At 49.7% G+C, this 45,962-nt stretch carries 41 protein-coding genes and 1 pseudogene (1 of these 42 cut by a window edge); 12 read left to right on the top strand and 30 right to left on the bottom strand.

Annotated elements, in window-relative coordinates:
• Window positions 1-57: 57 nt before the first annotated feature.
• Together ONV78_RS17435 and ONV78_RS17430 are read right to left on the bottom strand one after the other, a co-directional pair.
• The gene (locus ONV78_RS17435) at window positions 58-822 is read right to left on the bottom strand and encodes a transporter substrate-binding domain-containing protein (RefSeq protein ID WP_279505020.1); all 765 of its coding nucleotides are present in this window, start codon (window positions 820-822) and stop codon (window positions 58-60) included.
• 178 nt (window positions 823-1,000) lie between these two features.
• Window positions 1,001-2,392: a PLP-dependent aminotransferase family protein gene (locus ONV78_RS17430; protein WP_279505019.1), complete on the bottom strand. Its 1,392-nt coding sequence runs from the start codon at window positions 2,390-2,392 to the stop codon at window positions 1,001-1,003.
• Between the two features lie 170 nt (window positions 2,393-2,562).
• Between ONV78_RS17430 and ONV78_RS17425 the strand changes: the two genes are divergently transcribed.
• The 4 genes from ONV78_RS17425 to ONV78_RS17410 all read left to right on the top strand — a co-directional run bounded on the left by ONV78_RS17425 (window position 2,563) and on the right by ONV78_RS17410 (window position 7,039).
• A complete protein-coding gene (locus ONV78_RS17425; RefSeq protein ID WP_279505017.1) occupies window positions 2,563-3,171 on the top strand; it encodes an NAD(P)H-dependent oxidoreductase in 609 nt (202 codons plus the stop codon).
• Between the two features lie 79 nt (window positions 3,172-3,250).
• Window positions 3,251-4,315: a redoxin domain-containing protein gene (locus ONV78_RS17420; RefSeq protein ID WP_279505015.1), complete on the top strand. Its 1,065-nt coding sequence runs from the start codon at window positions 3,251-3,253 to the stop codon at window positions 4,313-4,315.
• Between the two features lie 74 nt (window positions 4,316-4,389).
• Entirely contained in the window at window positions 4,390-6,459 is a 2,070-nt protein-coding gene (locus ONV78_RS17415; protein ID WP_347815419.1) for a protein-disulfide reductase DsbD domain-containing protein, read from the top strand.
• A 274-nt stretch (window positions 6,460-6,733) separates the two neighbouring features.
• Entirely contained in the window at window positions 6,734-7,039 is a 306-nt protein-coding gene (locus ONV78_RS17410) for a GNAT family N-acetyltransferase (protein ID WP_347815420.1), read from the top strand.
• 257 nt (window positions 7,040-7,296) lie between these two features.
• Here ONV78_RS17410 and ONV78_RS17405 read toward each other — a convergent pair whose 3' ends face one another.
• From ONV78_RS17405 to ONV78_RS17395, 3 genes and pseudogenes are all read right to left on the bottom strand, one after another.
• Complete coding sequence (locus tag ONV78_RS17405) at window positions 7,297-7,665, bottom strand: VOC family protein (RefSeq protein WP_279505013.1); 369 nt, start codon at window positions 7,663-7,665, stop codon at window positions 7,297-7,299.
• A 287-nt stretch (window positions 7,666-7,952) separates the two neighbouring features.
• A pseudogene (locus ONV78_RS17400) lies at window positions 7,953-8,024 on the bottom strand (hypothetical protein); the annotation flags it as partial.
• A 54-nt stretch (window positions 8,025-8,078) separates the two neighbouring features.
• Window positions 8,079-9,068, bottom strand: a complete 990-nt coding sequence (locus ONV78_RS17395; RefSeq protein ID WP_279505011.1) for a helix-turn-helix domain-containing protein — start codon at window positions 9,066-9,068, stop codon at window positions 8,079-8,081.
• Between the two features lie 70 nt (window positions 9,069-9,138).
• Here ONV78_RS17395 and ONV78_RS17390 point away from each other — a divergent pair, with 70 nt between their 5' ends.
• Window positions 9,139-9,570, top strand: coding sequence for a DUF6010 family protein (locus ONV78_RS17390; protein WP_279505009.1), 432 nt, complete (start codon window positions 9,139-9,141; stop codon window positions 9,568-9,570).
• A 294-nt stretch (window positions 9,571-9,864) separates the two neighbouring features.
• Here ONV78_RS17390 and ONV78_RS17385 read toward each other — a convergent pair whose 3' ends face one another.
• The 6 genes from ONV78_RS17385 to ONV78_RS17360 form a co-directional block, all read right to left on the bottom strand.
• Window positions 9,865-10,986 carry an FAD-dependent oxidoreductase gene (locus ONV78_RS17385; RefSeq protein ID WP_279505007.1) on the bottom strand — a complete coding sequence of 374 codons (1,122 nt, stop codon included), beginning with the start codon at window positions 10,984-10,986 and terminating at the stop codon, window positions 9,865-9,867.
• A 99-nt stretch (window positions 10,987-11,085) separates the two neighbouring features.
• Window positions 11,086-13,437, bottom strand: a complete 2,352-nt coding sequence (locus tag ONV78_RS17380; RefSeq protein ID WP_279505006.1) for a LodA/GoxA family CTQ-dependent oxidase — start codon at window positions 13,435-13,437, stop codon at window positions 11,086-11,088.
• A gap of 18 nt (window positions 13,438-13,455) precedes the next feature.
• The gene (locus ONV78_RS17375; RefSeq protein ID WP_279505004.1) at window positions 13,456-15,627 is read right to left on the bottom strand and encodes a tyrosinase family protein; all 2,172 of its coding nucleotides are present in this window, start codon (window positions 15,625-15,627) and stop codon (window positions 13,456-13,458) included.
• 23 nt (window positions 15,628-15,650) lie between these two features.
• A complete protein-coding gene (locus ONV78_RS17370; RefSeq protein WP_279505001.1) occupies window positions 15,651-17,744 on the bottom strand; it encodes a multicopper oxidase family protein in 2,094 nt (697 codons plus the stop codon).
• A 357-nt stretch (window positions 17,745-18,101) separates the two neighbouring features.
• Window positions 18,102-18,635, bottom strand: coding sequence for a DUF6882 domain-containing protein (locus ONV78_RS17365; protein WP_279504999.1), 534 nt, complete (start codon window positions 18,633-18,635; stop codon window positions 18,102-18,104).
• 113 nt (window positions 18,636-18,748) lie between these two features.
• Window positions 18,749-19,444 (bottom strand): LON peptidase substrate-binding domain-containing protein, encoded by a 696-nt coding sequence (locus ONV78_RS17360; protein WP_279504997.1) that lies wholly within the window; start codon window positions 19,442-19,444, stop codon window positions 18,749-18,751.
• Window positions 19,445-19,763: 319 nt separating this feature from the next.
• Here ONV78_RS17360 and ONV78_RS17355 point away from each other — a divergent pair, with 319 nt between their 5' ends.
• From ONV78_RS17355 to ONV78_RS17345, 3 genes are all read left to right on the top strand, one after another.
• Window positions 19,764-20,651 carry a PEP-CTERM sorting domain-containing protein gene (locus tag ONV78_RS17355; protein ID WP_279504996.1) on the top strand — a complete coding sequence of 296 codons (888 nt, stop codon included), beginning with the start codon at window positions 19,764-19,766 and terminating at the stop codon, window positions 20,649-20,651.
• 77 nt (window positions 20,652-20,728) lie between these two features.
• On the top strand, window positions 20,729-21,889 hold the full coding sequence (locus ONV78_RS17350) for a glycosyltransferase family 4 protein (protein ID WP_279504995.1): 1,161 nt from the start codon (window positions 20,729-20,731) through the stop codon (window positions 21,887-21,889).
• A 335-nt stretch (window positions 21,890-22,224) separates the two neighbouring features.
• On the top strand, window positions 22,225-23,013 hold the full coding sequence (locus ONV78_RS17345; RefSeq protein ID WP_279504993.1) for an AraC family transcriptional regulator: 789 nt from the start codon (window positions 22,225-22,227) through the stop codon (window positions 23,011-23,013).
• Between the two features lie 58 nt (window positions 23,014-23,071).
• On the opposite strand, the gene ONV78_RS17340 is transcribed toward ONV78_RS17345, so the two are convergent.
• From ONV78_RS17340 to ONV78_RS17320, 5 genes are all read right to left on the bottom strand, one after another.
• Window positions 23,072-24,298: a hypothetical protein gene (locus tag ONV78_RS17340; RefSeq protein WP_279504991.1), complete on the bottom strand. Its 1,227-nt coding sequence runs from the start codon at window positions 24,296-24,298 to the stop codon at window positions 23,072-23,074.
• 103 nt (window positions 24,299-24,401) lie between these two features.
• Complete coding sequence (locus tag ONV78_RS17335) at window positions 24,402-27,686, bottom strand: ATP-binding protein (protein ID WP_279504989.1); 3,285 nt, start codon at window positions 27,684-27,686, stop codon at window positions 24,402-24,404.
• Window positions 27,687-28,132: 446 nt separating this feature from the next.
• Window positions 28,133-29,044 (bottom strand): NYN domain-containing protein, encoded by a 912-nt coding sequence (locus ONV78_RS17330; protein WP_279504987.1) that lies wholly within the window; start codon window positions 29,042-29,044, stop codon window positions 28,133-28,135.
• Between the two features lie 135 nt (window positions 29,045-29,179).
• Entirely contained in the window at window positions 29,180-30,232 is a 1,053-nt protein-coding gene (locus tag ONV78_RS17325) for an NAD-dependent epimerase/dehydratase family protein (RefSeq protein ID WP_279504985.1), read from the bottom strand.
• 98 nt (window positions 30,233-30,330) lie between these two features.
• Window positions 30,331-31,008 carry a type 1 glutamine amidotransferase domain-containing protein gene (locus tag ONV78_RS17320; protein ID WP_279504983.1) on the bottom strand — a complete coding sequence of 226 codons (678 nt, stop codon included), beginning with the start codon at window positions 31,006-31,008 and terminating at the stop codon, window positions 30,331-30,333.
• A gap of 128 nt (window positions 31,009-31,136) precedes the next feature.
• Between ONV78_RS17320 and ONV78_RS17315 the strand changes: the two genes are divergently transcribed.
• Window positions 31,137-32,048, top strand: a complete 912-nt coding sequence (locus tag ONV78_RS17315; RefSeq protein ID WP_279504981.1) for a LysR family transcriptional regulator — start codon at window positions 31,137-31,139, stop codon at window positions 32,046-32,048.
• A gap of 32 nt (window positions 32,049-32,080) precedes the next feature.
• On the opposite strand, the gene ONV78_RS17310 is transcribed toward ONV78_RS17315, so the two are convergent.
• Entirely contained in the window at window positions 32,081-32,464 is a 384-nt protein-coding gene (locus ONV78_RS17310; RefSeq protein WP_279504977.1) for a helix-turn-helix domain-containing protein, read from the bottom strand.
• Window positions 32,465-32,581: 117 nt separating this feature from the next.
• Here ONV78_RS17310 and ONV78_RS17305 point away from each other — a divergent pair, with 117 nt between their 5' ends.
• Window positions 32,582-33,508 (top strand): alpha/beta hydrolase, encoded by a 927-nt coding sequence (locus tag ONV78_RS17305; protein ID WP_279504976.1) that lies wholly within the window; start codon window positions 32,582-32,584, stop codon window positions 33,506-33,508.
• 117 nt (window positions 33,509-33,625) lie between these two features.
• Here ONV78_RS17305 and ONV78_RS17300 read toward each other — a convergent pair whose 3' ends face one another.
• From ONV78_RS17300 to ONV78_RS17285, 4 genes are all read right to left on the bottom strand, one after another.
• Window positions 33,626-34,111, bottom strand: coding sequence for a VOC family protein (locus ONV78_RS17300; protein WP_279504975.1), 486 nt, complete (start codon window positions 34,109-34,111; stop codon window positions 33,626-33,628).
• Between the two features lie 217 nt (window positions 34,112-34,328).
• A complete protein-coding gene (locus ONV78_RS17295) occupies window positions 34,329-34,811 on the bottom strand; it encodes an NIF family HAD-type phosphatase (protein WP_279504974.1) in 483 nt (160 codons plus the stop codon).
• Window positions 34,812-34,945: 134 nt separating this feature from the next.
• Entirely contained in the window at window positions 34,946-35,806 is an 861-nt protein-coding gene (locus tag ONV78_RS17290; protein ID WP_279504973.1) for an ergot alkaloid biosynthesis protein, read from the bottom strand.
• Window positions 35,803-36,258, bottom strand: a complete 456-nt coding sequence (locus tag ONV78_RS17285) for a nuclear transport factor 2 family protein (protein ID WP_279504972.1) — start codon at window positions 36,256-36,258, stop codon at window positions 35,803-35,805. The genes ONV78_RS17290 and ONV78_RS17285 overlap by 4 nt, the downstream gene beginning before the upstream one ends.
• Window positions 36,259-36,327: 69 nt before the next feature.
• Between ONV78_RS17285 and ONV78_RS17280 the strand changes: the two genes are divergently transcribed.
• Window positions 36,328-36,945 (top strand): TetR/AcrR family transcriptional regulator, encoded by a 618-nt coding sequence (locus tag ONV78_RS17280; protein WP_279504971.1) that lies wholly within the window; start codon window positions 36,328-36,330, stop codon window positions 36,943-36,945.
• Between the two features lie 57 nt (window positions 36,946-37,002).
• Here ONV78_RS17280 and ONV78_RS17275 read toward each other — a convergent pair whose 3' ends face one another.
• The 6 genes from ONV78_RS17275 to ONV78_RS17250 form a co-directional block, all read right to left on the bottom strand.
• The gene (locus tag ONV78_RS17275; protein ID WP_279504969.1) at window positions 37,003-37,488 is read right to left on the bottom strand and encodes a DUF2004 domain-containing protein; all 486 of its coding nucleotides are present in this window, start codon (window positions 37,486-37,488) and stop codon (window positions 37,003-37,005) included.
• Window positions 37,489-37,549: 61 nt separating this feature from the next.
• On the bottom strand, window positions 37,550-38,164 hold the full coding sequence (locus tag ONV78_RS17270) for a hypothetical protein (RefSeq protein WP_279504967.1): 615 nt from the start codon (window positions 38,162-38,164) through the stop codon (window positions 37,550-37,552).
• 231 nt (window positions 38,165-38,395) lie between these two features.
• Complete coding sequence (locus tag ONV78_RS17265) at window positions 38,396-38,683, bottom strand: hypothetical protein (RefSeq protein ID WP_279504965.1); 288 nt, start codon at window positions 38,681-38,683, stop codon at window positions 38,396-38,398.
• Between the two features lie 222 nt (window positions 38,684-38,905).
• Entirely contained in the window at window positions 38,906-39,235 is a 330-nt protein-coding gene (locus ONV78_RS17260) for a hypothetical protein (RefSeq protein ID WP_279504962.1), read from the bottom strand.
• Between the two features lie 261 nt (window positions 39,236-39,496).
• Window positions 39,497-40,669, bottom strand: coding sequence for a serine hydrolase (locus ONV78_RS17255; RefSeq protein WP_279504960.1), 1,173 nt, complete (start codon window positions 40,667-40,669; stop codon window positions 39,497-39,499).
• Between the two features lie 62 nt (window positions 40,670-40,731).
• Window positions 40,732-41,664 (bottom strand): alpha/beta hydrolase, encoded by a 933-nt coding sequence (locus ONV78_RS17250; RefSeq protein WP_279504959.1) that lies wholly within the window; start codon window positions 41,662-41,664, stop codon window positions 40,732-40,734.
• 316 nt (window positions 41,665-41,980) lie between these two features.
• Here ONV78_RS17250 and ONV78_RS17245 point away from each other — a divergent pair, with 316 nt between their 5' ends.
• Complete coding sequence (locus tag ONV78_RS17245; protein ID WP_279504957.1) at window positions 41,981-42,388, top strand: GFA family protein; 408 nt, start codon at window positions 41,981-41,983, stop codon at window positions 42,386-42,388.
• Between the two features lie 110 nt (window positions 42,389-42,498).
• On the opposite strand, the gene ONV78_RS17240 is transcribed toward ONV78_RS17245, so the two are convergent.
• The 3 genes from ONV78_RS17240 to ONV78_RS17230 all read right to left on the bottom strand — a co-directional run.
• Window positions 42,499-43,392: an amino acid ABC transporter substrate-binding protein gene (locus tag ONV78_RS17240; protein ID WP_279504956.1), complete on the bottom strand. Its 894-nt coding sequence runs from the start codon at window positions 43,390-43,392 to the stop codon at window positions 42,499-42,501.
• Window positions 43,393-43,564: 172 nt separating this feature from the next.
• Window positions 43,565-45,550, bottom strand: a complete 1,986-nt coding sequence (locus tag ONV78_RS17235) for a galactose oxidase-like domain-containing protein (RefSeq protein WP_279504954.1) — start codon at window positions 45,548-45,550, stop codon at window positions 43,565-43,567.
• A 241-nt stretch (window positions 45,551-45,791) separates the two neighbouring features.
• On the bottom strand, window positions 45,792-45,962 hold the final stretch of the coding sequence (locus tag ONV78_RS17230) for a thioesterase family protein (RefSeq protein ID WP_279504951.1). 234 nt of this gene lie beyond the right edge of the window; only the last 171 of its 405 coding nucleotides appear in the window; the start codon falls outside the window, past its right edge; the stop codon is at window positions 45,792-45,794.

Here is a 45,962-nt window from a genome sequence, read left to right as displayed (position 1 = left end):
GTTCTTTTCGCGGAGGGACACGGTGGCGCCAAGCAGGCATTGTGACTGCCGGGTGTCTCAATCATCAGGTAAAAAATAGAGTTGGTAGAGTTTTTCATACTCGCCAGAGTCCTTTAGGCGATCAAGGGCTTGTTGCCACTTATCAACGGTTTCGTCAGGGATGTTGTTGGAAAAAGCAATATATCCTTCTGATACTAACAGCACCACTGGCGTTTGCTGAATTTGATCTGGCGATATTTCCGCTTCTTTTAACTTGCTTAATACTGTGCTTGAGGCCGACACTGTTAAATCAACCCTGCCTTTCTTCAGCATATTGAAACAGCCAACATAGCTTACGTTGGTATAGATGTTATTAAAGTGATAGCTGTTAAGGATTTTGTGATGTATTGCGCCATTTAGAACGCATATTGAGGAAACTTTTCTGGCGTCTTCTAATTTTGATATGCCTGTTGGAGCCGACTTCATTTCATAAAAATAATCTTCTTCTTTCTGAATGGGGCCAACCCATTTAACCATGTTTTCCCTATCTGGAGTTCTGCTGACATTAAACATCGCCAGGTCATTGTTTTTCGTGACCATCTGCATGCCTCTGGCGAAGGGGACTTCTTGAAACTTAGTGGAATGCTTCATTGTCAGCATCAATTCTCTAACGACTTCGATATTGAAGGCTCTTTTGCCGGAATGCTTTATGCCTCTAAGTTCACCAGCCTGGTCGGTATAAACCTGTCCTTCCACGTTATGAGTCAGAAAAGAAATTTCATCAGCCGTTACATTAGTGGTTATTAGAAGTGCGCCTAGCAACGCTAGTCTTATTCGCTTCATGGGAGCCTCCAAAGGGCGCGAAACACTGGGTCAGGGGTGTTTGGTTCGCCCAACGGCCGAGCTATGTTGCGCTGTAACGTCCATAGGGAGATAAAAACGGTCAGTGTTACAGGCCTGGATGTTTGAAGAGTAATCGATGAAGGTAATTATAGCAGTCTAAATACTAGCCACCTAACCACTAGGCAACTAACTCCAGCGTCTGTTGATAGGGGAGGCGCAAGGCGGAGAGGGCGTCTTCTTTGGATTTGATATTGGTGTAACCAATGACCAGTCCGTATTTCCTGTCTTTCTTCTGGGCGTACCACATTGAAAGCGGCAGCACCTGCAGATTATGCGACTGCCAGATATTGCAAAGCTCTCTGTCTTTGGCTCCGTGTTTCAGGAAGGCGACAATATGCATGCCGCCGTTCTGAAGCGGCATATCGAAGTAGTCGCCATACATTTCCATGAAGGCGTCATGCACCATTCTTCTTCTGGATTCATACAGAGATCGCATGCGCTTAAGGTGCTTGTAGAAAGCGCCGGAGGATATAAATGACTCCAGAATTTTCTGCGGAAGCAGCGGCAATCCTGTCTCAACCATTTCCGCCGTTTCGTAGAACTGTGGCAGCACGGCTTTGGGGATCACCACATAGGCGGTACGTAATGACGGCATGATGGTCTTGCTGAAGGTTCCCACGTAGATCACCCGATCAAAGACATCCAGGCTTTTTAACGAGGGAATATTCTTGCGGGCAAAGTGGAACTCCCCGTCGTAGTCATCTTCGATGATCCACGCTTGATTCTCTTGCGCCCAGTTCAGTAACTGATGCCGTCTCGGTAAAGACAGGCTGACGGTAAGCGGGCTTTGATGGGAGGGTGTGGTGACGACAAATTTCGCATCGTTATGATGGGCGGCCAGAAAGTCGACGTTGAGGCCGTCCGAATCCACGGGCGCATAGAAGAGGGTTGGGACGCGTCTCTCTAACAGCTTTTGACCAAAGAAGTACCCAGGTTCTTCAAAAACGACTTTATCGTGGTTTGACGCTATCGCCTCAAAGATAAGCCTAAGACTGGAGTTATAGCCATTGGTGATGAAGATCTGGTCTGCGGAGCAGTCTATGCCCCGTGAAATATTCAGGTAGTTTGCGATCGCCTGCCGAAGGGGGAGGTGTCCCATCACAGACGGATGGTTCATGTCCTCATAGGTCATGGAACGGGCCACTTTTCCTGATAGAAGCAGCCACTTTTTATATGGAAACTCATCCAGCGACGGAATGCCGAGCTGAAAGAATCCCCGCGCATCCCGAAAATCCACGATCTTTCTTAAATCCGGGTCATCAAGCTTGTTTGGCGCATGATTCCGGTAAGCGGCATCGATGACCAAATCCGGGTTAACGAGGGTTCCCCTGGGTCCACGACTGACAAGGTAACCCTCGCCAATCAAAATATCATACGCCGACTCAACGGTTTTTTTGGCGACGCCCAGCTCTTGCGCCAGGTTGCGTATGGAGGGCGCCCGCTCGCCGGGCTTCAGATCGCCACTATGTATGGCGTTTATAAAGCGATCATAGATATCTTTGTAGCCCACCCTATGTCCTACTTAAAAATACGAATTTTGTACCCTTAAAATACGTCATTTTTCCCCATAATTCATCACCAGTCCGCCAGGTTGATTGGCGTCCGGGACGACCCGTATAGCGCCTTATCGTTGTCTGGCCTCTAGCTGTCATAGATATCCTGATCCCGAAGGTGAGTAGTATGAATCTCTTGCACATCAAAGTGAGTCCAAATCTATATGGTTCCGCGTCGAGGGAAGTGTCCGACTACCTTGTCGACCGCCTGAAAATGAAATACCCGGATATCAATGAACATGTGCTCGACCTGTCGCAAGAACCCTTGCCGCATCTGGACGGATTCACGATTGAAGCCTTCTTTACCAGGCCTGAAGAACGGACCGAGCAGCAACAAAACGCCGTCAAACTTTCAGACAAAATGATCGACATGCTGTTCGCCAGCGAACTGATCGTCCTGTCGTCACCGATGTGGAATCTGGGATTGCCCTCTGTGTTAAAGGCCTGGTTTGACCATGTCACCAGAGCAGGGCGGACCTTCAAGTTTACGGAAGCGGGCGGCAAGGTAGGGTTGGTTCAGGATAAAAAAGTGTACGTCGTCATGGCGAGCGGAAGCGTCTTTTCAAGCGGCCCCTTTGTCAGTCATGACCAGTTTACCCCCTATGTAAAAGTGGCGTTTGAATACATCGGCGTCACCGATGTGAATATCGTGCGGGTTGATGGCACGCACGATCCGCTGACCCGCACATCCGCCGTACCCAACGCGATTTCCAGCGTTGATGAAATGTATATCTAGTTACCCGGATTCCGATCTCCAAACTTTTACGTTTAATCATCAGGCGCATGCCTGATTAATAAAGACCAGGAAAATTACCATGCGAGTACAACTTAAAGGCTTGATGAAAATACCGTTGATTGCGCTATATCTGAGTGTGTTTTCTCAAGCCGGCTATGCGGAAGACGCGGATTATGCCGCCGAAGGCGAGCGACGGGCTAAGGTTGCCGGTGAGTCACTGTTGGGCGCGCCGGCGCCGACATTCAAGATCAAGGATATTGACGGCGGAACGATCGATCTTGCTCAAATTTACGGCGATAAGCCCGTTTATCTCAAATTCTGGGCGACTTGGTGCGGACCTTGTCGTGAACAGATGCAGGGCTTTGAAGAGATCTACAAAAAGTACGGCGATAAAATTCAGGTCGTTGCGATCAATACAGGGATAAGCGACACCCTGGAATCCGTTACTGAGTTTCGTAAAAAGGTGGGATTGACCATGCCAATCACCATCGACAACGGGGAGTTGGCGCGCGCCTTTCAATTACGCGTTACCCCTCAGCACGTGTTAATCGATAAAAAAGGCGAGTTCGCCTATTTCGGACATAAAGATGATCAGACGCTCCATCAGGCGCTGGATAGCGTCGTCGCGGAAAAGCCTGCTGAAAAACCACTCAACAACCCTGACCTGGCGCTCAACGATGAAGGTTATAAAAAAGGAGATACGGCGCAGGATGTGTCTTTCTCAACCATTGATGAGCAAGCGCTAAATTTTCGTTTTAACACGTCAAACAGCAAAAAAGTGGCTGTTGTGTTCTTCGCGCCATGGTGTGAATGGTATCTAGAGGAAACGGAACCCAAGACCTCAAAAGCCTGCACTCAGGTTCGCGAACTGCTGGAAAGCAAATCCAAATCGACCGATGTGCAGTGGGTGACCGTTTCGAGCAACCTATGGACGTCGGCTGCCGACCTTAAAGATTATCGCAAGAGCTATGCCGCCATCCCACCAATCGTATTCGATGACGACGGAGAGCTGTTTAAGCAATTTGGCGTCAATCAAATACCCACTATCACCGTCATTGAGCCTAACGGGGTTATTAGCCTGAAATCTTCGATCCAGGATGAGGATTTCGATATCACCTTACAAACTATTTCATCCTTCAAATAGGCTGAATTAACCAGAAATAGCTGAACTAACGGGAAATAGCTGATCTAACAGAAAGTATAGGAAGCAGGCGCTGAATGAAACTCTTCATGCAATTAGTGACGACTTGGTTGGTTGTCTTGCTATGTTCGCAACAAGCCATAGCGAATGAACCACTGGAAAATCAGCGCCTGCTTTCGATCGCTATTGCGCTGGAATCAGATCACCCTGCCGCTGGCGGCACGCTGGAGCTGGCGTTAACAATGACGCCCCAACAAGGCTGGCATGGCTATTGGCTTAACCCTGGCGACGCAGGTTTTCCAACCAAGTTTAGCTGGCAGCTTCCGGATGGCGTGACAGTAGGGGAGATGCAATACCCGGCCCCAAGCCAGCTGTTAACCGCTGATATCATGAACTACGTTTATCCCGGCGAGTTCACGCTGCTGACACGGGTAAAGATTGATAACAGCGTTGCGGAGGGAAGCTCACTTCCCATAAAACTCGATGTCAGTTATCTGGTTTGCAGTCCCTCTGTGTGCCTGCCTGAACAGCAACAGGTTGAAACCACGCTGGTTGTCGGTGACGGGCGCGTTTCCGAAGATCGCGCGCATAAATTCGCTCAATGGCGACAAAAGTTAGCCAAACCACTGGGCGCCAAAGGACGGTTTTCCGTTGAAAACGGAGAGTTTTATCTCGCCTTGCCGCTACCGAGCGCAATTGAAAGTGATAACGCTCATATCTATCCCGTCATTAATCATACGATTGCAAATAACGCCAAGCAGACTCTCTCCCATGACGGCGATGTTCTTCGCATGCAAACGCAAGCGGGCGATGAGCTGGGTGAACGATTTCAGGGCGTCCTGGTGCTGGATAACGGCATAGCGCTGAGTTTTGAGGCGGATAAATCCGAGCGCGCGGCCTTACTATCTGAAGCGAAAAACAACCGCAGCGATTCATCGATCAAAAATACGTGGCTTCTGGGCGCCACGGCCTTTTTCGGCGCAATTCTGGGCGGTTTACTGCTCAACATCATGCCCTGCGTATTTCCTATATTAAGTTTGAAGATATTAAGCCTTACGCATCAGGAATCTGAAAAAGACGCCAGGTCCGGCGCTGTTGCGTATACGTTTGGCGCTGTCCTGGTATGTGTGTTATTGGGCGGCGTGATCCTGGGCCTGCGAGCGCTGGGGCATCAAATCGGCTGGGCGTTTCAGCTCCAGAGCCCAGCGGTGATCGCAGCGTTGATTGTCTTAATGAGCGCCATTGGATTCAATTTAGCTGGCCTCTTTGAAATCGGAACCATGACTTCCGGGTCTCGGCTGCAAGATAAAAAAGGTCCGATTGGCGACTTTTGGACCGGAGTTTTAGCCGCATTTATCGCTACACCTTGCACGGGGCCTTTCATGGCGACCGCTTTGGGGGCGGCCTTGGTGTTGCCCGCCGGCATCGCATTTACGATCTTTGCGGGCCTGGGTTTTGGCATGGCATTACCGTTGTTGTTGGTGAGTTTTATTCCCGCATTACGCGCACACTTACCGAAGCCCGGCGCCTGGATGACGACAGCCAGACGCGTACTTTCTCTGCCGATGTTTGTGACGGTCATTGGCTTAATCTGGGTTTTGATGCGCCAATCAAACAACGATTATGTTTTGTCCGTGCTCGCAGCTGCGATGTTGTCGGCGTTTGGTTTATGGATAACCGGTTTATGGCAACAATCGCAACGTCGAGGAGAGTGGTGGCCCGCTATCTCATTAACGCTATTGCCTTTATTGGCGGTGATCAGCTGGATATCGCCCACTCATGCCTCTTCACAACTTGAGCAGAAAGAAGCCTCAGAAGCGGTTGCGTTTAATCAGGATCAGCTGAGCGCATTGCGTGAAAAACAAGATGTGTTTCTGTATTTCACCGCCGATTGGTGCCTGACCTGCAAGGTAAATGAAAAGACCTCCATCGATCAAAAAGACGTAAAAGAAGCATTTAAGCAAAGCAACGTCGTCACCATGGTCGGCGACTGGACCAGCGGCGATAGCAAGATAACCGAATTCCTGTCCCAACATGGCCGATCCGGTGTGCCTCTCTATCTATGGTATAAACAAGGGACAGGTACACCGTTGACCTTGCCCCAGGTTTTGACCCCGTCGGTGTTGATTAATCAGGCCGGGGGTTAGTGCTCTCTGGGCAGAGGCTGGAGTGTGATTAGAGTGGGGGGCTTGTCTCTGCTGGTTATGGCGAGCCATATCCCCTTGTTCAATTCCCCTTAATTCAATCCAAAGTAGACAACGTTACCGACGCCACATATTGTTGCGGCAATGAGACCAGACCCAAATCCCCACATTTCGCTTGTAACCGCCATTTCCACTGATGAGCTGGAGTCATGCGACTTTTCCTTCGAAATCACGCATGAGATTGTCTCTCCATATGATGACGTAGAAAAAATCCGTTCTGTCGGTCGGTTTCGCTCTGATCGTTGAGAGTTGGAATGGCATGGCGGAAATTGCGGAGATAGCCGTCGACCGTAACGCACGCGGCCAAGGCGTAGGTATGATTCTACTTGGCGCTACAGAAGAATGGGCGCAAGAACAGGGTTTCCGTTTCATTCGCCTGGAAACCCAGTCAACCAATCCAGCAGCATGCAAGCTATATGCTCGTGCAGGATACAGGCTGGAAGGTTTTGATCGGATGCTTTATGCAAACAGCGAAAACGCGGGAGAAACGGCTTTGTTTTGGTATCGCAATCTAAAGGCGTGATCAACGAGTTTGGAAATTGGAAATCAGATATGGCTTGTTGTGAACGACGAACAGCCTTTAACAGAAGAGCGATTCGAAAGGGCCAAAGCCTGTGGGGTTGTCATGACAAACAGAAACGCCGACACGCCATTCGTAATCCCAATATCCAATTTAACATAATATATATTATGCGCATTCATGGGTGTGCATAGCGAGACAGAGGCGTCTGTGGATATAGCGCCTCAGTTATTAAGATCCCTCATGTCGACTCTTTAAGACTAAGCCTCGGGCTCATGGCAGACAGCTTCGATGTTGTGTCCGTCCGGATCAATAACAAATGCTGCGTAATAACTCGCGTGATATTGAGGACGCAAACCAGGTGCTCCATTGTCCTTGCCGCCAGCTTCCAGAGCCGCCTGATAAAAATCCGCGACTTGCTGACGGTCTTTGGCGATGAAAGCCAGATGTAGATGTGCGGGTTTTTCCTTGGCCTCGAATAGACACAGTGAAGACTTACCGTCTGTGCTGAACTCGATGCCAAGCGGACCTTCCTGAACAACAGTGACGCCGAGTGGTGTCAGCGCCTGGAGGTAAAATGCTTTGCTGACAGCATAATTACTGACTCCAAATACGACATGATCAAACACGAATAATTTCTCCTTTATGTGCGTGTTGGCCTCAATCACCATCGCTGGTGCGGGCGTGAATCATGTGAGGGATCTTAATAACTTTTGCTGGTGAAAGATAATTGGCCTGGTCAGGTCATTTGCATTGAATCGTTTGGCGGTTGGTGAATTTGGGGATTTTGCGTGGTGAACGCGAATAAAGCCTTGTGAGCAGTAATATTCGTCACACATGCAATGTCCACTAATTGACATTAGTGGACATTTGTTTTGATTGAGCGCTATTCACATATCTTGATATATCCATCTCGTCGCAAATCACTATGGATTTTGCGATATCCGTACACCCCTCCTGACTCCAACCAGAACCGCTTAATCAAGCCTGTCTAGTGAGGCTGCTTACCCAGGCGTAATAGCCGCTAGAAAATGACAATAAGCTATTCGCTCCAAATGTCGCGATGGTAAATACGTCGATAAGTGGATGGGCTGAACTTGGAAGCCTTTCTAAAGTTTTCTCTAAATACCTCTGCTGAACTATAACCTACCGCTTCTGCAATAATGTCTATTGATAAATTGGTGTTTTCAAGAAGGCTCTTTGCCTTTCTTATGCGAGCCATCGTAATCCACTTAGCTGGTGGCAAGCCAACCGAACCAATAAATAGCCGTGTTAAGGTTCGTGTGCTTAAGTTGAATTTATTGGAAATATCATTTAGTGAAAAAGAGCGCTCTATGTTTTCTTCAATCCATGCAAGAATCTTGGTAATGGGATCATTTTCAGATAAGAGGCTTGAATGACTTAACTGGGGTTGAATACCTGCTCTTTCCATTGGGACCATGGCTAGATCTGCAATTGTCGCAGCGACTTCATTCCCGCAATCTTCTCTAATTAAGTGAAGACATAAATCGAATGCGGCGGTTGCGCCTGCAGAAGTAAGTATTTGGCCGTTGTCTACATACAATACATCCGGAACGAACTTGATTTTTTTAAAGCGTTTAACAAACTCATTTGTCGCTTTCCAATGTGTAGTGGCTTTGGCTCCGTCTAAAATTCCAGCTTGAGCCAAAATAAACGCCCCCGTACACAAGGAAACGATTCTAACCCCCTTTACCCATGCCTTCTGAATGATGTCAATTAGCTCGCTTGGTATAGCTGTTTCAAGATCATCAACACCTGGAACTATAAGGGTGTCCGCAGATAAAGCCCATGACAGGTCATTCGGCGCGGCTATTGTCAAGAAACCTGTCTGTAATCGTTCTGTACTACTACAGATGCCAACGGTATAGATCGGAGAGCCAGCTCGGTTTACTGCATAGGGAAACAGGCTAATAGGGACCGATACATCGCCAATGGCTACCCCATCGAAAACAAGGAGGGCGATTTTATGGAGGGATTGTTGTTTTGTCATAAATCCTTTGTTTGCTGTCATTTAAGCCACTGGAAGGTTTTTTATAATCAGGCAGAATTAACCGCTAATCAATAGCAATAAGGAGCTAAAAATGCCTGTCTATGAATACCCTTTGGCCTTTCATGTTGGCCCTTTGTTGAGTGCATTGCCATTCATAATAGTTATGTCTCTATTGCCGCCAAAGCTACGGCAGCAACTTAATAGTTTATTGATAAGTGGAGCTGGATCTGCTTATTTGTCTGGAGGTGGATTTGGGGTATGGGAGCTGCCTTTCGTCTTTATAATGACAGGAATAGGCTTGTTAGGACTAAAAAATATAAGATGGGTTGGAATGGGATGGTTGCTTCATTCTGTATGGGATGTGCTTCACCATGCTTATGGAAATCCTATATGGCCATTTATGCCATCCTCTTCTTGGGGGTGTATGATATTTGATGCAGCTATAGCCATATGGTTCTTAATCGGTGCTCCATCTATTTTATCTTTTATGTATAAGCGTAAGCATGCTGAAGTAGGCAGGTGAAACATGCTTTCTCGTGCGCTAGTTTTAGTATTGATATTTTGGGTGGCTATCTATTACACCAGCAACCCTAATTAAATCATAATCACTGTTGTTACCTCCGCCGGAGTATCCGCAGGAACGGACATGGCTTTTTATCTGGTGTCACGACTTGCAGGACGATCAGTGGCTGAAGCGGCCGCACTGGCGGCGGAATATGATTGGCGCCGTGCCCCACAACAACCCATTTACTTTCCGCCCCAAGCCAGGGTTCCCTCAACACGCTAAGGGCGGATGAAGACGTTTGATCCAGCGTGATCAGGCTTTAGCCACGTTAATGGAAGTGAGATGTCGTCGTCGCCAGAATGGTGAATCCGGCCAGCGTTGCTCCTGGCGATAGTATTTTTGCTGAATCTCCCGATAGGAATCGAACTCCCGCCGCATCAGCGCTCCATACTGGGCGTAGCCACGATCATTGCGTCGATAAACCAGGCTGTCTGCAATCGCATAAGATGCCAAGACGCCGGAACGGAGCGCCTTTAAAATACCTTGCGACGACAGCGGGTCAAAACAGGACATTGCGTCACCAACGGGTATCAGGCCATCAGGCAAAAAACCTTTGATACATCGAGACCCAGCCGGCCAAATGCGTAGTGGACCGAGAGGGGTTTCTGTTCCGACCAACGGACGGACGTAAGTTGTCTGCGCCAGCATTTGTCGCCAGATGCCCTCCCTCGCGGCGCCTAAGTGGCGCACCTGATCGCTATCCGTCATCATGGCCACTACCCGCTGCCCGCCAGGTGTTCCCGCGCTATACCACCAACCATGCTCAAACGCTTCAACAACGGTTGCATCCCTGCCCGGCTGATCGGTATCTGCTGTTTCTTGAAAAAATCTCACACACGCAACCTGACGTTCATAGGCCGTGGCTTTCACGCCCGTCATGCGCATCAAAAATGCGCCTCGCCCGGTGGCGTCCACCACGCAGCGAGCGGTATGAAAGCCCCCTTCACCGCAGTTAACTCGCCAGCAGGTTTTCTCTCGCGCCAGGGCATGCACTTTTGCCGGAACAACGGTAGCGCCGCGCTGTTCCGCTTCTGCCGCCAGCCAACGATCGAATCGCATGCGATCAATACGCCAGCCGGTATTATGCACCTGCAGGAAGAATTCATTTCCTTCCAGATACGGACGCCCCCAGGCGCTTAACGTACGAAAGGTCGGTGAATGTCGTTCGCGCAGGAAGCTGTCCCATAGCCCCAACGGCGCCAGTAACTGTTGCAACAAGGGTGGCACTGACTCACCAACGCGAAACGGATCATCCAGGCCTGCATTTGCCATGCAGACACGCAATTCCGGTGCAATAGCGGCAAGAGAAAGCGCCGTCGCAGAACCTGCAGGACCGGTGCCTGCGATGAATACATCCCAGGCGCTTTCTTTCATCCTGCTTCTACCGCATAAAGTGTTAGTGACCAACCCGGAACACCAATAGCGCCACTCAAAGATTGCATCGCATCCTCAATGATCTCAATATTGCGTTACCTATTCGGCTTCCACACTGTAATAGCGGTCGTCCGGCCCGGTACTGGGTGTGAAGGCGCTGCTGGGAGGCAGATTAGGATTGCGAATGATGAAACCGAGCTTGCTCCACTCGCTCACCATTTTAAAATCCCCGGCATTGGTCTGCTGAACACCTTGACTCCAGGTGGTCCAGGTCAATTGCGGATTTCCATCCTTATCGAAGCCGATCAACTGATTCGACTGTAGCGGCCGGTGCGCTGGCCACCACAAGGTCTCCCAAGTCATCTCTTCTTTTTTAAGTCGCGAATCACTTTCACTACTGGCATAAAGGTTATTCCAGTCGGCATAGGTGATGTTGATGGTCTGGGTAGTACACTCATTGAAGTCCGCCTGCCAGGGCTGCGCCATTGATTTGGTCAGATCGCCAGGCTGCAGGCCAGTATCGAAATTACTGTCCTGACTGAGCGGCTCACTGATTGCAAACGTCTTGTCATCCAGCAGGCTGGCGTGTTTGGCGTTGGCCTCTGCAGCGGTCTGCAGAAAATCGGACCACCCCCTATCCGCCTTGATTCGGTAGGGCTCTCGATAGATGGATGGATTGCGCATAACCCAGCCCACTTCCCCACCTGGACAAAACGCGCCGCCCAGTACGCCAGACATCACATAACGATCCAGCTCCCGCCCAGTTGAAGGCGCAGGAATTGCGGCATATGGCAGAAATACCGGATAGGTTTTGGGATCCAGCCAACCTTCTTCCATTTCGTTGATGAAGCAGCCTTCCGCCCATTGCCGCAGCACAAACAACTGGTAGTCGGTGAGTCGCAGAAATTTGGCGGCGACGACATCGGTAATCGGATTATCGCCACACAACAATGGCATCAGCGGCAAATTGTGTACTCGGCTACCGACTTTGTCTTCCAGCTTGAACTCATTTTCCTCACCGCCACGTCGTAGCAGGTCGAACAGGAAATGCCGCATAGGACTGAAAGGGTCCAATACCCACCTTCCCTTCTTGTCCTGAATCTCTGTCATCCCGTCCTCATCCAGATGGGGGCCACGCCAGGCCTCGACATTGGCTTCACCTTGCTGCGCCTGTCTGGCCAGCTTACCCTGGGCCGCCATTGATGGATTATCCGGGTTTTCAGCCCGCAAACAGGACTGTGTGGTGGGATTGGGATGTTTTGCTGCGGCTTTCAATTGTTCCCTGGTCTCGAAGTACTTGGGGGTTTGCCCCAGCAGACAGGGATTAAACGTGCCCCGCCGCTCCTGGTCATGGGGAAAATTGGATTGCGCCAGAATGTCAGACAAATAAATGAATTCATTGGGGCGAAACAGGATTGGCCAGATATCGCGGTAGAACCAGGGCCTGAATTCCCGATTCCAGGTCAGTCTGCCTGCCTTCCAGAGCCTGAGCGCCTCAGGATCGCGGGGAGAAACTTTGGCGGGTTGATCAAAATCACCCAGTTCACCATAGAGTGATGTGTCGTACGCAAACTCCCTGAGATACATGTCATAAAGCACATCTTCCATAGTAACCATATCAAGGATCTGCGGAACGAAACGAGGGTAACCCACAATGACCCAGGCAGGATAATCAACATCGATGTACCGGTTCTGCCCTACCTGCTCAGAGTACATGATCAGTCGCGCCATCACCGGACCGTCGGATGTGTCATCGTACCAGCCGTCATTGTTGGCGTAATCACTGATATGCGGTTCGCCAGGACCCGCTTTTTCACTTCCTGAGTGGCCGTGTCCGCCCAATACCAGTAAACGACCCTCGTCATCGGTGAGAATATCCCCCAGGGTATCAATGCCGTGAGGAAGTATATCCTCGGGCGGGAATGTAGTGGCGTAAGCGCCATCGCCACTACGATCAAAACTGGCGCGGCGCCGGCTGCTGGTATCGACGATACGAGGGCCGGGATCAATAATCAGCCGATCACGGTCGCTTACATCCGCATTGCGACGGGCGGCATTGGGGGCGTAACCGTGCTCGCCCTGTCGTTGCTTAAACTCATACCAGGAGGCTTTTTTGTTTGCCAGGTAGACCCGCCACTGAATATCGATCAGGACGCCGTGATTGCCCCCTCCAAAAACCTTGTCACCGATGTTTAGCGGCTTGCCATCAGGGTTTTCGTCATCATAGACAAACACCTGAAATCGTGCCGCCTGCCTCTTGATACGACCTTCGCTATCCTTGAATGTCTTAACCAGTAACGGACCTGAACCATCAGGCGCAACAATGGTGTTGCCTTGAGCATCACACTCCATTGGTAACCCGGCGGGAACATCTGGGCCGACATAGAATTCAGTTTCACTGTTTCCCAGGCGCGCAATGCCGATTCCTGGATGGATTTTATAGGTGCTCACAATGTGTGTCTCCCGTTATTAGTCCAGGAAGTTTAAGGACACGCCTTCCAGTTTGAGTAAATCGATTTCCTCTTCGTAATCGCTACCAATCACCACTAAGGTGATTTGCAGCGATTCTGAGGAATCGAGCATGCGACGAGCGCATTCGGTCACGTCGACGCGATAATTGCGTGGGGCGTTATGATTTGGAGTCCGGTGATCATAATCACGGGCCCGTGGCGGCGGCGCGGCGCAATGGCCGGGACCGCCATAGCAGGCGCCATGACCGAAGATCGATAGATAACCTGCGTAATGCGGGTTGTTACGCCAATCCGTATACGCATTGGCGCCCGGCTCATTGAGGAAAACACGAATAAAACAGGAGCGATCCAGCTGCGGCACCCAATGCAACCGCACCTCTGCCTTGCGAAAGTCCTGCGTCCTTTCCGGCACAGGTATTGATTGCGACACAAAGCGATTCACCGTGGTATCCAGACCAACCGGAATGAAACAGGTATTCAACACGTACTCATACCCAAAGCGGGAGATGTTGAGCGTGTCGCGCTGGGTATAATTCCAGGGAGAAAGGATGGCGTCCAACTCTTCAGGATTGGAATGGGGGTGTTGCTTTTGCCATTCCCACCAAAGGCGATCCACATTGACATGAATGGGCCAGAATACCGGATCGTAGGATGCGGTTAAGTTACTGAACATATCCCCGTAAGGAGGCTGTTCATAAAGGTCAGAGCGGGAGTGGAAACGACGTCCGCCCGCCTTCACTAACAGGTTGCGGTGTTCGGCAAGTTGGCTCACTGTCGCGGTAGCGGAGCCTTTTGTACTCTCCTGGTAACTGCCTTTGCCTTGCGCATATGGATTCATCCCGCCGGTCCAGATATGCATTGTGTTGTGGGGATTTTGGTCTAAAAATCCGAACGCCGCGTCGTAAATACTACCTCCACCGAAATCACGAAAATTATTCAGCGACATGATCTCCTGAATATCCCTGGCCGAGGGGTAGTGATAATGGATGACTTCGTTAATAGTGCCACTGGCGCCGTTCTTGTTGTATTCCGCGGAGTAGCGCAGCGGATACCACAGCGCATTCGATTGTAACAATGCATCGATCATGGCATGTCGATTGGAATTGGCGACATCCGGCGTGATATGTGTATAGCCAATATTGTTGTATACGTACTGAAAGAAAGTCGTTTGGGAAACAAAATACTGTCGTGGTTCTGCTAACGCGTAGAATTGTGTTTCTTGTTCTGGAGTTGGCTTTGGATGCAATCGGGTGAGCAGAGTTTTGACCGCATCCACCGTCAGGAAAGCCTGAAAAGACTTGGGAAGAATCCAGCCTTTTTCCGGCTGCTCAGGTCGATACTGCGGCATCGTCCAGTCCCAATAAGGCAGAGTGAGATTGGGACAGAAATCCTGAATGTTCTGTTCAAATTCGTAGAGATAGGCCCGGTGCCAGGTCAGAAATCGCTCCCAGCCATGCTGGCAGTGATTTTGATGGATTAGCGCCTGATTATTGTAACTGCGACGATCTTCTGGCCACTTGTTCAAATCATAGAGAATGCGAAACGCATTCCTCAACTGCTCCAGGTCCTGTTCAGGCAGGCAATCAAGATTTACCCTTTGCTTCAGTTCGCCCGGGCGAGTGGCGCGCTGGAAGCCGATAGGCGCGAGACCAAATTCAGCGTTATCCTTGACGCGGATTGGCGTCGCGCCTTCCGCCTTCAGATTAACCAGAATGGGATCTGAGATTGAAGACTCCCCTTCATCGGGACAGCCTGCATCAATCCAGCTTGCAATAAATTGAATATCACTCTCCGCCACACGTTGGCCACCCCAAGGTAATGGTGGAAATCTGCTGCCATCGAAAGGCGTCGTCCCCCGCAACCCCTGGATCAATCCAGATGCTTCACTGCGGTGATAAGACTCGTCTACGATGACCTTTCCACAACAGGATTTAGGAGCCTCAGGCGCAATCATTGCGATGCCGTGCACCTTGGCGGATTTCAACGCCTCAACACCACAATCCCAGAATCGACCAAGCCCGCCATAATCGGCATCACTGCTTTGGGCTGCGGCTTCCAGAATATCCCGCACCCTTTGGTAACCGCTGGCAGATCTTTCTTGCTCTGACATATTTATCCCCTCCTGGAAGAGCAGGACGCAGGGTCGAAGCCCAAGATTGGCACGAGTCAATCAACCCTTGCAGCCTGGATCAATCAGTGATGGCCCGAGGCCACAGAACCGCCCTGGCCGTCCGACAGGACAATGCTGACGTTCTGCATCATTCCCTGATCCTCATGGTCAAGGATGTGACAATGCAGAACATATTCGCCGATATAGCGCTGGTATCGGGTTCGCACCACCAGAGTGTAGATGCCCTTTGGCGCCTGTCCGGCTTTTGAAATAAGACTTTTCACCCACAAGGTATCCTTCCACACCCCTTTCAATCCTGGGTATTGGGGATCTATGGTTCCGCTGGCGTCGTCAACAACGCCGGGCGCACTGACGTCCCGACCATTTGGGTCAAGGATTTTCACAATCTGGAAAGGATTAACATGGATATGGAACGGATGACTCACGAACTGGGATTCCAATGTCCATTCATCCACACCATCTAAGGTCAAAAGCCGGTCTATGCGCTCGGGATCATAAGGATTCGGGTCGATTGGCATGCCTGGGTCCGTTTTCGACATACCTACAAAGTTGCTGACTTCAAATTTCGTATCGTCCGTGGTGGTATCAATAAAAAATGTCAGCTCCTGCTTACCAGTGACTTCATTCTCAGCAATATCTGGATGAGGTGTGAACCTGGTAAATTTCAAATCATTCTGCAAGTCAGCTACAACAGCGTCTTGAACTGAAATCGGCATTTGTTTTTTTGCGGAGGCGACCAAGCTTTTCTTCAGGTATTCGTGGATGTCGCGTACTGTCTCGCCCGGCGCTACCGTTACCAACCCCAATAGCTGTCTGCTTTCTACAGTCCGGGAAACACTGGCCGCTGCCTGAGCTGAGGTATCGATGACACAGTAACTACCTGCATCGGGGAAGACCACCAATGCATCGGCGCGATAGCCGGGCTGCAAGGTAGACAACTTAGTTTGCCAAGCGGCGGCGCGAGTCAGTCCGTCATCGGCGATAACATGATAGGGAATCGCATCGCCCGTGCAGTTATTGTTGATATAAAGTTCCGCATCCTTCGCGTTAAGAGTATTTATGCTGCTTTCAGCGATGCTCGACTTTAATTTGCGGAATTCCAGGCTGATGGTATCGCGAACGCCTGCATGAATCATTCTCCAGCGTTCAGTCTCCCCGGCCTTGGCGGTGAAGATTGGCAAAACGACGCCATTGATGCTTGTGTAACGACCGGAATCCGCCCAGGAGCCGGGGCCGAATTGATCGTAGGATTCAACGCCGTAGACTGGATTTTCGACGTCCGCGGGACACTCCCACAAGACATTGCCATCTGTGTCTTCTGCGATTTGGCCGTTATTATCCAGGCATGCGTACTGTATCTGTTGCAGCACCAGGATACGTTCTGGGAAGCTTTTTCCTTCACTGTCTTTCAACAGCGTATCGATATCTCCATTGCTGGTTTCAGATGGCGGACGATCGCCGCGCATGATCAAGGCGCCCGCCATCCCACTGGAAACCTGCAGTGCGGTTGATCCGTGCAAATGCGTGTGGTACCAAAATGTCCCAGCTGGGTGATCAGGCGGGATATTGTATTCATACTGAAAACTGACGCCGGGATTGATTTTCAGCAGAACATTGTCGCTGTTTCCCGTGGGACTAATCCACAGACCGTGGGTATGCAGGTTCGTGCCGTTAAAACAATGGGGTTTATTAACGTCATCGTCGTGTTTGATGCAGCTTGAATCAGCAGGCAGTTTATTATTCAGCGTCACACGCACCGTATCACCGGGTGTTACCTCAATCGTCGGAGCGACATAGGGACGGGTTGGACTGGTGTCAGTTCCCACATAACTGCGAAGGCGGACATTGTCATCACGACCAGTGGCCGGATTGTACAGGCGACTGTCGGTATAGACGATATTGAGATCCAATTGTCGTTCAGTACCAACCCTGGGCGACCCTGACATGGGTATCGACTTTAAGTTGTTGGTCGTCAGAGGCGCGCTCTTTTTGAGTTCAAGCAATGGAGGGTTCGAGATGCTGCGCCTGGTTTCCGCCTGAACAGGCAAAACCAATGTAAGCAGAATTAGATTGACCAGAACTCCAACAGTCCTGGTTCGAAACAACGATGGGTTATCAAATGCCTTAGCCAGACTCCGCCGAACGATTCCAATCATGGTCGTCGCCTCCTTGGACGCATTCAGATAGATTGCAAATCACAAAGAGTGGCACGCGATCACTGCTCAAAGATTCGTGGCGCACAAATCTAAACTTTCTTCAAAGAAGAACTTTATTAGATTGAATTACTATAGTGGAGGATGTCAGAAGTGGAAAAAAATATTTTTCGGATATCAAAAAACGTCAAACACTAACAGCGCTCTCCAGCTGACACCCACTTTTTGCAATAGTTGTCATCTCAGAGTTTGTGAGGCGACTTCCCCCAGAAAATCGGGCATGTGAAAAACGGAAAAAGAGATCGCTCGTTTTTCCGGATTCATCATTCGTAATATTTAGGTTGGAGGTCTTAGACTCTTTTAATTGGCTGTGCTTGTTTCGTGGACTGACTTTATCATCATCAGCACAAAACCATTTCCTGTTGGTCCTTTGTAAATGCCCATGCCGTCTAAAATGCGGCAGCCATATGAGCCCAGACCCCATGCTTCGCCCTCAGTGGCGTAAGTTTGAGAATCTGTTAAATCCATGACTCTATTGGCTTCACCGTACTCTTTGATTTTTAGCGTTTCGTCAGTTAAGTAGCTGCTCAAAGTGTCATTCGCCCACCCCCACATCCACGATTCCGACACGCTTGAATATGAGCCTAGAATTACAATCTTACATTTGACCACAATTTCGCCATTATTAGAAAATTCCAAATCTCCTACATCCTGGTCCAAATCCCAGCGTTCATGTGAACCAATTCCATACTTCTCATGAAGAATTTTATTTTTTTCTTGTACCTCTAAAAAACACTCCATTAGTAATTCGTTATATTTTTTCTCTTCTTCACTTTGTTTGGGAACAATTACGTCAGCAATTTTTTTCCCAAAAAGCTTTTTAAATAAATCCATTAGAGCTCCATAGCTAACAAGCCAATATTTGTGTATCGCATACACGCCTTCAGTTTAGAGACCGCCAGGATCTACCCTTCAGATGGCTCCGCAGGTAGTTTTTCAGAGGTTCCCTAATTCTCTTTTGATATCTCATTTACGCACAGGCTCTCAATCAAGCCATCCAGCTCCGCCAGTGCATGTTGAAAGCGCTCTTCAGGAGACGGTCTGGCAAGCACGTCATGCCAGCGTTGCAACGCCTGTAGTTGTTGCGACGGTTGAAAAATCTCTGGAGCGCCACGCAGGCAATTCAGCGCCGCCCCCAGGATGACATCCAGATCGCTCATGCCTGACGCCGAACGGTTACCGTCAAGCTGCCTGATTATCCAGGTTTCGCAATTCTCCAGTTTGGCCTTTTGACAAAGGACTAACAGGCGTTCGCTTAACTCTCTTTTCATACTCTCAATTGGGGGACTCTGCGATGAGTCATCCGACGCCTCGACGACCGTGGCTGTACCGGTCGCAGTGTTAAGGCTATGCACTTTGATCCGGCAAAGGCCTCGCATCAACGCCAGGTAAACGCCATCGCCCCGGTTGAACGCATCTTCCACATAAACCAGGGAACCGATTGAATAGAGATCCCGGACGGATTTCACTTCTCCTTCTGGATCGCGAACGCCGATCAACGCAATTAACTTATCTGAAGCCAAAGCCTGTGAAAGTCGACGAATAGATTCCGGTCTTCCAATAGGCATGCTGCTTATAAAGCCCGGGAACCAGGGCCCCTGGCGCATAGGAATCAGGCCAACCTGACGTGCGGGCGTGTTCATGGTTTCATATCTAGAGAGGCCAACACAACTCTCCTCTTCCCAATGGCAGCCGTGTAATTGGCAGATATATAGGTGTGATTATGGCCTTATCCATCACTGTTCAACCTCAATCGGTTTATCGTGAATCGCCAGTATATTCAGTCTCTCTGTCGCGGGATTGTATAAAACGAACCTAGTTTGCCGGTTCCTGGAAAAAGGTCTCGTCAGTTTAAGTTGTTCAAATCAACATCAGCTTTATACAAGCCACCCACCAAAGCAGTATTTAGAATGCCTGCGGCAAATGATTAAAAAGACTGTCAAACAGGGGAAGTATTAACCTATGTCAACCTTTACAGATAAAGCGAAGCTCCTGGTAAAACAGGGCGCAACCTCATTCGCAGCGATTGCGGCGATCGGCGCAGGCGGACTCACCATCGCGGATACAGCCTCCGCAGGTATCATCAACAGTACAGATCTGGATCTGGACTCCAGCCATGTCGGTTTCTGGGCGTCTTCCGGTCGCTTTAGCCGGGCATTTTCCGGCGTTTCCGACTTGCCGCCCATATGCACGGATGAAGACAAGACGTTTTGTGAGGGAGCGCCTCGTGGTCAGGGCTATATCAGACAGGAAAAGCTGGGCGATGGACTTAAGCTGTATGGAGAGGCCAGCATGTATGGCGTCGGTGTGGATCGCAATCCAGAAGGCGTACAGGGCATGGCTTTTATGTGGACAGGCGACACCCGTGCGCTGTCTGCCGGCGATTTTCTGAGCCTGGATTACGAGTTTGATATCGACCTGGACTCAGATAATTCCATATCCTGGTTGCTGCAGGCCGCCTTGGTCCCTGAAAGCTGGGGGAAACCTGTAGCGGCTAACGGTGAGTACACTTATTACAACAGCGCAATCACTCCTGGTTACGGAACCGCGGAAAACGGCCATACCGGCGTTAACGGCGCCACGCAAACCGCTGCCGTGGATGTAGCTGGAAATTATCACTGGGCTGTGGTGTTGTCTTTTCAATGGCAGGCTCCGTCATCTGAGCTGGATATGAATGACTATCTGCATGTCACTATTCCAGATCACTCCATCGATGTCGGCGTGAATGTAACGCCAACTGGAGATATTTCCGAGGTGCCTGAGCCCTCTCATCTGGCCTTGCTTGGCTTGAGCTTCGCCTCTCTGAGTCTGGCGCGTCGCGGCAGACGTCGCAGCAACGCGGGCAAGTAATGCATATCCAATAAGGCAATAACGATGTTGGGTTTGCCATTTGAGCAGACCCAACCTCCTCCTCTCCCGAGTGGATCATGAGTAACGGCAATCTTCTTATTCTTATCCAGCAATCTCCATTCGATCCCTCCAGTGGAGCCGCGCACTCCACCCGCCATTTCGCAATTTTATTAGCGCAGCTGGGGTGGCGAGTGACTTGCCTGAGCACCACCGCGACGGAATGCCTGCGTCACGACCAGGAGCACGAAAATTTCCTCCAGTCCCTGGGATGGCGACCAGGATCAGCTAATGAAGGCCTGATCCAAAGCGGCGTTTTCTTTGAGTTTATCTCTGCACGACAAGGCGCCGAGGCAGAGACGGTTGTGAAATTCAAACAGAAAGCAGAAACGCTGATGCAGCAACATCGCCCACGCTTTTTGCTTACCTTCGGCGATACGCCTGTCGAACGGGAGCTTAGGAAATATGCGCAAGACAGAGAATGCAAAGTGCTGTTCACTTTGCACAATCTTGCTTATCAACAAACGCATTTGGATTATGTGGATCATTTCATTGTTCCCAGCGATTACCTGGCGACCCAATACCCAAAGTATCGAGAGCGAATGTCAGTGATTTATCCTCCTTTGATTGAAAGCGAAGTCATTGCAGATGAAGGAGAAAAACTGTTTCTTACAATGGTGAATCCAGAACCCGCCAAAGGACTGTTTTTGTTTATCAGATTATTGGAATTTATAGCTCAAAAGCGGCCGGACATACCTGTGCTTATTGTTGAAGGAAGGGCTTCTTTACAACAGCTATCTGCAGTAGCGGAGAAAATGAATTTCAATATTTCGGATTATGAGAATATATTTATTTCTCAGTCTTCAGTGCCTTCCAGGCAGATATATACGCATGCCAAATTGGTTATTATGCCGTCAGTGGTATGTGAAGCAGCTGGAAGGGTTGCGATGGAGGCCATGTTGAATGGGACGCCAGTGATTGTTTCCGACAGAGGCGCTCTGCCTGAAATTGTAGGTGACTATGGTGTTGTTATTCCCTTGTCTGAAAGTCTAAATGCGACAACTCGATATCCTGTTAATAATAATGAAATCACGCAATGGGCGGATGAGATTACTAAGTTTTATGATCACTCTGATTACTATATAAAAATGGCGTCTTCATGCGCCAGATACGCAAGAGAAAAGTATAGTTCATCAGCAACAAAGACCCATCTCAGAAAACTGCTGGCAGGTCTTTCATAATTAACTCATTCTTACCTGCTTGCTTATAGGAAGAACGCTCCACCTCTCGCCTGAATTTTTTACTTCCACTTCCAGAACAGCTCACCCTGGCCTTCTCTTATGGCTCTCTTAGTGATGACTGAGCCTCACTCGCACCTTTTATTGGGACCATTTCTAACATGTCAGCCCCACGGAAAATGATGTAACAATTTGTTTTTATTGAGATATATTTGATTCGTCAGCGCCATTTCTGACAATGTCATCCCCAGCAGGCCACCGCGCACTTAGTATCCGGATTAGACCAGCAACCTCAGCGCAGAGAACTGCGGCTCATTAAGAATGAAAGGTGTAATCTCGTGAGTAAACCAGTTAAGGATAATACTTCTATTGCTTATTTATGGCAGGACCAAGCACTCCTGATCACAAGCGAATATAAGCAGTATCGGATAAATCATTCCGCTGACTTGCTAATTGTCAGTCTGGAAGGGAGTATTACGTTTACAACCCCCTGTTCCTCAGCGCCCGGTAACGCCAAGGTGCTGGTTGTTCCTCAGCGACAGGCCATCAATATAGACTTCAACAATTATCTTACCGCCATCATTACATTGGATTGTTTCGGCGCAGGGAAACAGTTTATAAAGGATCACTTTCTGTTTGAAACAGTTAATAATATATGGTGTGAATTCCATTGTGAGAATGACTTTGTCTCACAATTGCAGTATATCTACGCTGAGCGTCCTGAAAACTCATGCTGTCGTGCGCGCCTGGATCAATTCCTGTCTCAGGGTAGTTTGCCAAAGTTGTCTATGGACCATCGCATCCGTAAGGCTATGTTGTGGGTATTGAATGATCCCGCTGATACACTGACCAATAAAGAAGTGGCGACTATGTTGGGGTTGTCTGAGCACCATTTTATGCGTTTATTTAAGAAATCCTATGGTCTCTCATTCAGTAAATTTAAACAGTGCTGCCGTATAAAAGCTTTTTTCAAAGGCTATGGTGAAAGTCAAAATATTACAGACGCCGCGCATTACGCAGGGTTTGTTGATTTGCCTCACTTCAGCAACACTTACAAGAAAATTCTAGGGCATGCTCCATCCGCATTTTTCCACAAAAATAATCCATTACAGGTAATGTGCGCTTAAAGAAATTGTAAGGGCTCTGTGAGTGACGCCTGGCTGAATATCAGGTATGCAGCAGGCGTCAGAGTTCGAATATCGACGCCAGAACCCGACCTTTGATTGCGTCGTTTTCCACCACATAGTCCAGAACTTTCGCCACAGTTTCAGCATCCCAATCCTTAACTATTTTCTTCTTATGTTTGGCGAGGCGTTGGCGAATCCATGCGGTATCATAGTCATCATCGCCTTCACACCATTGTATGTCGGTATCGCAGACCCCGGTGGAGGCTAAAGCGGGATAGAAAACATTCAGACAAAGCACGTCATAAATAACGCCAAGCAGCGTCTTAGAGTCATACCAACTTAAAGGTTTTTTGACTTTGCGAGTGATCTGCTTGAGCTCCGCTAGATAGAAATCGCCCACTTCCTCGTCGTAATGACTTGGCATCAGGACGCAGCAGGCGCTGATATCGCCATTCTGCGTCTCGCCATGACGCCGGTATAGACGATATGTCATTGGCTGTTGAAACAACTCTGGTCGATCCAACAGGATGCGCGTTACTCCGTTATCCTCTTCTGCAGCGGCCGAGATATGGGACGCCATCTCCTTGGCCAGGGCCTCAAAGTAAACGTCCAGCCTGTAATTGAACAGGCCCGTGCTGATTTGGAACAGCTTTGTTTTCCATACATCGTCAGCTACATAGTGATCCAAAATAGCGTGTAGCAAATCTGGCTTGTCCGCCAGTTTGGAAAATCGCTTACGAAGCGCCTTTTCAAGATATTTGTCGTTAAACGCCCGCAACGAGGGCCCAATGTCGATATCGATATGCTGCTGATTCAGGCGTATGAACTCTTCCCTTAATCCTCTCAACTCTTTATTCAGCAGGTAAGCGTATATCACCCATGGAAACTCAAAGTGCCATTCGCAGTGTTGCGCTTCTGCAAGCTTCCATTTGATGCCTAGTTGTTGTAGCAATGATTGAGCATTTTCAGGTAAGTTTTCGACCCCGATGGGATAGCCTTCTTGCTGTGGGGATATGCGAATTCGACGACTGCTGTTGGTGAATTGGAAACAACCACTACCCTCTTCCATCTCACGCATTTTAGTCAGTTCCAGGTTGTTCAACCTGAATGTCGGGGTAATCGAGATGGTCAAACAGTTGTGTTCGTAAAATTTATCTTCGCGCAAAACGGCTTCACGCACATAGTCCTTCATCCTCCGCGCGTACACATCGGCGCTAATGGAAGGCGTCGTCAAATTACAATCTGGTTTGAATCGTTGACTTTGCGTCTTGTTGTCTTTCGCCACTGCGCCCTCCCGCTTTTCGTACCCGCTAGCGGCAGTGTAGCAAAGTGTCACAACAACAGGTTGTATGAATCTGACATCAGGTTCGGAGCCGTTTTCAGGGGGCCTAAGTAAACAAGTGCGCCAACTTCTGACGTAGTACTTTTACCCGCGCTCTGGCGACAGGCAGCGTTATCTCCTTACCGGACGCGTCTTTCAGTACTAACTGATAATCACGTTCGTGACGCGCTACGCTCTCGGCAAATAGCGGATTGATCATATAGCTGCGATGGATCTGGATGAGGTGACTATCGTCAAAATACATCCCCAGTGAGGATAAGTTGGCGCGCACGTCAAAACCGTCTTTTCTGCCGCAATTGTCGTACACAGTACAATATGGCGGCGCTGACTGAACGAATACAATCACGTTCAGATTTTGTTCCAGGCGGTTTACGGCATCGAATAGGTAGGCGTCCGCAATCAGCTCTTTACTCTGCCTAAAGTTGCGTTGCGCTTGCTCATGCAGGCTCCGAATGTAGTGACTTTCAACTGCCGACAGGCCCCCGGCAGCGATTGACTTCGTCAGTAGGATAAAGTTGAGCGGTTCTTGCCCCCACAGTAATAACAGCCAGTGGCGCAGACTGGCCTGTTCTCCCATTGTGCGACGTAAAGCAAGGCAAAATGGCGATGAGTTATTACTGTCCAGGAACGCAAAGGCGCCCTGCTCATCATCGTTGGTCAGTTCTTCCAACTCCGTAGACAACAGCTTGATCGCCGCCTCGCTTTTACTCGCCATCAGACCGCTTTGCAGCAGCGTTTCCCCTTCCGCCACTGCGATGACGCCATCCAGGGCGAACTGATTCTGCAGGTGATCCGCTACAGCATGGATGGCTTTATCGACGGATTTAAGCTTGCCGACCTGATTGGCGATCTGGTACAGAGAGTCGAATAATTGTCGGGTTTGCAGGGTTTTAAGCTGATGCTCAATGCGTATTACCAGCTCGTCCGCCGAAAAGGGTTTCACCAGATAGTCGTTACCACCCAAGGCGAAGCCATGCCGTATATCATCAACCTGTCCCTTCGCAGACAGGAAAATAATCGGCAATGTCAGTGGGTCGCGAGTGCGTCGAATCCGTTCGCATGCTTCGAAGCCATTCAGGCCCGGCATCATCACGTCCAACAGAATCAAATCGCAGGAGCGCCTCGCCTCCAGATATTCCAACAGCTCAGCGCCGCCCGGCAAAGAAATCACATGATAGTGGGAAGGCGGCAGCAGTCCTTCGACAATGGAACGATTGATGGCATCGTCATCCACCACCAGAACTGTGGCTCGCTTTGTCTGACTATCGGCTTCAGGCGCAGTTTCCTCTTTGATTGGCGCGGATATGGCGTCGGATACCACTGTTTGCGCAGGCCGCAGAGCCAGCGATTCCAGAGGCGCGGGTGCTGCGCCGGCGAACGGGAGCTTAAAGCTGAAGCGGCTACCGCGCCCAACTATGGATTCCACTTTCAGCGCAGAGCCATGTAGTTCAATTATCTGGCGCGTCAAAGCCAATCCAATGCCCGTGCCGGGAATATGCGCCTGCAATGCGCGTCGTCCCTGCTGAAATGGGTTGAAAATCCCCTCCATTTCCTCCTCGTCGATGCCCATTCCGGTGTCCGTCACAGCAACTTCCACCCATTTGTCGTCGGTGCGATGAATGCTGAGTTCAATATTCCCCTTCTGAGTAAATTTGATCGCATTGTTTATCAGGTTGAACAGTACCTGTTGTATACGGTCCTCATCGCAAGATACCGATGGCAGCGTACGATCAATATCTGTATTCAATGTCACCGGCTTATCCAGGCTCAACGGCCTGATCAACGCCAATACCAGTTCAGCTGCATCCTGGATAGCAACAGGTTTCTTATCGAGGCTTAAGGCGCCGCTGCGTATTTTGGAAAAGTCGAGAATGTCGTTCACCAGAGTCGTCAGGCGTTGACCGCTTTGAATCATCAACCCCAGAGTTCGGTTTAATGTCGCATCGTTAATATGCGGCTGTTTCAGCAGCATGCCCGCCAGACCAATCATGCCATGCAAGGGCGTGCGCAGTTCATGGGATGTCTTCGCCAGGAAATCGTCTTTCAAACGGTCAACTTCCTGTAGCCGCTCCGATACCTGCACGACTCGTTGATATTCTTCCGCCTGTAACCTATCGCGCTCATGACGCATGCGATTGACTTTCTGTCCCAATACATAGGAGAACAGAATAATGCTGACAGTGGAGCCTAGGGACATCATGTATGCGTTAATCCAGGTGGAAGGCAGGCTTCCTGCGTAAGTTGGCGTTGAAATAGCGCCAACGATCAACCCAGGAATCCAGGCGATCGCCAATAGTCTGGTCGAATCGTCTTTTTTATAAAGTCCGACGCCAATTCCCAACATCGCCAGCAGACAGGTGGCGAACCCTACGATGGTAATGACCGTTGCCGTCGCAGGATGGTCCGCCGCCACAAAGATCATTGTCAGTGGTCCTATCCAGGACCAGGCCGCATACTTCAGTACTCTGTCCAGTCGCGGAGCCAGATGATTAAAGTTAGTGAAGCTGCGCATAAATTGAATAATGGAAAATCCCACCAGCGCAACAGAAGTATATAAGCAAGACAGGTATAACAGGTTATTAGAGAAGTTCGGCAGAAAATACCGGTAGTATCCCAGAAAGAATACATCCCACAATAACGAAGCAGCGCAAAATAAAACAAAATACATGAATGCGCTGTTATGGGAGTATATCCATAGTCCGATGTTGTAAAACACGGCAAACAACGCAATGCCCATTAACAGGCCCCAAAACCAGTTCTCTAACACACTACGATACTCCAGACTGGCGGCATCGAAGATATCGTAGGCGATGATATGGGGATTCGCCCCCTGCATACGGAAATACAGTGCGGAAGAATGGGGCAGTTTATTATCAATGCGAAATGTCGACTGAGTATTATGGACCGGCCAGACACGAAAACTGAGGGCGTTACCTGATTCTTCTGTTCGCCACTGGCCGTCCAGGCCCTGATAATAGAGGGTAATTCGCTCTGGAGAAATCAGAAAGCGCAAATAGAGCAAACGCTCATTCTCTGTGATATGACCGGAATCAATGGTTACTTTAAACCAGGTTGTATCTCTGAGATAACCAAGGCTATATTTTTCCGACCAAGGTATTGATCGCTTATCCATGCGATGAACGACGTCTTCAATTGACAAGTTTGGATCAGTATCTTGCAGCAGATAAGTCTGCGTCTGTATATCCCTCGCCGCATCGCCCACTGTATGCTCCGCAAGCGCATATCTATACGGAAAAAACGAACCAAGCAGGCAGAAAATACATATAGAAACCCAGGAGCGTTTGTCACATAAGCGTTTTGTTATTTTCATACTATACACGCTCAAATTCCGGCATATATTTAGCAGTAACAAACAATTAAGCACCTATCTATATGGTTGTATTTCTTCTTGATCTTGGCAGGGCTTCTCTAACGAAAACCTGTATGGCTTTCCCTTTTGGACGTCATCTGTAGCTTGACTACCTACTTAGCCATGCAGGGTATATGATGCAAGATGACATTCTAACGCATATCATTCGCAATTGAGAAAGTCTTTCAGATGCTGAGCCGCTCCCAGCAACAAGAGTAGCGTTATCTCGCTGAATTGTGGCAGTAGCGTGAACTCTGGGGCATGCCCAAATTGTTTCACGAGAGGTGTTAATACTATTCGCTATTGGGCTTGTTACCATGAGTATTAACGAAACCGTTACAAGTTAAGGCGGGGCTGGCTTGTATAGGCGGCGCCTTGTGTGCCGCCCTGGTTCGCTTTTTTTGCGATTAGGCAAGCACTCTGGAGCTTATATCCCGCAAAGAAAGATATTCAACGAATTCTCCTTCCGCTGATACAGGAATGATCTTTACGGCGCAGGTTTTGTTGCCTTTTTCACTTGTTCCGCGTTCAAACTCCAGCTGACACCCGCTTTTTGCAATAGTTGTCATCTCAGAGTTTGTGGGGCGAGTTCCTCCAGAAAACCGGACATGTGATACATGGAAAAAGAGGTCGCTCGTTTTTCCGGATTCATCTTTAACCGTTAAGAAACCAAAGCCTTTGTCTTCTCTCCAGGAGCCCGCCTTGATGGTGGCGATCTCACGAATAGGCGTTGTGACCTTCTCTTTCTTTTCCGCCTTGGTTGGTTGTTTGAGGGCGGCTTGATTTTTTTTCAGAAAACCGTGGATCTTATGGCCATGTTCGCCATCCGGGCGGTAAAACGCATCCACGCCTTGACTCAGTTCAGTGGAAATATTGTCGAAAGCAAAGGCTTCCACCTTTTTGCCCTTGTGCTGTAATGCAGACACCACGCGGCAGAAGTCGCCATCTCCACTTCCCAGTAGCACATAGTCAAGATTGTCGGTCTGGAGCAAGGCGTCTACGGCCAGTTCCAGGTCTACATTGCCTTTTGCGTATACGGTTCCGTCTTCTTGCTGGTACTTTTTCAAGGGTTTCTCAAACACCCTGAATCCAGCATTACGGATATCACTGCGGTGTTTTCGTTGCTCCTGCCGATATTTGGCGTCTTTCTGTTCCCTGTCTTCATCAACCGCCATGTAGGTATTGGCTCGAATGACAAGCATCCCCAGGTCTTCCACAAACTTTATGATGGCGTTGTAGTCCAGCCCCTCGCGATCCTGTCCATAGATCAAATTGTCATTGTCGATGAATATTCCGGCTTTTAGCCCATCGTATTTCATGTATCACTTCCGCCCAGAGTCACTTATAACCTTTTTACTCATTATATCTGGCGGAATCTCAGTCGCCCCCCTAAATTCGTAACATTTAAGTTAGTGGCCTTGGGCTGTTGTGAGAGTTGCTCCCTAAATTGTTTTCTATGTAGACCCGCGTTCACCACGAGAGGCGTTGATATAGCCAACCGACTTAAACCATAAGAGCGTCCGCTTCACGGCGTCATCCAGTGAGACGGATGCTTCAAAGCCGAGTTCTCTCTTCGCCTTGTCTCCTGATAAAAACTGTCCGGATGACATGACTGCGATTGCAGTATCCGTAATTTTTGGCGTGGACCCGTTAAAGTACCGGTATCTAATCCTTTGAATCTTCGCCAAAGCCTTCACCACCGTTAACGGGATGATTTTAGGTCTGGTAATTTTCCCGTCTTGCAGGTTTACGCTGAAGAACAATGAATTACCGATATCCACGACTTTCGAAGCCAGATTCGACATGGCGATGTTTTCATTGGTCAATAGATACCGCTCCCCGACCCTGCCTTTTTCGCACACCAGGGCGATGCCCAAACCTGCATCGCCCGCGTAGATGCAATTGCGATTTCCCTCCACATAGGCAGGCAGCGTCTGATTGACAATCCCGAGCAGAAACTGTCCGGTGCTGGGTCCATAGTCATACTCGCCGAAGGTCATTGACGGAATGGCGATACAGACCGGCAACCCTTCCGCCGCCATTTTTAGCGCCAAATCATCCATTGCCCATTTCGCCTGTACATAGGCGTTTTTATTTTGCGGTTGGCCGGAGTAACTCTGGTCTTCGCCAGCAGGTTCGCCTGTGGGATTTTTTGGCAAGGCGATGGAGCCTCCCACATAAACGATCCTTTTCACCTTGGAAACTTTGCAGGCCTGATAAAACACCTTTTCCTGAGCTAAGGCCAATTCCACATCCCGCCGCCAGGGCTTTGGCGTTGTAGGATAATAGCCGGCGCAATTGATCACCGCATCGAGCCCGCGCATGGCGCCCGCCAGGGTTTCTACATCGCGAAGATCGCCGATTCTTGCCTCAAAATGCAGATCTTCGATCTTGCTGAGATCTGAGTCTTTGCGGTGAATGACAACGACTTCATGTCCTCTGGCGAGCAACGCGGCGGCCGTATGGTGACCTAGCATGCCTGTTGCGCCAATTACGCCTACTTTCATCTTGGTTTTACCTGCTTGATACCTAGCTATGAAGCGCCCTCACCCGATCTGGCGCTTTTCATCCATTCATTCCTTCATCCTTCCACTACTTCACTGCGTCACTTCAATAAAGCCATTAAAGCCTTGGCTGTACCTTCGGAGCTGGCGGGGTTTTGTCCGGTGACCAGGAGGCCGTCGGTAACAACGTGAGACTGCCAGTCAGCGCCTTTCTCATAATGGCCTCCCAGGCGTTGGAACTCGTCTTCAATTAAGAACGATACGACAGAAGTTAATCCTACGGCGTCCTCTTCACTGTTAGAGAAGCCTGTGACTTTACGGCCGGCGATCAAAGGATTTCCTTTTTCGTCGCGTACTTTGATCAGCGCGCCTGGGGCATGACAAACCAGCCCGACTGGCTTGCCAGCTTGCGTAAATGTTTCGATGAGAGAAATGGAGTTTGCATCATTAGCCAGGTCCCAAAGAGGACCATGTCCGCCCGGATAGAAAACAGCGTCAAAGTCTGCGCTGTCGACAGACGCCAGGGGGACGGTCGCCGCCAGCAGTTGCTGGGCTTCCTGGTCTTGATGAAAGCGTTCCGTCGCTGCGGTTTGGGCGCCCGGCTCATCGCTTTTGGGATCGATGGGCGGTTGGCCGCCGGCCGGAGACGCCAGAGTTATCGTGGCGCCCGCATCCTTAAACGCATAATAAGGAGCCGCGAACTCCTCCAGCCAGAATCCCGTCTTGTGGCCTGTATCTCCAAGCCGGTCATGTGAGGTCAACACTAATAAAATTTTCATAATTATCTCTCTGTTTGAGTTCATGATGGTTTCTAACCATCCTAGGTCAAACCCATCTGCCGCAGAACAGGTTGAATGCTGAAATGACTTTTGTCTTAATGACAATAATCACAGTATGAGAACACGCGATGGACAAGCTAAGAGCCATGCAGTACCTGCTCAAGGTAGCGGATACCCTGAGTTTTTCACGGGCGGCGAAGTCATTCGGCGTACCAGCTTCTTCCATCTCCCGCCGCATCGCCGATCTGGAAGCGGACCTGGGAGTGGAATTGCTTCACCGTACAACCCGTACTGTGCGGCTGACGGAGATTGGCTTGATTTATGTTGAAAAAGTGCGCACGGGAGTGGCCCAGCTTGATGACGCTGAGGAAATGGTCAGTCTGCACAGCAGAACGCCAAGCGGCACATTACGCATTAGCGCCATGCCAAGTTTCAGCCAATTGCTGCTGCCTGCCGTCATCGCTTTCAATGAACGTTATCCCGATATTCTTCTGGACCTGCATTTCAGTGACGCAGTGGTGGAAATGGGGCGCGATAGTATTGATATCGCCATTCGTAGCAGTCTTTTAACTCAAGAGCGGGTGGTCGCTCGCAAAATCCACAGTCACAATTATCTTCTTGCCGCGTCTCCAGAGTATTTAAAAAGAAATGGAACGCCTCGCACACTGGAGGATCTGCAGGATCACCCCGCCCTGCTCTACCGTGGACCAAGTTCCGTTTTGAAATGGTACGGCCAGGACGCTGATGGCTGGTATGAACTGCCAATTTCACCACTCATGATCAGTAACGATGGCGCCACGCTGGTGGCAATGGCCTGCCAGCATCGAGGTCTTGTATTGCTGCCTGAATGGGGACTTGAGAGGTACGTCAATCGAGGCGAGCTCATTCCTATCGATCTGAATCGGCCCATATCGGTGCGCCGTGGAACTGAGGCAAGCCTCTACCTGATGTACTTACATGCCAGATATCAGATACCCAAAGTTAAACTGGCGGTGGATTTTCTGTTTGAACATCTGACACAGAATTCGACGGACCTGTGATTTCTGATTTATGTGGAACGCGGCTGCAAAATCTAACCATTATCCCGATCATACTCCTGCCGAGCGCTGCGTATTTCATCATGGTGTGTGTTGGCCCATGAAACCAGTTTCCAGAGTGACTTGGCCAGGCCTTCTCCCAGCGGGGTCAGTTCATACTCCACCTTTACCGGGACTTCTGGATAAACCGTGCGGTTAACGTATCCATCCCGCTCCAGATCTCTCAAGGTTTGCGTCAGCATGCGCTGAGAAATACCTTCGATTCTGGTTTTCAGCGAATTGAAGCGATCAGGCCCTTCAACGAGGCTGAATAAGATCAGCATCGACCATTTATCCCCTACCTGACTGACCACATTTCGAATCGGACAGTCTTCATTTTGCAGAAAAACTCGCTTGCCGTTTTTGGTCTTGGTGCTCATTGCTCTTCACTCACAGGTTATCAAAAGGTAACTAGGGCAGATTTTAGTGCCTAATTGTTGTCCAAAATTCTTTTCTGTATGTTAGTACACATTAGTAACCTACATGAAGACAATTTTATGACTCAATCTCTACTTAACCTGGCGCTAAATGAATATGCAACACGCCGCGCAGAATCTGGAATCGATTTTTTTACCCCCAAATACGTAGCTGTCGGCAAGTTTAACGTTCGGTATGTACGTCACGTTAAAGAGAATGCGCCCACTTTGGTGCTGCTTAACGGTTTACCTCAAAGCATCCGCATCTGGGAGAGTTTTTGGGAAAGGCTCTCCCATGACTTTGATCTGCTTGCCTTCGACATTCCTGGATTCGGGCTTACCAAAGCGGAAGAGAGCGATATGTCGCCGAGAAAACTGGGGCAAGCCGTCATCGACATAATGGACCACTTTGGCATTCAGAAAGCGCACCTGATTGGCCCCGATGTGGGCGTGCCGACAACACTTGCGGCCGTTATTGGTCATCCTGAACGCTTCGAGAGTATTAATATTTTTGACGGTCCTGGCAGTTATCCGCCCAAAATGTCCCCCATTTTGACGGCGGTCATCAAATCAGGTTTCGTCAGATGGCTTGCGAAAGGGCTAAATAGAAAGGCGGTTATGAAGACTAACTTTATGGTCGCAGTGAAAGAAGGTTACAAGCGCTATCGGCCAACAAAAAATGCAATTCGAGAGTATTACCAGATAACCCATGACCTGCAGAGTCATCGTTGCGCCATGAGCTTCTTTGGCGCCTATGCTCAGGATCTTCCCTGGATTCAGGAACGCCTGCGGAGCATTTCGGTTCCTACTTTGGTTACCTGGGGAAAACTCGACCCGTTCGTTGACGTCAGCAACGCCGACTATCTTGCATCGCACATCCCCTTGAGCAAACTCGTCATCTTTGAAAACGCCTCCCACTTTTCATCTGAAGATGCGGGAGAAGAGTATTTAAAAACCTTAACGAACTGGTGTCTGGGTGAATACAAGGGGATACGGGGGAAAGCTTGATCCCCCCCTACTCCTTTATTTCCCATTCCTTCTCTTTTATTTGTGTCGACTATTTGTGTCTGCGTTGCCGAGACTCCGCCCTGCCTTTCCATCAGGTTGGCGGAGCCTTTCGGGCGCTCAGGAGATATCCGCCACTGCCGCGTCGAGTGCGGCGATATCGATCTTCTTCATGGTCATCATCGCGTCGAACGCGCGCTTCGCCTCGATCGGGTTGGAGCTTGTGGTCAGATCAAGCAGTCGTCTCGGCGTGATCTGCCACGAATACCCCCAACGGTCTTTACACCAGCCGCAGGCGCTCTCCGCGCCGCCATTTTCGATAATGGCGTTCCAATAACGATCTGTTTCTTCCTGATTCTCCGTCACGACCATGAAGCTGACGGATTCATTGGGAGTGAACACCGGACCGCCGTTCAGACCAACAAACTGTCGCCCGAGCACCGTGAACTCGACGGTCAACTCTGTTCCTTCCCGACCGCCAGGAAAATCGCCGGGAGCCATGTTGACTCGGCCGACATGACTGTCGGGAAAAGTGGCGGCATAGAACTCAGCCGCCTTGCTGGCTTCACCGTGGTCAAACCACAGACAGGTAATGAGGTTGGTCATCTCTGCTCTCCTTATTTGTTGGGCGCAAACCCTTTGTTGCAATCACAGAGTAGTCGTTCAGCGACATCCCATTTCGACAGTCGTGCGTAAATAATTTTGAAATAAGCTTATTTGTTACTCCGACAGTACGATGTTTTGACAGGGCTCCACCTATTTCATGTTTCTATCAGTCGCCTCGAAGTGCGTCATCTGATCGGTGAGAGCATTTTAATGTTGTCTATTTCATTAAATCGCTATGACGTTTCAGAAGCTTTTCCCATAGCAAGTTCAATTCATTGTCGGCGCCGGGGTACGGAGGAGCGAACTCAGGTATATATAGCCAGTAATCTATTTGAGAGGGCTGGATATACTCAACTCTATCATCAACTAAGATGGTGCGGCTCATGTTTGAGTTTGGTATGAAATTTAGATCTTTGTGTTCGCCGCTCCAATTGATATATTCAAGGTCTTTAAACCATTCAGGGGCTGCCCCTTCGTCTGAAAGTAATATTGCTATTTTGCGAAACCGTTCTTCGTTAATGGCTGTAAAAATAACAATGCGTTGGAATGCCTGCTTACAGTTTGTCAAGAATGGGTGTAAGTTGGGCCGAGGAATTTGACTCATCGCATTCGAGATCAATGTGCCCTCAAGGTCTAGCGCCAAAACAGAGTTTGGCGCAATTGAAAATTCATAGCTTGATTTTAACTTATTGCTATTCACTGATCTTAAGTCCTGTTTTTAGGGAAACTCTGAATAACCCATAGTTATCGTAAAAGTCCCTTTTCGTTGTAAGTTTGATCCAGCCATATATGGATTTTTGCGACAACATTCGTCGCCTCTCAGGGCGGAGCGACCTATATCAGAGGCATCTCCGCCCTCTTCCAGCTCAACTTACTTTCTACTGCAAAATCACTAAATGTTCTTGGCGGGCGATCAGTAGCGTCTTCAACTTCGCAAGTAAGACGTTCTTCAGCGCCTCCCGCTATAGCGGTATCCAATGAGGATAGAAGACTGGCGTATTCAGGCGTCATCCCTATGCGTTCATATCTTTCCTTCAACTGCCGCTCCGTCAACATCACATGTTTGACAGGACGACCAATAGCTGTGGAAATTATTCTCGCTGCATCAGTGTAGGTCATGAGCTGAGGTCCCGTCAGAATTAAGTCTCTATTCATCGGCTCCCGTTGAGTTAGCGCTGCAGCGGCTACTGCTGCGATATCTCCCGCATCTATAAAAGGTATGCGGCCGTCTCCTGTTGCTGAATATATCGCCCCTTCGTCCCTGATTGTCAGTAGATGTTGTTGCTCGGAAAAGTTCTGCATAAACCAGGAAGGACGTAATACTGCCCATTCCGGCGCGTTTTCCGCCAGATATTGATGAACGGCGCCAAGCATTGGCCCCCCCCTAGGCAATGACGATGCGCTGAGTAACACGAAACGACGCACGCCGTTCTTAATCGCAAGGTCGATAAAGGGGCGCATCGCTTCCAAAGGCTCACTGACATTTGAGGGGGCGAGCAGGTAGACTGCATCGACTTGGGAAAGCGCCGCCTCAAAAGTGCTGGCGTCGCTCCAATCAAACAATGTGCTATCGCAAGACTCTACAACGGTTATAGAACGCGCCGCCAATCTAACTCTGACATCGGCGGAGGCCAGTCTGGAAGCAATGCGTCTACCGGTCTTTCCCGTACCTCCAGTTAAAAGCACTGTCCTCATAGCTTGTTCTCCACTTCGCCTTGCAGAGGTGCGAGGTTCCCCAACGCGTCGAGCGCCACAAGAGGATTCCAGTAATCAACGTAGCGTTCAATCATCCCATCGCGAACTGTAATCACGGATATATAACGTTGATAGTAAGGACGCTGGGTCTTGAGTGCGCGTCCTGCACATTCGAACTCCAGAATCACCACATTTGGAGTCAATGTGTGATGTATCTGGGGCTCGCTCAGTCTGTCGACGGCAAGAATATCACCCAGCCTGGATAAGTATGAGGAAAGCGCCACACGTCCCTTTATTTCTCGCACGCTGTCAGCTGGCGCATAGGGGAACTCCATAACGCCGTCAGGGGCCATCATCGCTACAAAATCCTCTGCGGTCTGGTCCACAAGCGAACCGAGAGAATGTTTGAGCATATCTGAGAAGCGAGCGAAACCTGCGGTGCGATCAACCATTATCTGTAACTCCTTGCTCATCGTTGGAACGGTATCGTATCATCGACAAAACCTTACTAGAGATATTCAATGGAACGCAACCGTCTCGACGAAAATAAAAACCGCCGTCGCCTTTCCGGCGCGGCAGTGAAGCAGGAGGCAGTCACTCAGGCGATTGAACGAGCTTTATTCCAGGTGTGGGCGAAAACAGGCTATGCGGCCCTGACCATGGAAGCGGTGGCGAAGCAAGCAGGAGTGGGCAAGGCTGCAATCTATCGGCGCTGGCCATCGAAACTGGCGATGGTGAATGATGTTCTTACCCGTGTAGGAACCAGCCTGGCGGTAGCGCCAGACACGGGTAACTTGCGCGGTGATATCCTGGCGCTTTTAAAGAGTTTACGGCGGCTTCTGAGGCACCCTCTTGTCTCTCGCATACTTCCAGACCTTCACGCAGAGATGCCGCGAACGCCTGAACTCGCCGCCGCCATCCGATCAGAGTTGCAGGTGCAACGGAGAGCGCGAGCCAAGGAAATACTGAAACGCGCCAGCGCTCGTAATGAGCTATCTGCGGATACTGATTTTGATATCGCGGCGGACATGTTTGGCGCACTCATCTACTGGCGCATGATTATTACTCGACAGAAGGCCGATAACGCTTACTTGGAAAGGCTATCCGATGTAATGATGAAAGCGTTGGGACCTTCTTGAGTACAAGCAACATCGCGGCGCTTTGATATGCCGCCAAATAACTCAACGGTATTTATTTCAACTTTCAACGGAAATATAAGTCACCTGACCTGCTAAGTTAAAAACGACCGCCAGCAAATAGTGAGTGATGTCTGCTGAAAACTGGACATCAAAGACTGCGAAAGCTTCTTCGTCCTCTGGATACAGGCCGATCCTATGAAGCGATAGCGCCTTCATGAAAGACTCTTTATTAATCGGCGTGTTACCAAAAACAGCTTTAGTCTCTTCTTCTGAAAATGCATCAAGATGATGTTGTAGATAAAATCTCGCCGCCTCTGACTCTTCTCCTTGGTCAAAATCATTTGATATGGCTGAAAAAGCACGGTTTGCATAGCTCTCCAGAGAATCTACAAACGTCGAGATGACTTCAAAATCACCTTTTTCCAATTCGTCGGACTCTAAGTTGAGATCAACCTCTACTTCTACGCCATTAATTACAACCGTTCCCTCGTAGTATTTCTCAAGGTTGTTTGGGTCAATTTGTCCGAAAATATCAATTCCCATCAGCATCAATTCCTTAGATAACAATACATTTCCATGGAGAGAAAGAGTTATAAACTATTCCTCACAAAAACCGAGCATCCACAAACTCCGGCGACTGCCAGCGATTAGCCTGGTTGTTACTGATGAAGTCGCCATACCAGGATTCGAGGTCTTTGTAGTTGGCGGTAATTTTTTTCTCATCAAGCCCCGCTGCCTTGAGCTGAGTCATGTCGGCGAACTGGCTTGCCTGGGGGTTCACCAGGGCCACTGACAACATGCCTTCAAAGTCGATTACTCCGCTCAGTTCGGGCCAGTATAGAACCACATCCGACGTATTGGCGGTTTTAAACGCAGAGGTGGATCTTAGCAGCGCCATTAACTTTTCCGCTAAGCGTTCATCCGGTCCCATCACCGACATTACAAAAAAGCGAAATGCTTCTGCATCGGCCTCGTATTTCAACAGAACAAAGTAAGGCCCGCCCATGGCCAACTTAAGCACATTAGACAGAGCCTGTTCCGTGGTCGCAGAAGCAGGCTCCCAGTCGATCCGGGGCGTCTTGTCACTCCAATACCAATTGCGATACATCGCATCCCAGTCCGATACAGAGTCGACGCCAGCCGCAGGTGAGGCCAGCCACGCCTCATACTCGGATTCAGACAGGTGTAACTTACCGGCGATAATAAATGCATCACTCATTGGAGCTGTCTCACTAATCACTATTGGGAAAAAAATAGTAAGCGCTGCAGCCTGATCTGCAAAGTGATTTATCGGTCCCCTCGCATGCCGCTGATTCATTCACGACCAGGTCAAACCGCCAGGGGGCTTTGTTAAAGTGCGTTGCGTTACGAGGAATACTTGTTGGCTCTACGGAAGAAAGTGGGTCAATTGTTGAAAAGCATTGGGAGGGAGCAGTTAACCCTGATCACTTCACGTCTTACTTTCATTACAGAGCAAGTCATCCAGCCTTGTCAGCTCATATTCAGCATACAGATAAAACTTACTATAACCAGTGCTCCCAATCAGGGAATTGAGCGTCTGTAAGGCCCATACACACTTGGTTGCTTGATCCGTTACATTCGGAAGATAGTCTGCAACCACATGTAGCTCTTTCAGCTTGAGCAGCTTGGCGGCTATGCATTCGGTTATCGCATCAATTGAGGCAGCCTTCTCGTCGCTGATATTCCGCCAGTGATCGTCAACAAAATGTTGAAACATGCATACTACCTGTTCACTTTCTCTGTCCCTTCGTGCGCAAAGTGTTGCCTCGCACATTACCCTCATAGTTTGTAACGTGCCGGCAGAGGCGGTTTCTTCAAGCTAACATGGTGGTACGGGTGATGGAGAGATTCGGATTAATCCGGCGGGAGACAGACAGTAGATTTTTAGCGTGAACGCCTGTATCAGGTAGCAGGAGCTGCTTCCGGCAGCTTAAAAGAGCTAGGATGACTCGCTTAGTGTAGAGAGCGTCAATGCTTGTTTGAGCATCTTCTCAAGGGTTACGAGTTCCTGGGTTGCAATACTGTGGAAGATGACGCAGTCGGCGCAATCATCAGCAAGGGTTTTGTTTTCCAGCCAGCAGCGCTTAAGATTTTCCAGCCAATTTTCGCAGACTCTGACGCGATTCAGAGTCGTCGGCGATAACACGCTAGCAGACTCTATGCCTCTGAGGAGATTGAGCTTTGCATTGATGCAAGATACGGCGTCTTGTCTGCTGCACTGTACACCAATCTTATGCCAAAACTCATCGACAAGGATGACGTTTCCCATACCAACCTCCAGTGTTTGAGTTTTAAATGAGAAACTTTCACGACTCACACTAAAAGCTAGTTTTTAACGAAATCCTTATCAATACCTACTATTGGGTATCCCCGCACTCCCCTTTAGAGGTACGCAGCTACACTCACTAGCCACTGCCGGCTCATAAAAGGACTGCCATGTACAAAGGCGTTTTCGAATGTGGATCAGAGTTCAAGCTTTGAGGCGCCCGCCTTCCACGCCTCATATACAGGACACGCCATTCTAAACAAATCAAACCGCCAGTGACGCTCCCACCAATAACTCTTCCACCAGCGCACTGCGAAATGCTTCGCCGTCTTCATCGAGTTCCGAGTTGATCAGAACGAACACACCGTGGCTCAGGTCTTCGGTCAGAATCAGGATATTGGCGGCGCCCAGGTCTCGGCCGCTGTGCCCTACGAACTGTCGTTCATTGACGCCTTCCAAGATCCAGCCCAGGCCTTGATAGGGGTATACCGTGGGTTTGACCTGTCGCCGCAGCATTTCCCTGGGGGCTCTTGGCGACAGGATGTCTCTGCTGTTTTCGCCGCCGATCATGGCGCGCACGGCTTTACTAAGATCCGCCACCGAACAGCGCAGCATGCCGGCGGGCACATCCGGATAGCCTTGTTGCGGCAATTCAACCAGGTCGCCGTTCTGATAATCATAAGGTTTGGCGAGTACGTCAGGGTCGAACTGTCGCAGATACCAATGGGCGTTCCAGATTCCAAGAGGTTCAAGCACGTTTCTTTCCACGTATGAAGCAAAGGGCTGGCCGCTAACGCACTCGATCACATATCCCGCCAGCGCCATCGCCACATTGCAGTAATCCCACTTTTGTCCCGGCCGCGCCCGACTATAAGACCCCTCAGGCGTGTAAGCGTCCCCTCCTTTCACCAGATAATTTTTCAGAAAACTGTCCAGACTTTGTCTGGGATCGCCCTCGTAGGAAGGATCTCCATGCCCTTCATCGGAAATGCTGGACGTGTGCGTGAGGAGGTGACGTGGCGTGATGGGATCATGTAGACGATGTGGATTTCTGACTGCAAAGTCGATGTACTCGTTCACATCAGAGTCCAGATCGAGCCTTTCACGCTCAAATAATTGCACCAGCGCGGTGGCGGTGAATAACTTGCTGATTGACGCCAGATGCATGGGCGTGTCGACGGTGAGCTTGCGCCCCTTACCGATATCGGCGTAACCAAAGGACGAGGAATAAAGCGTGCCGCGGTCTCTGGACATGATCGCGACGGAAGTTCCCGCCACATGAGCGGCATGCATGCGCGGTTGAATGCTTGATTCAAATTTCTCCCGCCACGCATCGAAAGAACGCGAGGCGTCTTGGGTCGATTTCGCGAAGGCGATTTGAGGTGCGATCAGGCCTGCTATTCCCATTTTGAGCAAAGAACGTCTAATTAAAATCATGGATAGTTCCCTTATATAAGTCGTCATATTGGTTGTCGTACGGTGGCCGTGCATTTGAGCGACTAGCGGTTCTTTGCCTGAGTCAGCTCATGATCCAGAAAGTTCACGGCATTCATTAATGCCTGCGCGGCTTCAGGCATGAATCCTGAGAAGAGATGCCAGACATGGAACATACCGGGCCAGACTTCCAGATTGACCCGCACCCGGTTTTCTCCCAGATGTGACGCCAGACGGATGGCGTCGCTTAACATCACTTCGTTTTCACCAATTTGAATCAGTGTCGGCGCGATTCCCCGTACATCGGCGAATACCGGTGAGGCGTCTGGATCTGTCGCCAGCGCGTCACCCAAAAACGTACGTGCAAGTCGCTTTAACATCGCCACCGTCACCAGCGGGTCCAGGCCGTCCCGATCCTGCGCCGATGCGCCGCTGAGGGTCAGGTTGGCCCAGGGTGAAAGCGCCGCGCCTGCGACGGGTTGCGGCAACCCGGCATTGCGCGCCTTGATCATCGTGGTGACGACCATGGCGCCGCCGGCGGAGTCGCCGGAAAGCGCCAGTGATTGAGGAGCGACGCCGGATTCCAGCAGGTATCTGTATGCGGTAAATACGTCGTTAATGGGGGTTGGAAACCCATGTTCCGGGGCCTGCCGATAGTCCGGCACATACACTCTGGCGCCCAGCCAAGTGGCGTATCTCGCGGCAAGTCCCTCGTATCCCTTTATTCCGCCATGAACATAGCCGCCTCCGTGTATGTACAACAGTGTGCGGTTATCCAACACCTTTTCAGGCGTAACAACTATTCCCGCAACGCCCCCCATGTTCACCGGCTCTATGTCGACCTTTTCCGTGACGGGGAAGAGCTTGTTCAAGGCGTTCATATAGTGGCTACGCACTTCCGCCCAGCTTGCTTCCGACACCCCCAGTAATTTATCGCCAATGGGCCCCGCCGCGTTTATCCATCCATCAAGCGCCGCCTGCGCCTTATCATTTAACATAATCGCTCCTGACATAAGCCTGCCCACTATTACGCAGAGCTTGATATTAAGTGGCTTTCATTAGAGAGCTCGGAGCTATTAAAAACAAATATACAACCCGTCTTTATTAATACTTTTTTGCACTTGTACAAACTGATACACAAGAACAGCATCTATCAACTTTTAAAATACTATGCGCAGGCATTTCTCGAATGAATTTAAATTAACTTAATCATTTAAAATAACTGCAACCAATGAGTAGAGCTATTTCGAAATAATGTTATGATAAAGTCCTGTGTCATTGTGATAACAAAATAAGATATAGAGGTTCTCGCCAATGGAATATCCAATCAATGGTTCCTGCCAATGCGGACAGGTTACCTACACGCTATCCAAGCCTCCAATTGCTGTAGCGGCCTGCCACTGCAAGCAATGCCAAAAGCTGTCGACCAGCGCGTTCAGCCTCACTGCCATGATTGAGTCAGACGCCCTTGATATTCGCGGTGAAATGAACGAGTGGAGCCGAGTCGCGGCCAGTGGAAATACCTGCTCAGCCAAGTTCTGTGCGGTATGCGCCAATCATATATATCATTACAATCCGAGCAATCCCTCGCATATAATGCTGAAACCATCCACCCTCTCTGACACAAGCATTATTAACCCAACCATTCACGTCTGGGTCAGTGAAAAACAAGACTGGGTTCAGATACCGGAAGGCGTTTTGGTTTTTGATACGCAACCATAAACACTGAAAAGTTATTTACGCCGCCCGCAAGCCACTGTCTATCCGAAAACCAATGGCTATTATGCGGGCGCTCAATGTATATATATGAAGAGAAGCTCGCCGACAGTTCATTAATTATGCTGATAATGCGACATCAAGCCTAAAGGGTCATACCAAAGCGCTTTATTTCCCAATGGAGTTTCCGAAGGCAAAAACGGATTATCTAACAGGAAGGTCCTCCGCTCAGTCAATCTGGCGTCTTTAATCGCTTTTCCATGATGTTTGAAGAATATTTCGTCAAACGATTTGTCGGCGATCATCAGGGTTAATCCGACTTCGATGCGCTGGGCAAGCTCAGGCGCGTACCTGGAAACAAAAAAGTAATAGGGCCAGGGGTAATAAATCAGAGTCTGCTGTTCTATCGCCAAATGCGGTAGCTCGTCACGCCGCGTTTTATATTCGGGGAAAACCTCATTAATGCCTCGTGGAAAGTGATCAAAGCGCCGCTGCACTAGCATTTTAAAAAGCCCGTCGTAGCTGCTGGCGGTTATGACATGGAAGCCGTTTTTCTCATACAGCGCCACATCCCCCCACCCCAATCCCTGACCAACGGTTAAACCGCGCAGGTCATCAAGCGTCTTCAGATTATCAAATTTCGACTGCGAGTCCTTGGCGATAAGACTGATACGATAGCCAAGCAACCCCTTTCTCAAGGGGATGCGGATGGGGATAAAATCCGCCTCTTTGTCTTTGCTGGTGGAACTCCAGATAACATTAACAACGGAGTCTTTACGTCTCAGTTCCACAATATAACGCGCCTCCGACATCACAAAGGAGGCTTCCGACAAGTTATAGGCGCCAAATCTTGAGGTGGTTTTATCCAGCGCAACGGTTAACAGTTCCATTAAGTCCGTGTAGCGGGTGTCGTGAATGGACTGTGAGGCGGGAACCACAACCTTGAAGGCCTCAGAGCCATGAGCCCTGAATGTCAGAAGAACAAAGAGAAAAACCGCCAGCAACTTCATATCTGAAACCTATCTGGACGCTGTCTTTAGCAAAAGTGTAGCAATTCAGCTCTCAGACATGCTGAGAAGCCTCTATATAAATAAAGTATTACGGAAAAAGGCCAGCATGAGACTGGCCTTTGCTTCATTTTTCAATGAATAAAATGTGGACTAATTGCTCCTATGGAGTCCCCTATAGTGAATTATCCAACTTCACCATTTTAGCTTCAGAAGGTACGCCGTTCTCATTGAGTGCGAACAGCATGTAGTAGCCTGGAGGCGCAATATTGGAGTTCAGCGGCGTAGTCAGTCGGTAATAGTTATTGCCCATGGCGTCCAGTTCCAATTCGATGCGTCGCTGATCGGTATTGGAAGAGTGGGTGACCGCAGACAAGCGGATCAGCGCAACGGAGCTGATGGTTTGTTTAGAGCTAAGGTCGAATGCCTTGTTATAGCCGATTTTTCCGTTATATCCCGTCGGCCCATTGTCGACCAGGGAGATTTCCGGACGATCGCCTTTGAACAGGTACGGAGGGCTGTAGATTTCCGCTGTGGTGTAGTTGAACTTACAACTTGCGCCACACGCGCCGCCGCCGGCGACCCAGATTCTGCCGTCAGGAAGCAGCACTGCAGTTGAGTGGTAGTCCCTGGGGTCCTGATGCTGAGCGACTTCCGTCCATTCATCGTTAGCTGGATCGTATATTTCCGGCGTATATACCGCTTCGCTGGTATCGAACAAGTGGCTGTCCCGGGAACCGCCCACCGTGAAAACGCCGCCATCCGGCATCACTACCGAGTTGGCGTAATACCTGGGATGGTGCATGTTTTCCTTGCGCACGGATTCTCCGGTTTTCAGGTCGATTTCATAGACGGAATACAGTGACTCACTGACGTTAATTTCCGCCTGATCATCTTTATAGTCTTCAACACCGAACCGGGCGTTTCCGCCCATTAGCAGCAGCTTGTCCGCGCTGTACTGAACATTGGTGGCGCCCTGAATGTACTTCGGTCCATCCTCACGTCCCTGGCCGGTCAGCGTGGAGCTGCCCTCGCCTTCAACAGTGTGGCGCACGAAGTTCTTGTAGGGCGCGTATTCCAGAATGCTACCGTCATGCATGACGGCGAGTTTACGGTAATACTGCCCACGGGCCAGGCCGTAATCACTGTTTTGTCTGCCGTCGATATCAATAATGGTTTCAATCTTGTCGTAACCAATGTCCCTGGTATTGCTCAAATACCTGAAACTGCGAGTGTCTGGATTCCAGATTTCTCCCTTGGCGTTATCAAAAAGGGAGTAAGAGTTATCCCCGTCGCCACCGGTTGTGAAGACAGAGCCGTCGCCCAGGATAACGGCGCTGTTATACCAACGCGCTTTCACCAGATCGTTTTCCCGGTTCCATTTGTTGGTGTCTGAGTTGTAGGTCACCACATACTTGCGTTTGGACTGGTCGCCTCCGCCGCCCATGATCAGCAGCGAGCCATCCCGATCCATGACCGTGGCCGGGCAGAACATCTCGTAGGTATCTTTCACCAAATACTGAGAAAGTTCTCCGTCTTTGGGATTGAACGTGCCGGTATAGGTGACGTCATCGCCATGAAAACTGATCGGCGTGGAACCCGACCAGAACACCAGCTGCCCGTTGGGCAGGATCGCCGAGGCAATCGCCACCAGGCCCAGCTCGAAAGTGTCGCTCCATTCACCAACCACTGTTTTCGCGGCCGGTTTGAGGTCGAACTTTTCGTTGTCCCCGGTCGTGCAGCCGAATTGCACCAGCTTCGCCCCGTTAGTGAGTCGATTGCCTGCGATATTCAGACAGAGCTCTGTCCCCGCCTCAGTTATCCGGTAACCGTCCCTTAAAGGCGCGATATTCAGCGGTCTTGCAGCCTGGCAATCGCCCAGCTTGACGTCCGCTCCGGCGACGCCCGGCACGTTAATACAGTACTCCCGGTTCTCTACCGTAGTAGTCAGTTGGTAACTCCCATCAGGATTCTGACGAGCGTTCCATAACAGGGAGTCCGCTGAGCAGGCCAACTGCACCAATCCCATCGTTGCGTTACTTTGAAAGCACAGACCGCTGTCCTTGCCGGCAAGGTTAAACAAGCCGGCCGGTATGTCAGCAAACGCCATCTGGGAGGTCACAGCTATGCCCGTACCTACAATTATTTCACGTATTTTCACGTGTACATCTCCAAATAATTAACTTCTTAGGTTTCTCATGCAGCTTGTTGTTTTTATTGACTAACATGAGCACCTGTTAGAAGGGCGTCTGGAGAAATGGTTCAATTATTTCGATTAAGTTAATCGATTATTTTGAAAAGTCGGATAAACGAAGCGGCCCTGACCGCTCTGTTTATGCGATGGCTTTGCACGCCATTCACGACCAGTGCGCCAGACAATATGCAGAATTTACGCGCTGAACCTAAGTCGCGCTCAAGGCTTCCCGTAGACGTTGCGGAAGCGGCACAGGTCTTTTGCTTTCGGGAGATATGGCGACCTGGGTTAAAGTCGCGCGAAAGCTGAATTCATCGGCATGGTTGCGGGCTTCAACCAGAAAGCTGAATGAGGTCGTGGTCAGTTCTTTGCATCTAAC

It is taken from the genome of Hahella sp. CR1 (genome assembly GCF_029813005.1).
GTDB lineage: Bacteria > Pseudomonadota > Gammaproteobacteria > Pseudomonadales > Oleiphilaceae > Hahella.
Note: the sequence above shows the minus strand (reverse complement) of the source record. Positions and strands in the feature narration are given on the sequence as shown.

Bases quoted from the DNA above. Each gene is read 5' to 3' on its own strand.
- ONV78_RS17315 (WP_279504981.1), top strand. From the start codon at position 31,137: ATGGACAAGCTAAGAGCCATGCAGTACCTGCTCAAGGTAGCGGATACC.
- ONV78_RS17285 (WP_279504972.1), bottom strand. From the start codon at position 36,258: ATGGTTGATCGCACCGCAGGTTTCGCTCGCTTCTCAGATATGCTCAAA.
- ONV78_RS17425 (WP_279505017.1), top strand. From the start codon at position 2,563: ATGAATCTCTTGCACATCAAAGTGAGTCCAAATCTATATGGTTCCGCG.
- ONV78_RS17350 (WP_279504995.1), top strand. From the start codon at position 20,729: ATGAGTAACGGCAATCTTCTTATTCTTATCCAGCAATCTCCATTCGAT.
- ONV78_RS17415 (WP_347815419.1), top strand. From the start codon at position 4,390: ATGAAACTCTTCATGCAATTAGTGACGACTTGGTTGGTTGTCTTGCTA.
- ONV78_RS17360 (WP_279504997.1), bottom strand. From the start codon at position 19,444: ATGAACACGCCCGCACGTCAGGTTGGCCTGATTCCTATGCGCCAGGGG.
- ONV78_RS17320 (WP_279504983.1), bottom strand. From the start codon at position 31,008: ATGAAAATTTTATTAGTGTTGACCTCACATGACCGGCTTGGAGATACA.
- ONV78_RS17310 (WP_279504977.1), bottom strand. From the start codon at position 32,464: ATGAGCACCAAGACCAAAAACGGCAAGCGAGTTTTTCTGCAAAATGAA.
- ONV78_RS17420 (WP_279505015.1), top strand. From the start codon at position 3,251: ATGCGAGTACAACTTAAAGGCTTGATGAAAATACCGTTGATTGCGCTA.
- ONV78_RS17300 (WP_279504975.1), bottom strand. From the start codon at position 34,111: ATGACCAACCTCATTACCTGTCTGTGGTTTGACCACGGTGAAGCCAGC.
- ONV78_RS17240 (WP_279504956.1), bottom strand. From the start codon at position 43,392: ATGAAGTTGCTGGCGGTTTTTCTCTTTGTTCTTCTGACATTCAGGGCT.
- ONV78_RS17365 (WP_279504999.1), bottom strand. From the start codon at position 18,635: ATGGATTTATTTAAAAAGCTTTTTGGGAAAAAAATTGCTGACGTAATT.
- ONV78_RS17255 (WP_279504960.1), bottom strand. From the start codon at position 40,669: ATGATTTTAATTAGACGTTCTTTGCTCAAAATGGGAATAGCAGGCCTG.
- ONV78_RS17325 (WP_279504985.1), bottom strand. From the start codon at position 30,232: ATGAAAGTAGGCGTAATTGGCGCAACAGGCATGCTAGGTCACCATACG.
- ONV78_RS17390 (WP_279505009.1), top strand. From the start codon at position 9,139: ATGCCTGTCTATGAATACCCTTTGGCCTTTCATGTTGGCCCTTTGTTG.
- ONV78_RS17370 (WP_279505001.1), bottom strand. From the start codon at position 17,744: ATGATTGGAATCGTTCGGCGGAGTCTGGCTAAGGCATTTGATAACCCA.
- ONV78_RS17250 (WP_279504959.1), bottom strand. From the start codon at position 41,664: ATGTTAAATGATAAGGCGCAGGCGGCGCTTGATGGATGGATAAACGCG.
- ONV78_RS17435 (WP_279505020.1), bottom strand. From the start codon at position 822: ATGAAGCGAATAAGACTAGCGTTGCTAGGCGCACTTCTAATAACCACT.
- ONV78_RS17275 (WP_279504969.1), bottom strand. From the start codon at position 37,488: ATGGGAATTGATATTTTCGGACAAATTGACCCAAACAACCTTGAGAAA.
- ONV78_RS17260 (WP_279504962.1), bottom strand. From the start codon at position 39,235: ATGGGAAACGTCATCCTTGTCGATGAGTTTTGGCATAAGATTGGTGTA.
- ONV78_RS17355 (WP_279504996.1), top strand. From the start codon at position 19,764: ATGTCAACCTTTACAGATAAAGCGAAGCTCCTGGTAAAACAGGGCGCA.
- ONV78_RS17330 (WP_279504987.1), bottom strand. From the start codon at position 29,044: ATGAAATACGATGGGCTAAAAGCCGGAATATTCATCGACAATGACAAT.
- ONV78_RS17280 (WP_279504971.1), top strand. From the start codon at position 36,328: ATGGAACGCAACCGTCTCGACGAAAATAAAAACCGCCGTCGCCTTTCC.
- ONV78_RS17290 (WP_279504973.1), bottom strand. From the start codon at position 35,806: ATGAGGACAGTGCTTTTAACTGGAGGTACGGGAAAGACCGGTAGACGC.
- ONV78_RS17305 (WP_279504976.1), top strand. From the start codon at position 32,582: ATGACTCAATCTCTACTTAACCTGGCGCTAAATGAATATGCAACACGC.
- ONV78_RS17385 (WP_279505007.1), bottom strand. From the start codon at position 10,986: ATGAAAGAAAGCGCCTGGGATGTATTCATCGCAGGCACCGGTCCTGCA.
- ONV78_RS17245 (WP_279504957.1), top strand. From the start codon at position 41,981: ATGGAATATCCAATCAATGGTTCCTGCCAATGCGGACAGGTTACCTAC.
- ONV78_RS17335 (WP_279504989.1), bottom strand. From the start codon at position 27,686: ATGAAAATAACAAAACGCTTATGTGACAAACGCTCCTGGGTTTCTATA.
- ONV78_RS17395 (WP_279505011.1), bottom strand. From the start codon at position 9,068: ATGACAGCAAACAAAGGATTTATGACAAAACAACAATCCCTCCATAAA.
- ONV78_RS17265 (WP_279504965.1), bottom strand. From the start codon at position 38,683: ATGTTTCAACATTTTGTTGACGATCACTGGCGGAATATCAGCGACGAG.
- ONV78_RS17270 (WP_279504967.1), bottom strand. From the start codon at position 38,164: ATGAGTGATGCATTTATTATCGCCGGTAAGTTACACCTGTCTGAATCC.